The organism is Collimonas sp. (genome assembly GCF_039923675.1).
Taxonomy (GTDB): domain Bacteria; phylum Pseudomonadota; class Gammaproteobacteria; order Burkholderiales; family Burkholderiaceae_D; genus Collimonas.
In genome coordinates this window covers 1-46,390 of the sequence record NZ_JBDTCG010000081.1, presented here as the reverse complement: position 1 = coordinate 46,390, position 46,390 = coordinate 1, and the positions used below count along the sequence as shown (strand labels likewise).

General features: G+C 58.3%; 35 protein-coding genes. 16 read left to right on the top strand and 19 right to left on the bottom strand.

All coding sequences use genetic code 11. The features are described from left to right. Window positions 1-444: 444 nt before the first annotated feature. Both ABI171_RS17770 and ABI171_RS17765 read right to left on the bottom strand, forming a co-directional pair. Window positions 445-2,880, bottom strand: coding sequence for a penicillin acylase family protein (locus ABI171_RS17770; protein WP_348093866.1), 2,436 nt, complete (start codon window positions 2,878-2,880; stop codon window positions 445-447). Window positions 2,881-2,953: 73 nt separating this feature from the next. Then, the gene (locus ABI171_RS17765) at window positions 2,954-3,187 is read right to left on the bottom strand and encodes a hypothetical protein (RefSeq protein ID WP_348093865.1); all 234 of its coding nucleotides are present in this window, start codon (window positions 3,185-3,187) and stop codon (window positions 2,954-2,956) included. Window positions 3,188-3,329: 142 nt separating this feature from the next. On the opposite strand from ABI171_RS17765, the gene ABI171_RS17760 reads away from it, so the two are divergent. Beyond that, window positions 3,330-4,166: a ferritin-like domain-containing protein gene (locus tag ABI171_RS17760; RefSeq protein WP_348093864.1), complete on the top strand. Its 837-nt coding sequence runs from the start codon at window positions 3,330-3,332 to the stop codon at window positions 4,164-4,166. A gap of 27 nt (window positions 4,167-4,193) precedes the next feature. Here the strand turns inward: ABI171_RS17760 and ABI171_RS17755 are convergent, their stop codons facing one another. After that, window positions 4,194-5,045, bottom strand: coding sequence for an amidohydrolase family protein (locus ABI171_RS17755; protein WP_348093863.1), 852 nt, complete (start codon window positions 5,043-5,045; stop codon window positions 4,194-4,196). Window positions 5,046-5,365: 320 nt separating this feature from the next. Between ABI171_RS17755 and ABI171_RS17750 the strand changes: the two genes are divergently transcribed. From ABI171_RS17750 to ABI171_RS17735, 4 genes are all read left to right on the top strand, one after another. Then, the gene (locus tag ABI171_RS17750) at window positions 5,366-6,040 is read left to right on the top strand and encodes a response regulator (RefSeq protein WP_348093862.1); all 675 of its coding nucleotides are present in this window, start codon (window positions 5,366-5,368) and stop codon (window positions 6,038-6,040) included. Continuing rightward, a complete protein-coding gene (locus ABI171_RS17745) occupies window positions 6,030-7,451 on the top strand; it encodes a sensor histidine kinase (RefSeq protein ID WP_348093861.1) in 1,422 nt (473 codons plus the stop codon). Before ABI171_RS17750 ends, ABI171_RS17745 begins: the two co-directional genes overlap by 11 nt. Window positions 7,452-7,668: 217 nt before the next feature. After that, window positions 7,669-8,802, top strand: coding sequence for a porin (locus ABI171_RS17740; protein ID WP_348093860.1), 1,134 nt, complete (start codon window positions 7,669-7,671; stop codon window positions 8,800-8,802). Between the two features lie 233 nt (window positions 8,803-9,035). Next, window positions 9,036-9,632 (top strand): undecaprenyl-diphosphatase, encoded by a 597-nt coding sequence (locus tag ABI171_RS17735; protein WP_348093859.1) that lies wholly within the window; start codon window positions 9,036-9,038, stop codon window positions 9,630-9,632. A 6-nt stretch (window positions 9,633-9,638) separates the two neighbouring features. Here the strand turns inward: ABI171_RS17735 and ABI171_RS17730 are convergent, their stop codons facing one another. After that, entirely contained in the window at window positions 9,639-10,862 is a 1,224-nt protein-coding gene (locus ABI171_RS17730) for a CoA transferase (RefSeq protein WP_348093858.1), read from the bottom strand. A gap of 291 nt (window positions 10,863-11,153) precedes the next feature. Between ABI171_RS17730 and ABI171_RS17725 the strand changes: the two genes are divergently transcribed. Next, window positions 11,154-11,498 (top strand): hypothetical protein, encoded by a 345-nt coding sequence (locus ABI171_RS17725; RefSeq protein WP_348093857.1) that lies wholly within the window; start codon window positions 11,154-11,156, stop codon window positions 11,496-11,498. A gap of 12 nt (window positions 11,499-11,510) precedes the next feature. Continuing rightward, the gene (locus ABI171_RS17720; RefSeq protein WP_348093856.1) at window positions 11,511-12,083 is read left to right on the top strand and encodes a glycine zipper family protein; all 573 of its coding nucleotides are present in this window, start codon (window positions 11,511-11,513) and stop codon (window positions 12,081-12,083) included. Here the strand turns inward: ABI171_RS17720 and ABI171_RS17715 are convergent. The 3 genes from ABI171_RS17715 to ABI171_RS17705 all read right to left on the bottom strand — a co-directional run bounded on the left by ABI171_RS17715 (window position 12,068) and on the right by ABI171_RS17705 (window position 14,804). Further along, window positions 12,068-12,268 (bottom strand): hypothetical protein, encoded by a 201-nt coding sequence (locus ABI171_RS17715; protein WP_348093855.1) that lies wholly within the window; start codon window positions 12,266-12,268, stop codon window positions 12,068-12,070. The two genes, ABI171_RS17720 and ABI171_RS17715, sit on opposite strands and share 16 nt — an antisense overlap. A gap of 400 nt (window positions 12,269-12,668) precedes the next feature. After that, window positions 12,669-14,036, bottom strand: coding sequence for an ATP-binding protein (locus tag ABI171_RS17710; RefSeq protein WP_348093854.1), 1,368 nt, complete (start codon window positions 14,034-14,036; stop codon window positions 12,669-12,671). A 45-nt stretch (window positions 14,037-14,081) separates the two neighbouring features. Next, window positions 14,082-14,804, bottom strand: a complete 723-nt coding sequence (locus ABI171_RS17705) for a response regulator (protein WP_348093853.1) — start codon at window positions 14,802-14,804, stop codon at window positions 14,082-14,084. A 363-nt stretch (window positions 14,805-15,167) separates the two neighbouring features. On the opposite strand from ABI171_RS17705, the gene ABI171_RS17700 reads away from it, so the two are divergent. The 7 genes from ABI171_RS17700 to ABI171_RS17670 all read left to right on the top strand — a co-directional run bounded on the left by ABI171_RS17700 (window position 15,168) and on the right by ABI171_RS17670 (window position 26,532). After that, window positions 15,168-15,662 carry a Spy/CpxP family protein refolding chaperone gene (locus ABI171_RS17700; protein WP_348093852.1) on the top strand — a complete coding sequence of 165 codons (495 nt, stop codon included), beginning with the start codon at window positions 15,168-15,170 and terminating at the stop codon, window positions 15,660-15,662. Window positions 15,663-15,994: 332 nt separating this feature from the next. After that, a complete protein-coding gene (locus ABI171_RS17695) occupies window positions 15,995-17,431 on the top strand; it encodes an MdtA/MuxA family multidrug efflux RND transporter periplasmic adaptor subunit (protein ID WP_348093851.1) in 1,437 nt (478 codons plus the stop codon). 17 nt (window positions 17,432-17,448) lie between these two features. Further along, complete coding sequence (locus ABI171_RS17690) at window positions 17,449-20,601, top strand: MdtB/MuxB family multidrug efflux RND transporter permease subunit (RefSeq protein WP_348093850.1); 3,153 nt, start codon at window positions 17,449-17,451, stop codon at window positions 20,599-20,601. Between the two features lie 7 nt (window positions 20,602-20,608). Further along, complete coding sequence (locus ABI171_RS17685) at window positions 20,609-23,830, top strand: efflux RND transporter permease subunit (protein ID WP_348093849.1); 3,222 nt, start codon at window positions 20,609-20,611, stop codon at window positions 23,828-23,830. A 35-nt stretch (window positions 23,831-23,865) separates the two neighbouring features. Continuing rightward, window positions 23,866-25,395: an efflux transporter outer membrane subunit gene (locus tag ABI171_RS17680; protein ID WP_348093848.1), complete on the top strand. Its 1,530-nt coding sequence runs from the start codon at window positions 23,866-23,868 to the stop codon at window positions 25,393-25,395. Window positions 25,396-25,451: 56 nt separating this feature from the next. Then, window positions 25,452-25,883 (top strand): EamA family transporter, encoded by a 432-nt coding sequence (locus ABI171_RS17675; protein ID WP_348093847.1) that lies wholly within the window; start codon window positions 25,452-25,454, stop codon window positions 25,881-25,883. A gap of 16 nt (window positions 25,884-25,899) precedes the next feature. Next, window positions 25,900-26,532 (top strand): dual specificity protein phosphatase family protein, encoded by a 633-nt coding sequence (locus ABI171_RS17670; protein ID WP_348093846.1) that lies wholly within the window; start codon window positions 25,900-25,902, stop codon window positions 26,530-26,532. On the opposite strand, the gene pabB is transcribed toward ABI171_RS17670, so the two are convergent. Next, window positions 26,527-28,416 (bottom strand): aminodeoxychorismate synthase component I, encoded by a 1,890-nt coding sequence (pabB, locus tag ABI171_RS17665; protein ID WP_348093845.1) that lies wholly within the window; start codon window positions 28,414-28,416, stop codon window positions 26,527-26,529. The genes ABI171_RS17670 and pabB overlap by 6 nt on opposite strands. A gap of 167 nt (window positions 28,417-28,583) precedes the next feature. Between pabB and ABI171_RS17660 the strand changes: the two genes are divergently transcribed. Continuing rightward, window positions 28,584-29,978, top strand: coding sequence for an MFS transporter (locus ABI171_RS17660; RefSeq protein ID WP_348093844.1), 1,395 nt, complete (start codon window positions 28,584-28,586; stop codon window positions 29,976-29,978). A gap of 16 nt (window positions 29,979-29,994) precedes the next feature. On the opposite strand, the gene ABI171_RS17655 is transcribed toward ABI171_RS17660, so the two are convergent. From ABI171_RS17655 to rpsP, 11 genes are all read right to left on the bottom strand, one after another. Then, window positions 29,995-34,023 carry a translocation/assembly module TamB domain-containing protein gene (locus ABI171_RS17655; protein ID WP_348093843.1) on the bottom strand — a complete coding sequence of 1,343 codons (4,029 nt, stop codon included), beginning with the start codon at window positions 34,021-34,023 and terminating at the stop codon, window positions 29,995-29,997. Window positions 34,024-34,050: 27 nt separating this feature from the next. Continuing rightward, the gene (locus tag ABI171_RS17650) at window positions 34,051-35,889 is read right to left on the bottom strand and encodes an autotransporter assembly complex family protein (RefSeq protein ID WP_348093842.1); all 1,839 of its coding nucleotides are present in this window, start codon (window positions 35,887-35,889) and stop codon (window positions 34,051-34,053) included. Window positions 35,890-36,143: 254 nt separating this feature from the next. Beyond that, window positions 36,144-37,535 carry a class II fumarate hydratase gene (fumC, locus tag ABI171_RS17645; RefSeq protein ID WP_348093841.1) on the bottom strand — a complete coding sequence of 464 codons (1,392 nt, stop codon included), beginning with the start codon at window positions 37,533-37,535 and terminating at the stop codon, window positions 36,144-36,146. 69 nt (window positions 37,536-37,604) lie between these two features. Further along, window positions 37,605-40,445 (bottom strand): EAL domain-containing protein, encoded by a 2,841-nt coding sequence (locus ABI171_RS17640; protein WP_348093840.1) that lies wholly within the window; start codon window positions 40,443-40,445, stop codon window positions 37,605-37,607. Window positions 40,446-40,580: 135 nt separating this feature from the next. After that, window positions 40,581-40,931, bottom strand: coding sequence for a DUF3579 domain-containing protein (locus tag ABI171_RS17635; RefSeq protein WP_348093839.1), 351 nt, complete (start codon window positions 40,929-40,931; stop codon window positions 40,581-40,583). Between the two features lie 216 nt (window positions 40,932-41,147). Continuing rightward, complete coding sequence (locus ABI171_RS17630; RefSeq protein WP_348093838.1) at window positions 41,148-42,104, bottom strand: CobD/CbiB family protein; 957 nt, start codon at window positions 42,102-42,104, stop codon at window positions 41,148-41,150. 208 nt (window positions 42,105-42,312) lie between these two features. Then, window positions 42,313-42,987, bottom strand: a complete 675-nt coding sequence (locus ABI171_RS17625) for a CoA pyrophosphatase (protein ID WP_348093837.1) — start codon at window positions 42,985-42,987, stop codon at window positions 42,313-42,315. 207 nt (window positions 42,988-43,194) lie between these two features. Next, window positions 43,195-43,587 carry a 50S ribosomal protein L19 gene (gene rplS / locus ABI171_RS17620; RefSeq protein ID WP_348093836.1) on the bottom strand — a complete coding sequence of 131 codons (393 nt, stop codon included), beginning with the start codon at window positions 43,585-43,587 and terminating at the stop codon, window positions 43,195-43,197. Between the two features lie 164 nt (window positions 43,588-43,751). Then, the gene (gene trmD / locus ABI171_RS17615; RefSeq protein ID WP_348093835.1) at window positions 43,752-44,501 is read right to left on the bottom strand and encodes a tRNA (guanosine(37)-N1)-methyltransferase TrmD; all 750 of its coding nucleotides are present in this window, start codon (window positions 44,499-44,501) and stop codon (window positions 43,752-43,754) included. A gap of 89 nt (window positions 44,502-44,590) precedes the next feature. Then, on the bottom strand, window positions 44,591-45,184 hold the full coding sequence (gene rimM / locus ABI171_RS17610; protein WP_348093834.1) for a ribosome maturation factor RimM: 594 nt from the start codon (window positions 45,182-45,184) through the stop codon (window positions 44,591-44,593). Between the two features lie 17 nt (window positions 45,185-45,201). Next, window positions 45,202-45,456, bottom strand: a complete 255-nt coding sequence (rpsP, locus tag ABI171_RS17605; RefSeq protein WP_038491540.1) for a 30S ribosomal protein S16 — start codon at window positions 45,454-45,456, stop codon at window positions 45,202-45,204. 386 nt (window positions 45,457-45,842) lie between these two features. Here rpsP and ABI171_RS17600 point away from each other — a divergent pair, with 386 nt between their 5' ends. Continuing rightward, a complete protein-coding gene (locus tag ABI171_RS17600) occupies window positions 45,843-46,262 on the top strand; it encodes an NINE protein (RefSeq protein ID WP_348093833.1) in 420 nt (139 codons plus the stop codon). Window positions 46,263-46,390 lie beyond the last annotated feature (128 nt).

Below are 46,390 nucleotides of genomic sequence, written 5' to 3'. Positions count from 1 at the left end.
CCAGAGCTCATCATTGAGCAGCAATCGGGGCATGGCAAACTCGTCTTGGATCGGTGTGAGAACCTTAACAATGCGAGTTTGCCTTCCTTTTTCAAGGGCTTAGCGCCAAACGTCAACAGACCCTAGGGACATAGCATGCGCGGCTCATCCTGAACTTGCCAATGCGATAAAAGAATTTCAATTCCGTGATCTGCGCGCTAAGGCGGGTACAGATCAAGAGGAAATTGACGGGCTTTGGGCGGCACAGATCAGCTAGGACATGCAAGCGCGACGATGACAGCTCACTATGTTCGACACCGCCGAGGCAAGCTAGTCAAACCAACAAAATGACTTTTTGCGGAACAAGTACCCTTTTGCGGAACAAAAGAAAAAGGCCCACATCTCTGCGGGCCTTTTAGATATTGTTGCTAGCTGCAGGACTTGAACCCGCCCCCTGATTACAAGTCAGTTGAACGGCTGCAAGCGTATCCGCTCCACCGTCGCCTTTTCTACCGCGGCGCGCGAATACAGCAACGGGAAATATTCCCCCTTCAGCCACTTGTCGGCCAGATCGCGATAATGCGGACTGTCCGGATCGCCCGATTGCCCTGGTGAATTGACGGCCCGCGAATTGTCCCAATTGCCGACGTCGACCACTACCCGGAACGAAGGGCCGTTGGTTTGCTGGAAATCGCTGCTGCGGTACGTTGATTGGTTGGGTGAATAGGCGCCGCCGTGGGTGGACATCGGTCCGACATTCAGCTTTGCCCGCGTAGTCCCATCCACCGCGGCTGCCAGCGGATGCTCCATCAGGTTGTGATGCAGCTTGCCCCACTGCCACTGGACTGTATCGCTGCCCTGCAGTTTTTCCATTTCAGCATAGGCTGCCGCCAGGCTGGCCAGTAAAACCTGATTACGTTTTTGTACTGCATCCTGGCCGAAGCGCGCTTGCGGCTGTTCCAGGGTATCCAGTAGCACCGCGGTATCCGGCGCGCCCATGGCATCCGCGGCCGCGGGACTTAGCACGGCCGCCTTGAAGTCCTTACCCAGATGCCGCGACAGCCAGACCTCGAACAAGGCGGCCTGGGCCGAATCGGCGCGTTCTATGGCGTCCCAGCCGGCCAACAGATTCAAGGCTGCCTGCGTCTGCGCATCGCCGGACGATAACGGCTTCAGCAACGCCATCAGACGCCGCGCCGGAATCGACAAATCGTCGTTTTGCAAACGCATGGAATCTTCCAGCGAGACTTTTTCCAGCGCCGACAGCACTTCGTTGATGCGGGTGAAACGTGAATTGTTGGTCCACTCGAAGCCCAGCTTGCGCTCACGATACGGATAATCGGACGGCAGGTTCATCTGGTTGGCCGAGGTGAACCAACCCTGCTTTGGATTGTAGCTGGAGGGCAGCTGGTCACCGGACCAGAAGCCGGCCCATTCATAGCGGCCGTCTCCCGGCACCGGCAGCAAGCCGTCCCAGTTGGGCCGGATCGGCGCCAGCCCGCCCGGTACCCAGCCGATATTGCCCTTGGTGTCGGCATATACCTGGTTTTCAGTCGGCGCGCCCCAATGCAGCAAGGAATGCTTGAACTGGGCGAAGGTCTTGGCGCGCATGTAATCGATGCTGCCGAAATAAGGCGACATGCCGGGTTCCAGCCAGCCGGAGCGCACCGCGAAAGCGCGATTTTTCCCCGGCTCGACAAAGATGACCGGACCATGCCGGCTGAAAGTCAGGTCGACGCTGACAGCCTCACCGCCTTTGACCTGGATCTGCTCCTTGATGATCTTGAACGGCTCCCACCTGCCCTGGTATTTGTACTGGTCCTCATGCTCGGGATTAAGCTGATAGACGTATAAATCTTCCTGATCGATATTGAAAATCGTCAGGCCGAAAGCAACGCTGCCGTTATGGCCGATCGAAATCCCCGGCAGCGCCGGCTCGCCGGCACCGATCACATCCAGTCCCGGCGCATTGATATGGGCGATGTAACGCAAGGATGGCGTCGAATAGGCGCGATGCGGATCGTTGGCCATGATGGCGCGGCCGGTGGCGGATTTTGAAGGCGCAATCACCCAGTTATTGCTACCCTCGGCGACGTCTTCCGGATTCTCCGCCGCAGCGATCACCATGGCGTCTGTATTACCTTGCGCCGCTTGCAGGCTGTCTTTGGTGATCCTCACACCTTGCGTCGCCAGCTGGAAAATTTTCAGCAGGTCTTTCGGCAAACAGGGGTCAAGCCCCTCCGGCAGCGTGGTTTGCCACTGCGGCGTCAGGCCGACGCGGATTTCATCGGACTTGAGATCGGCTTTGCAGGCGACATTGGCACGCGCCACTTCGCTGTCCAGGTTGCGCGTCAGGCCATGGCTGCGGATGCGCACCACATCTTCCGCCAGCCATTTGGCCGGGGCATAACCGAGCCGCTTGAATTCGAACGGCAGTTTATCCGGATGGGCGTTGACATAGGCGACATAGGCATTGATGCCCGCCACAAAAGCGCTCGCCACCTGCTCTGCATGCGGACCGTAGGACTGCCATTCGCGCTGCATGTCGCCGCGATACAGGAACAGCCGGGTGGCGCGGTCTTGCTGCACATAGGCTGGACCAAACACCTGCGCCAGCTGGCCGAGGCCGCGGCGACGCCACAAATCGATCTGGAACAGGCGGTCGCGGGCAGCGTTGAAGCCTTGCACAAAAAAAACGTCGTCCTGATTCGCAGCGTATATATGTGGTACGCCCCATTGGTCGATTAAAATTTCTGCGGGCTGCTTCAGGCCCGCAATCTGATATGTCTGCGTGACCGCAGGCGTATTGGCAGGCTCTTTGGCGTGGCCGGTAGCGGCAGTCAACAACGTCAGCGATGCCAGCAATCCGGCGGCATAGGGATAAAATAGTGATCGTTGCATAAGCGGCCGTCTCTTTTTATAATTATTTATAAAATAACCACTGACACGGCAGCGCACCCTTGCCGCCGCTGGCTTATCCTGTCAGCGCAACCAGGTTATCGACTTCGATCTTGGCAAATTCGACGCTGCTGTCGTAGGCGGTATCCTGGGTGCTATGCGCGCTTTCGGTATTGGTGCGGCTGGAAACGCTGGCGCCGGCTTTCAATATCTGGTAGCCGTCATGCCACAGATCATCGTGGCCCTGCACCGGTTTCGGCACAATAACATAGCCACGGTATTCGACGTTTTGGCTGCTTTGCTCGCTCATCTAATCACCTCGCTGCTAGTAAGGCTTAATCCTAGCATGAGTGCGAAATGCGCACATTGCTGAAAAATCGTGTACCTTGAACCTATTGCTGAGGTACGCGTCATACCTGATTATCAGTCAAAACCAAATGGAGAGATTGATCATGCACTTAGGTCGCGAAGAAAACACAAAATCTGCGCATTGGAAAATCGCCGATCTGGATTTTTCAAAAATCAATATCGCGCAAGTCCGGTCCGATGAAAACCTTTTCTACCTGGTCACTTGTGCTTCGTTTGTCGAGAGCGGTTCCGATCTTTATACGCAGAATCTGGTGGATTATTACGGCGATGAGCCGGAAATTTCCAACTGGCTGCGTGAGCAATGGGAAGTCGAGGAATTGCAGCACGGCCAGGCGCTACGCGCCTATGTCGAACACATCTGGCCTGAATTCGACTGGTCTGCCGCCTACGCCAACTTCCTGGAAGAGTATTCGGGTTACTGCAAAGTAGAATTGCTGGAGCCCAGCAAAGGCCTGGAAATGGTGGCCCGCTGCGTGGTGGAAGCCGGTACGGCAACCTTCTATAGCGCGCTGTCGCGCAGCACCGACGAACCGGTGCTAAAGGACCTGGCCTCGCGCATCTCCAAGGATGAAGTAAATCACTACAAGCATTTTTTCCGCTATTTCCGCCGTTTCCGGAAAAACGAAGGCTTGCGCCGTCACCGCATCTTCGGCGCCTTGCGCCGGCGCACGATGGAAATGAAAAACGAAGATGCCGCTTGCGCCTTGCGCCACGTACTCAGCACCAGGGCGCCGTCGCACGCCAATGACCAGGCCATGCTGCAGCGGATCCACAGCCAGATGAACATCACCATCCGCAGCCATCTGTCGCCAGACATGACCATCAAGATGATCATGCGGCCGCTTGATTTGCCGCCTGCGATACAGACCATGGTGGCGTATCCCGTGACGCAGATCATGAACAAGTTGTTCCTGCGTTAGCGCCGGCTATCGCCTCTCGGCGCGCCACTATAATCGATAAAACCGCTGTGCATTCCCACCCATGATCTGTTGTTGCTGAGCGGCGCCAAGGTGCGCCAGCAACGCCTTGGTAGTGTCCAGCCAGCGGCCATAATCGGCAGCCAGATTAACTACCGGCCAGTCACTGCCCCAGATCACGCGCTCTGCCCCGAAGACATCCAGCACGTGTGCAGCATAAGGCTGCAACTGGGCGATTTTCCACTCCGAAGCAGCCTCCGTCACCAGCCCGGATAGCTTGCAATACACCTGCGGCAGGTCTGCCAGCTGGCTGATATGCGTGCGCCAAGGTTCCAATTGGGCGCTGGCGATCTGCGGCTTGGCGGCGTGATCGATAACGATCGGCAGATCCGGATAGCGCCTGGCAAACTCCAGCAGAGCCGGCAAATGACGCGGCAAGATCAGCGCATCCAGGCTTAGCCGATGCCGCTGCATGGCGCCGATTGCCGGCGCCAGCAGCGGATCGGCGATCCAGTCGTCAGCCAGATCCTGCAGCATCGGCCGCAGGCCGCGCATTTTCGGATGGCTCGCCAGCAGCCCGATCTGCTGCTCGGCATGCGCCGCTTTCAAGTCGCACCAGCCGACTACCGCATGGATAAATGCGTTCTTCTCCGCCAAGCTAAGCATGAACAGGGTATCGCTCATGCTCGGCAAGGACTGCACCAGCACGCTGCCGGTTATGCCGTGCTGTTGCAGCAACGGCGCCAGTTCAGCCGGCAGGAAATCGCGATGGATCTGTGCCAGTTCCGCCGGCGGCCATTGCCCTGCCCGGTTGGCCAGCAACCAGAAATGCTGATGCGCGTCGATGCGCATGGCAGCGCCGACGCTGGAATCAATAGCCATCGATAACCTTCATGAAATCTTTCACAAGCCGGATATTCCGACCAGATTCGACTGAACTGACATGACCAATAGAATTGGCAAGCCGGCCAGCAAACTTCACTGCCGGATAAAAATTTACTGGAATTAATACGAACACAGCAATAGGTCCATTGGCTGGACCAATATTAACATGCGAGATTTTGACGAGGCAAATGAAAAATACCGGGAATCCCGACGTATCGCCAGCCTATCGAGACACTTGCCCTGCCGCGGGATTTACGGACTTATAATTCGCCTCATCGCGCAGCAAGATCAATGCGGCATCCCCGACGGAAATGAATATGCGAATTTTGCTGGTAGAAGACAACAGGCCACTGTCCGAATGGCTGGCGCTTATCCTGCACCGTAACAAATACACCGTCGATTGCGTCTACAACGGCGCTGACGCCGACCATCTGCTGCTGACTCAGCAATATGAGCTGGTGATACTCGACCTGTCCCTGCCCAAGCTGCAAGGCGGCGATGTGCTTAAGCGGCTACGCGCACGCCACAACAATGTCCCGGTGCTGATCCTGACCGCCAACAACTCGGTCGAAGGCCGCATCGGCAGTCTCGACAGCGGCGCCGACGACTATATGGCCAAGCCGTTCGACGTGCACGAACTGGAAGCCCGTATCCGGGCGCTGCTGCGGCGCGCCAACCAGCAAAAGAACCCGATCCTGCAATGCGGCTCGCTCAGCTATGACAGCAACAGCCTGATCTTTTCGATCGACGGCACCGCGCTCACCCTGACCCGGCGCGAGCATGCGGTGCTGGAAACGCTCATCATGAAAATGGGCAAGACCGTCAGCAAGCAGGCGCTGGCGGACAGTTTGTACGCCATGGACGAAGAGGTGTCGCAAGACGCCATCGAAGTCTACATTCATCGTATCCGCAAGAAACTCGAGCACGGCGACGCCGCCATCATCACCTTGCGCGGACTGGGCTATCTGCTGCAGCACCAGCATGTGGTTTAACAGCCTGCGCACCCAGCTGCTGCTGTGGCTGCTGGTGCCACTGATGCTGTTCGTCGGCTTCAACACCTGGGTTACCTACAACAATGCGACCGACATGGCGACCGTGGTGCACGACCGCATGCTGCTTGGCTCGGCGCGCATCATCGCTGAGCAGATACGCTATGAAGACGAGATCTTGCAGGTGACGATTCCGCCGGCGGCATTGGAGCTGTTCCAGTCCGATTCGCATGATCTGATCTATTACCGCGTGGTGACGGCGCATGGCGTACTGCTGGCAGGGCAGCCCGATTTGCCGGCTCCCCCGAAATTCAGCCACAACGAGGAAGCCATCTATTTCAACGCGACGTTTCGCGATGAGCCGGTGCGTATCGTCGCTTTTTTTCAACAAGTGGTAGGCAATCCGGAGCGCGTTCCGGTCATGATCGAAGTCGCGCAAACCCAGCACTCCTACAAGACGCTGTCAGACCGCATGTGGGAACACACCGTGCAGCAGCAACTGGCGATATTGCTGCTGGTGGGGTTGCTGCTGTTGCTAGGCTTGCGGCATGGACTGGCGCCGATGATGCGTCTGCGCGACCGCGTCCAGCGTCGCAAGCCGGGTGTGCTGGAAGAGCTTGACGCCGCACCGGTGCCTTCTGAACTGGTGCCGCTGGTGCACGCCATCAACGACTACGTACAGCGCCTGGACGACCACATGTCGGCCCAGGGCCGTTTCATCGCCAATGCCTCGCACCAGCTGCGCACGCCGCTGACGATACTCAACACCCAGGTTCACTACGGCCTGCGCAGCACCGACAGCGAAGGCAAGGATGCGGCGCTGCGCGCGATCAACAAAGGCATACAGCATGGCATCCGGCTGGTGAACCAGCTGCTGACCTTGTCCAACGCCGAAACCGGCATCGGCCGCCCCTTGCGCCAAAGCGATGTCAATCTGATTGAGGTGGTGCAAAGAGTGATCGAAGAACTGGCGACAATAGCGCAGAGCAAGGACATCGACCTCGGCTTCGAATTCCGCGACAACCCGATCATGATCCGTGCGACCCCGTCCATGCTGGAGGAACTGGTAGCCAACCTGCTCGACAACGCACTGCGCTATACGCCGGCCGGTGGCATAGTGACCGTCTCCGTCAGCCATGATGAAACCGGCGCGCTGCTGCTAGTGGAAGACAACGGCCCCGGCATTCCCGAGAACGAACGCGAACATGTTTTCGAACGTTTCTTTCGCCTGCAGGAGGACCGTTCCGACGGCAGCGGCCTGGGCCTGGCCATCGTGCGCGAAATCGCCACCGCCAGCAACGCCGGCGTCGTTTTGTCGACCGCGCCTGGCGGCAGCGGACTGCTGGTCAGCGTCAGCTTTCCGCCTCCGGCAAGGCAGCCCGCCAGCGATATCGACGGCGGCCCGGCAAGCTAGCCGGTAGTCGGCTCGCAGAAAAATGCTGCTTTCCTGACGAAAACTTACTGCCGGCTTTCAATTCCAGGATTTATTTCACGCCTGCTGTGGCGCAAATTCCACACGCCTAGCACCGTCATTTCGCCTCCTGAAAGCAGTTAGTAAGCTTGCGAATTTTATAGTCTGCGAACCGATCCCCGAGATCGGGAAATTCAACTATAAATATCTGGAGACAACAATGAAAAAATCGCTGCTAGCGCTGGCCGCTCTTGCGACCCTGGGATCCGTAAACGCCGCATACGCACAATCCAATGTCACCATCTACGGCTTGATCGACGCCACCATCAGCACAGTCAACCATGCGGACAGCAACGGCGATCGCCTGACCGGCATTCCGGTCGCCTGGTTCAGTGGCAATCGCATCGGCTTCCGCGGTGCGGAAGACCTCGGCGGCGGACTCAAGGCCATTTTCAAACTGGAAGCAGAGTTCGTAGTGGGCACCGGCGAAATGGATACGCCTGGCGTGCTGTTTAACCGCGACGCCTGGGTCGGCTTGCAAGACGCAACATTCGGCCAGGTCACACTGGGCCGTCAGAACACTCTGGCGCGCGATTTCTCCCAGATCTACGGCGACGCCTACGGTTCCAAGCTAGGCCTGGAAGAAGGCGGCTACACCAACAACAACAATTTCAAGCAATTGATTTTCTACTCCGGCAGTGCCACCGGCACCCGCTACGACAACGGTCTGGTGTGGAAGAAAGTGTTCAGCAACGGCGTGGTGGCCGGCCTCGGCTACCAGTTCGGCGAAACCGCTGGCGCCTTCAAGCGCAACACCACCAAATCCGCCGCCATCGGCTATAACGGCTCCACCTTTCTCGTCTCCGGTTTCATCAATGAAGCGGACGTCGGCAATGGCATCTCCACTAGCACGGAGAAGCATAAATCCTATTCCGTCGGTGGCAGCTATCTGTTCGATCTGGTGCGCCTGAATGCCGGCTATTTCCACTACACGGCAGAGCAAGGCGCGCTCGGCCAGCGTAAAGACGACGCTTACACGGTATCGGCCAAGTTCACGCCACAGGGTTCCTTCGACTACGAAGTCGGCTATCAGGTCATGAAGGCCCAGAACGCTGCCTACAATGCGGCGGGCACCAGCACCCTGAACGCCTACTCCGACGCCAGCGCATCAACCGCAACCGGCAACGGCAAGAAAAAGACCCTGTATGCGTCGAGCTTCTACCATCTGTCGAAACGGACTGAATTGTATGTCGCTGCCGACTATATGAAACTTGATGACGGCTATCGCGTCGGATCGGCCAACGGCTTCAAGAACCAGACTGAATTTGCGGTGGGCATGCGCACACGCTTCTGATCCTGCTTTTTCGTTAGACCGCGGTAAAGCTTAAAGCTGGCAGCGACTTCGGTCCTGCCGGCTTTCTTATTTGTGCGACGCCGTAACAGTGTCAATTCCAATTTTCCATACGGAACTATCCACTCAGCCAGCGCTAAGTCTTTGCAACTATCCTGTCATCAGCGGGTCTAAAACGACCAATTTGACGGCTGTACGCAACCGTATATCGATAGTGACTCAAGCTTAAAGGCCCCATGGAAGAATTCAATCAATCGCTGTTTCTGTTGATCAACGCAAGCACACATCCCGATCCCATCGTACTCAACGCGGCCATGGTCGCCGCCGAATGGCTGATTTACCTGATACCGGTTACATTGCTGGCCGGCTGGCTGCGTGGTTCGGAAGCCACCCGCAAGCTGATGCTGGAAGCGGTCGTCGCAGGGGTCCTCGGTTTGTCGATCAGCATGCTGTGCGGCATGCTGTGGCAACATCCGCGGCCTTTCACCATCGGTCTCGGCACCAACTTTCTGGCGCACAGCCCGGACTCCTCGTTTCCCAGCGATCACCTGACTTTGCAATGGAGCATCGCCTTCAGTTTTCTCATGCAGAAACGCTTGCGGACCCTCGGCCTGGTGTATGGCCTGCTCGGCTTGCCGATGGCGTGGGCGCGGATGTATCTGGGCGTCCACTATCCGTTCGACATGGCGGGCGCCGCCGTGGTCGCCGCAGTTAGCGCAGGCATCTGCCATCGCTACGCCGCGTGCTACGTCAGCCATTTGTTCCGATATGCATCGACCATCTACACCTATTTGTTTGCGCCGCTGATCCGGCGCGGCTGGATGATCAAGTAAGCCGGTTCAGACAACGCCCTGTTCTCGCAGCAAGGCGATCTGCTCCGGAGTCTTGCCGATGGTTGCCAGTATTTCCGCCGTATGCTGGCCCAGTTCCGGGCCGACCCAGTTAGTCTGTCCCGGTGTCGCCGAAAGCTTGGGGACGATGCCCGGCAAGTCGATCGGCTGGCCGTCCGGCAACACATGCTGCTGGATCATGCCGCGTGCGCGGAAATGCGGATCCTGATGGATATCCGCAGCGGTATACACTTTGCTGCCGGGCACCTCAGCCTGTTCCAGCACTTCCAGCACATGCTCCAGCGCATGCTGCGAGGTCCACTCGCTGATTGCGGCGTCGAGCATGTCGTTGTTCTGCGCGCGGCCGTCATTGCGCGCCAGGCGCGGATCTTGCGCCAGGTCGCTGCGGCCGATGGCATGCATCAGGCGCTTGAAGATGCTGTCGCCGTTGCCGGCGATAATCACATAATGTTCGCCTCGTTCATCACTCAGGCACGGATAGGTACTGGACGGTGAAATGCCGGGAAAGCTGGCGCCTGTGCGTTCGCGCACGAAGCCGAACTCGGCGTATTCCGGGATCAGGCTTTCCATCACGCCGAACACAGCTTCATACAAGGCGATGTCGATAAACTGGCCTTTGCCGCCGTTGGACTTGAGATGATGCATGGCCAGCAGAGCACCGATCACGCCATACAATGACGCCAGCGTGTCGCCGATGCTGACACCAACCCGCACCGGCGGCCGGTCCGGGTAACCAGCCAGATTGCGCAAACCGCCCATCGATTCGGCAATCGCCGCAAAACCTGGGCGCGCGTGATACGGCCCGTCCTGGCCATAGCCGGAAACCCGCACCATGATCAGGTTCGGATTGATCTTCGATAAATCTTCCCACCCGAGACCCCAGCCTTCCAGAGTGCCGGGACGAAAATTCTCGATCACGATATCGGCGTCTCTGACCAGGTCGCGCACAATCTGCTGGCCTTGCTCCGACTTCAGGTTCAGGGTCACCGATTTCTTGTTGCGGCTCTGCGAATACCACCACAGCGACGTGCCGTTATGCAACTTGCGCCATTTACGCAAAGGATCACCATCGCCCGGCGACTCGATCTTGATCACCTCGGCGCCGAACTGCCCCAGCAGGCTGGCAGCATAGGGGCCTGCAATCAAGGTGCCGAGCTCGATCACCTTGACGCCCTGGAGGGAGGATTCCTGTTCTGTGGTTGGCTGATTCATTTTTGTGGCCTGCTTGCTGTGGATCTGCAGATTATAGAATACCGATCAGCCGACAAACGGCTGCTTGCCCACTCGGCATCGCAAGCCGGAATTTTCGCCGGATCGTTTTCTTGAAAAAACATACTGTTTAGCAACAATTCATTCCCTTCCCGAGCCAACACCGCCGGGCCTTGCCGACAGGTTAGAATGATGTAGCGCCACGCAACATTTGCAACCAGAAGTAACTCTTTTTCGCTCTTGCGGTGGCCCAGACTACTATTAAATCACTGAGAAATGCGTGGGATATCTATCATGAAGAAAATTGCTTTATTGGTACTTGCAGCAGCGACCCTGATGGCCGCCAGCACATCCAGCTTTGCTTATGGCTATTACGGACATGGCGGCTTTTACGGCCCGCGCATCGGTGTAACCATCGGCGGACCGCTGTATTGGGGCCCATCGCCGTACTACTACGCGCCACCGCCTGTGTATTACGCACCGCCGCCAGTCTACGTGCAGCCGGAACCGCAAACCTATATAGAAAAAGCGCCAAACTACGCCTATTACTGCCCTAGCCCGGCCGGCTATTATCCGCAGATTCCGCGCTGCCCTAAAGGCTGGATGAAAGTATTGCCGGATCAGGCTCAACCTCAATAAGGCGGTGCAACGATGAACACAACAACTAAAGTATTCGCGGTGTCGATGGCGGTCCTGCTGTCGGGCTGCGTCACCGCCCCGACCGGACCCAATGTAATGGCGTTGCCGGGCTCCGGTAAAAGCTATGACCAGTTCCGCAACGATGAAAACGTTTGCCGCAGCGAAGCACAGAACCGGATAGGACCATATGCGCCACAAGCAGCCGCAAATAATGCGGCCGGGACGGCGGTAGCCGGCACCCTGATCGGCGCGGCAGCCGGCGCCTTGATCGGTGCGGCAACCGGGCGCGCCGGCGCCGGCGCTGCAATTGGCGGCGGCGTAGGCTTGCTGGCAGGTGGCTCGGTTGCAGGCGACTCGGCTAATCGCAGCAGCTACGGCATGCAACGCGAGTACAACAATGTGTACACCCAATGCATGTACGCCAAGGGCAACCAGGTGCCGGTCTCCGGCGGCTATGCCAACAGCCGTCGCCAGTACGCACCGCCGCAATATGCGCCGGCACCTCAGTATTCGACGCCGCCGGATTACTATCCGCCACAACGTGGTGGTAATTATGGTCCGCCGCCAGACTACACGCCGTATTGATCGAAGCTGATCAAGGCCGCCAAAAAGACATGCCCAGGCATGTCTTTTTTTATTTGGGGCTTGATACCGGCTGCCCGCCTGAAAATAAAATCCTTGAATCTCCTTGAAACAAGACGCTTTTTGCAGCCGCTTCCAGCGGCTCGCCACGTTACAATATTGTTAATATTGCGCTGCCATTTTTTCATGGCACTATTTGGGCCTGTTGATCTAGTCCGGTAGAGCGAACCCGTTTCAATCCGAAGGAGATGAAGTATCTCGCATTGAGAACTTGCCAAAAAAGGTGTGTGGCGGCCGGGAATTGTGAGGCACATGTCTGAGCACAGCGAGTTTGTGCCCCACCCGACTGCCACGCACCCCTTTTGGGGACCTGACCGAAGGGACGACAACGGCTTTGCGGTCGCCTTCTTTTTGGTTACTTTTCTTGCGCCCGACCAGGGGCGAAGCAAGAAAAAGTGACTAGCTGCCGGGCTACCCCCGGCAAGCATCCACGGAGTAGCAAATGTCTTAGATAACGACGAACGCATAGCCGAATGCGCTAGCACGTACTCCGTAGTCCATTAAATGAGCGACGCTAACCGGCCCAAATCAATTCAGCGCCGGCAAGCGCAAAGTCACTTCCAGCCCACCCGCAGGGTGATTCCTCAATTGCAAACTGGCCCGATGATTTTCAGCGATATTGCGCGCAATTGTCAGCCCGAGTCCGGTCCCGCCGGTATCCCGCGAACGCGAAGTCTCCAGCCGGAAAAAAGGATCGAACACCGTCTCCAGCAGCTCCGCAGGAATCCCCACGCCGCCATCGCGAATCCGGATCACGATATCGCTGCCTTCGCGCCCGGATTGCAAGCGCGCATAGCGTCCATACTTAGTCGCGTTATCCACCAGGTTGGTCAGGCAACGCCGCAAGGCATTAGGCTGCGCCATGATCGAAGCACGGGTGCGTCCTTCCAGCGTCACATCCTGTCGCGCGTCGGCCGCATCGGCACAAACGCTATCCAGCAAGGAATCGATATCCAGCTTCTGCATCGCTTCCGCCGAATCCATGCTGCGTGCCAGGTCGAGTCCTTCGCGCACCATGCTCTGCATCACCGCCAGATCTTCCAACAGCTTATGGCGCAACTCGCCGTCGCCGACTTTTTCCAGGCGCAGGCGCAATCGGGTCAACGGCGTTTGCAAATCATGCGTGATCGCCGCCAGCATATGGGTCCGGTGCTGGATCTGCCGTTTGATGCGCGCCTGCATGGCATTGAAAGCAGTGGCGGCCTGCCGTACTTCGGTAGGACCGGTTTCGTCCAGCGGCGGCCGGTCGATGTCGCTACCGAGCTCGCCTGCGGCATCCGCCAGCAGCTGGATCGGCCGCGCCGTCATTTTCGCGACGACAAATGCAAGCACCGCGATCAGCAGCATGAACATGGCAAAATACAGCGAAGGAAAGGGCATGCCGGGAGGCCTGCCGCCGGGTGCGCCTGGCGCGCCGGGCTCGCGCATCACGCGCAATTTGACTTGCAGGAGAGTGCCGTCTTTCAGGCCCACATAGACTGCCTGGCATTCATCGAAATGGCGGGGATCAGGACCTCTGCGCTCACGCAGTTTGCAATCCTTCTGCTTGGTGACGGTCACCTTGCGGTCATTCCCCAATTTGGATTTTATGGCTGCCGTCAACGACGGGTTGTCGTCGGCTGCCGGTACGGCTTCCTTGATCAGGGTCGATTCGAGACCGAATTTTTCACTGGTCTGCAGTACGATCGTGCGCGTCTCAGGGCCTACATTGTCGATCGAAATGACAATCTGCTCGATGCGGTCGGCGATCCGCGATTCGTACCATTCCTTGAAATTCTTGCGGCGCTCGCTATCTGCCAGCCAGCCAGTGCTGCCGACCGCAACCAGAATCCCGGCCAGCAGGATCAGGAATACCCGGTTCGCCACTGAACCAAAAAAATTTCTCACGGACAGCATTCCTTTTCTACTGCACAGCCGGCGCTATGGGACAACGCTGTCGCATCATGACTCTACTGTCACCGCGGTGGCCAGTACGTAACCTTCGTTACGCACGGTCTTGATAATCACCGGTGTGCGGGCATCGTCACCCAGCTTCTGGCGCAGGCGGCTGATCTGGATGTCCACCGAACGGTCGAAAGGATCGGATTCGCGGCCTTGGGTCAGTTCCAGCAGCTGGTCGCGGTTCAGCACCCGGTTCGGATGATCCAGGAACACTTTCAGAATACGGTATTCGGCGCCCGACAAGGCCACCACCAGGCCGTCGCTATTGACCAGGTGGCGTGCGATCAGGTCCAGGGTCCAGTGTCCGAACTGGATTTGCTGGGCTTCCGGCGACGCCATGTTCGGCGGCAGCGCTTGGGTGCGGCGCAACACGCTGCGGATGCGCGCAAACAGTTCTCGCGGCTCGAACGGCTTCGAGAGGTAATCGTCGGCGCCCATTTCCAGGCCCAGGATGCGGTCCAGTGGTTCGCCGCGGGCGGTCAGCATGATCACAGGGATATTCGAATCGGCGCGCAGGTTGCGGCACAGCGTCAGACCATCTTCGCCCGGCAAGGTCAGGTCCAGCACCACCAGGTCGACCCGGGTTTCCGACAGTATTTTGCGCATGTCGCTGCCGTTGGTCGCCATCAAGGTGCGGAAGCCGTTGGCGTCCAGGTATTCGGCCAGCAAAGTCCGGATTTCGTGGTCGTCGTCGACCACCAATATATGAGCAGCGGTTTCCATATGCTTGATTATCCTAGGTGCTGCAGTGAGACCGGAAGTACGGCCAATCGAAAAATAAGAAAAATAAGGCGAATTGTGCCGGTAATAACAATCGACAACGAAATAGTCAAAGCGAACTATATCTGATGTACGTCAGCACTAAGTATTTGTCGTTTTCAGGATTATGGCAAGCAAGCGCAGGAAAGACGATAGTAATTTGTATATTGGCATATCCGCCACGGCCATCGACACTTTACGATACAAAGCAAACTTGATGCCATACACATGGATACAAAGCGCTGCCCCCGTGAAAAACCGGCGATACACCAGCGCGTTCCAATGCGAACTGTGCGAATTGCACTCACATTCATTGAAGGACTCATCATGTTCAAGCTTCGCAAACAACTATTGATCGGCGTGACTGCATTGAGCATTGCCGCCGTGGGCCTGACTGCCTACGCTCAGACCGACGGCGCCAGGAAAGGCCCGCCGACACCGGAACAACAAGCCAAATTTGCCGACCGCATGGCAAAAATGCAGGCCAAATGGCATGACGACCTGAAGATCACCGCAGCGCAAGAACCTGCCTGGCAAACCTTCGTCGGCAAAATCAAACCGGTTATGCCAGCCGTGCCGCAACAACGCCCGAGCAAGGAAGACTGGGCCAAGCAGACCGCTCCGGAACGCCTGGACCATCAAATGGAATTCCTGAAACGGGCGGAAACCCGCCTGGCTGAGCATACCGCTGCGGTCAAGGAATTCTACGCCGTGCTGACGCCGGTGCAGCAAAAGGTCTTTGACGAACACTTCAAACACCTGGAACAACACCGTTTCGGCCATCGCGGCGGCCACCGCGGCGGCCCTGACGGCCGTCCATAAGAGAACTCGGGCCGGATGCCTTCCGGCCCGGTTTTTCCGGGCAAATGACGAAGCATCGGCAGTATGCTGGTCAAGCCAGCGTATTTTTGGGATTGCATCATTTGCCTGGCATCCCGCCAGTTCGGACCAGCCTCAATTGCGGTCCGCCATGCTAGCGGCTACACTGCCCCGCAAACACCTTTCATTAAATTGAAACAATTTCTAATAAATACACACGCCGGTAAAATTTACTCGCTAAACTCGTGTAAATAAATTTCATAATCTGCCGAGCCCTGGTTCCGGCAGACACCAGCATTGCATCTGCCCACACTCTGACTGACCTCCTGCCTGCGATGACTACTACACCGACTCCAAAAATCGACCAACCTAGCCAGCCGCAAAGCCGGCCTGCCTCACTCCCGAATCAGTTCCAAGGCGGATTTCAGCGTGGCTGGCTATGGCTGGTCGCAGTGATCGTGCTGGCGGTGGCCGCTTACCTGATCTGGGGCCGCAATCACCAGCCTGCGGATGCCGCGGCGGGATCAGCGACGGGAGCGGCAGCCGGGCAAGGATCAAAAGGCGGAAAAGGAGGCAAACGCGGCGCATTTGCCGGCGCAGGCGGACCGTTGCCGGTGGGTGTTGCAATAGCCAAAACGGGCGATATCAATATCTATATTTCCGGCCTCGGCAGCGTCACTCCGGAAGCCACAGCGACAGTCAAAAGCCGGGTCGCCGGCACGCTGGTGAAATTACACTTCAAAGAAGGCCAGATCGTCAAGGAAGGCGCTTTGCTGGCGGAACTGGATCCGCGCCCTTACCAGGTAGCCGTAACACAGGCCGAAGGCGTCTTGATCAAAGACACGGCGCTGCTGAAAGCCGCCCAAATCGATTTACAGCGTTATCGCACCCTGCTGGCGCAGGATTCCATCGCCAGCCAACAGGTCGATACCCAGGCCGCACTGGTGAAGCAATATGAAGGCACCGTCAAATCGGATCAGGGCTCGCTCGACAGCGCGCGCCTGCAACTGACCTACTCGCGGATTACCGCGCCTATCAGCGGCCGCCTCGGCTTGCGCCAGGTCGATCTCGGCAACGTGGTCCAGTCCAGCGACGCCAACGGCATCGTCATCATCACCCAGTTGCAGCCGATCACTACTGTATTCAGCATCCCGGAAGATAATATTCCCAGCGTCATGAAACAGATCCAGGCTGGAAACAAGCTGCCGACCGACGTCTGGGACCGCGACCAAAAGAACAAGCTTGACAGCGGCAGTCTGCTCACGATCGACAACCAGGTCGACCCCACCACCGGCACGGTCAAGCTGAAGGCGGAATCGCCGAATGCCAATTACACCTTGTTCCCTAGCCAGTTCGTGAACGCCCGCATGCTGCTCGATACCCGCCGCGGCGCGATCGTGATCCCCAACGCGGCAATCCAGCGCGGCGCCAAGGGTACTTTCGTCTATGTGGTCAAAGCCGACCACACCGTTACCATCCGCCAGATTACGGCCGGTCCGACCGAAGGTGAATCTACCGCCATCGAAACAGGCATCGCCGCCGGCGAAACCGTGGTGATCGATGGCATCGACAAACTCAAGGAAGGTGCAAAAGTGGAGCCCGTGGCGCGTGGCGCCGCTGCTGCAACGGCAGCAACCTCAGCGGCCGCCACCGATGCCGCCGGCGCCCATAAGGGTGGTCACCGTCATCGCCAGGATGCCACTGGCAGTGCTGCCGCCTCTAGCGATGCTTCCGCTGCCCCTGCTGCCGCCAACAAAAGCGCCGGCCAATAACCGGTTGTAAAGAACGCATGAATCCTTCACGCCAGTTTATTCTCCGGCCGGTCGCCACATCCCTGTTGATGTTGGCGATTTTCCTGGCCGGTATCGTCGCCTACAAGCAGTTACCGCTTTCGGCGCTGCCGGAAGTCGACTATCCCACCATCCAGGTAGTGACGCTCTACCCTGGCGCCAGCCCGGACGTCATGACCTCGTCGGTCACGGCGCCGCTGGAGCGGCAATTCGGCCAGATGCCGGGCCTCAACCAGATGTCATCGACCAGTTCCGGCGGCGCTTCGGTCATCACGCTGCAATTCAGCCTGGATCTTAGCCTCGACATCGCCGAGCAGGAAGTGCAAGCAGCGATCAACGCCGGCAGCAACCTGTTGCCTGCCGACCTGCCGACGCCTCCGATCTATAACAAGGTCAATCCGGCCGATACGCCGATCCTGTCGCTGTCGATTACCTCTAAGACCCTGCCGTTGCCGAAAGTGCAGGATCTGATCGATACCCGCCTGGCGCAAAAGATCTCGCAAGTGCCGGGTGTCGGCCTGGTCAGCTTGTCGGGCGGCCAGCGGCCAGCGGTACGGCTGCAACTGAATCCGCGCGCAGTCGCCGCGCTAGGGATGAATCTTGACGATATCCGCACCGCCATCGGCAACGCCAACGTCAACCAGGCCAAGGGCAGTTTCGACGGTCCCTCGCGCGCCTCGACCATCGACGCCAACGATCAGCTGCGCTCGGCCGACGAATATCGCAACCTGATCATCGCCTACAAAAACGGCGCGCCGATCCGCGTTTCCGATATTGCCGACGTCGTCGATGATGCTGAAAACGTGCGGCTGGCGGCCTGGGCCAACCAGTCGCCGGCGATCATCCTGAACATCCAGCGGCAACCGGGTGCCAACGTCATCGGCGTGGTCGACAGCATCAAGAAGATTCTGCCGGCGCTGCAAGACACTCTGCCCGGCGCCATCGATGTCCAGATCCTGACCGACCGCACCACCACCATCCGCGCCTCGGTCTCGGACGTGCAGTTTGAACTGCTGCTGTCGATTGCCCTCGTGGTGATGGTGATCTTCCTGTTCCTGCGCAGCGTACCCGCCACCATCATACCTAGCGTGGCGGTGCCGCTGTCGCTGATCGGCACTTTCGGCGTCATGTACATGACCGGATTCTCGGTCAACAACCTGACGCTGATGGCGCTCACCATCGCCACCGGCTTCGTGGTCGACGATGCGATCGTGATGATCGAGAATATTTCCCGCTATATCGAAGAAGGCATGAAACCCTTGCAGGCAGCCCTGAAAGGTGCGGAGCAGATCGGCTTCACCATCATTTCGCTGACTTTCTCGCTGATTGCAGTTCTGATTCCGCTGCTGTTCATGGGCGACGTGGTGGGTCGCCTGTTTCGCGAATTCGCCATCACGCTGGCGGTAGCGATTTTGATCTCCGCCGTGATTTCGCTGACCTTGACGCCGATGATGTGCGCCAAGCTGCTGCACCATATTCCGGAAGAAAAACAAAGCTGGTTCTACCGCAAGAGCGGCGAGTTTTTCGACCGCATCATCGCCCGCTACGGCGTCGCGCTGGAATGGGTGTTGCGGCATCAGTTCGCGACTCTGGTGGTCGCCGTCGGCACGCTGGTGCTGACCGCGGTGCTTTATATATTCATACCAAAGGGTTTTTTCCCGGTGCAGGATACCGGCGTCATCCAGGGCATCTCGGAAGCCGACCAGTCGGTGTCATTCTCTGCCATGGCGCAACGGCAGCAAGCGCTGGCGGCGGTGGTTCTGAAAGATCCGGCGGTGGAAAGCCTGTCGTCTTTCATCGGCGTCGACGGCACCAACGCCACCCTCAACAGCGGCCGCATGCTGATCAACCTTAAGCCGCGCAATGAACGCAACATGAGCGCCAGCGACATCATCCGCCGTCTGCAGCCGGAACTCGATCGCCAGGTCGGCGGCATCACGCTGTATATGCAGCCGGTGCAAGACTTGACGATTGAAGACAGCGTCAGCCGCACCCAATACCAGTTCAGCGTCGAAGATTCCAGCGCCGCCGAGCTGAGTATCTGGGTGCCCAAGCTGATCGAGCGCTTGCGCCAGATCCCCGAGCTGGCCGATATCGCCAGCAACCAGCAGGATCTCGGCCTTCAGGCCTACATCGCGATCGACCGCGATGCTGCATCGCGCCTCGGCATCACGACCGCTGCGATCGATAATGCTTTATACAATGCCTTCGGCCAGCGCCTTATCTCCACCATCTATACCCAATCGAACCAGTACCGGGTGGTGATGGAAGTCAAGCCGGAATTCCAGAAAGGCCCGCAGGCGCTGAACAGTATTTACCTGGTCGCCGGCAATGGCAACCAGGTGCCGCTCTCCAGTATCGCCACCATTGAAGAACGCACCTCGCCGCTGGTGGTGAACCACATCGGCCAGTTCCCTGCCACCACGATTTCCTTCAACCTGGCGGCTGGCGCATCGCTCGGCAACGCCGTCAAGGCGATCCATGCGGCGGAACAGGAAATCGGCATGCCGGCCAGCATCCAGACCAACTTCCAGGGTGCCGCGCTGGCGTTCCAGGCATCGCTGAGCAATACCCTGATCCTGATCCTGGCGGCGATCGTCACCATGTATATCGTGCTCGGCGTGCTGTATGAAAGCTATATCCATCCGATCACCATCCTGTCAACCTTGCCGTCGGCCGGGGTCGGCGCATTGCTGTCGCTGATGATTGCCGGCAGCGATCTCGGCATCATCGGGATTATCGGGATAATCCTGCTGATCGGTATCGTCAAGAAAAACGCCATCATGATGATCGACTTCGCGCTGGATGCCGAGCGCAACGAGGGCAAGAGCCCGCGTGACGCCATCTATCAGGCTTGCCTGCTGCGCTTCCGCCCGATCCTGATGACTACAATGGCCGCCTTGCTGGGCGCGTTGCCTTTGATGCTGGGCACAGGCGTCGGTTCGGAATTGCGGCAGCCGCTGGGGATCACCATGGTGGGCGGCTTGCTGGTGTCGCAGGTACTGACGCTGTTCACGACGCCGGTCATCTACCTGGCGTTCGACAACCTGGCGCGCCGCGCCCGGGCCCGCTTCGGCAACAAGGATGCCGACAGCGACGAAGGCGATGGCAGCCAGCATGGCGAGGCTAACGCGGAGCCGGTTAAGCCGTGACGCCAGCATGAATATATCGCGTCCCTTTATTGAACGCCCGATCGCCACCACCTTACTGACCATCGGTGTGGCGCTGGCCGGCATGGTGGCGTTCCGGCTGTTGCCTGTATCGCCCTTGCCGCAGGTAGATTTCCCGACCATCTCGATCTCGGCAGGTTTGCCGGGGGCTAGTCCCGAAACCATGGCCGCCACCGTGGCGACGCCGCTGGAGCGCGCGCTAGGATCGATTGCCGGGGTCACCGAAATGACCTCGTCGAGCTCGCTCAGTTCGACCCGCATCACCATGCAGTTCGACCTCAGCCGCGACATCGACGGCGCTGCCCGCGACGTCCAGGCTGCGCTCAACGCCGCCCGCAACCTGCTGCCAACCGGCTTGCCCAGCAATCCGAGCTATCGCAAGGTCAATCCGGCCGACGCGCCGGTCATGATCCTGTCGCTGACCTCGGACAGCATGACGCAAGGCCAGATGTATGACGCCGCCGACACCATCCTCGCGCAAAAACTGTCGCAGGTGGCCGGTATCGGCCAGGTCAGCGTCGGCGGCAGTTCGCAGCCTGCGGTGCGGGTCGAGCTGAATCCGACCGCACTCAACAAATACGGTATCGGCAGCGCTGACGTCCGTACCGCGATCGCCGCCACCAACGCCAACCGGCCCAAGGGCGTGCTGGAAGACGGCGACAAGAACTGGCAGATCTACGCCAACGACCAGGCCAAGACCGCCGCCGAATACATGCCGCTGATCGTCGCCTATCGCAACGGCGCAGCGGTAAGGGTGAGCGATGTCGCCACGGTGATCGATTCGGTCGCCAATGTGCGCAACGCCGGCTCGGCCAACGGCAAGCCGTCAGTGCTGGTGATCCTGAACCGCCAGCCGGGCGCCAACATCATCGAAACCGTCGACGCTGTGCGCGCCCTGTTGCCGCAGCTGCGGGCCTCGATCCCTGCCGCCATCAATCTCGACGTGGTGCTGGACCGAACGCCAACCATCCGCGCCTCCCTGCACGATACCGAAAAAACCCTGCTGATATCGATCGCGCTGGTGATCATGGTGGTGTTCCTGTTCCTGCGCAACGGCCGCGCCACCCTGATTCCCGCAGTAGCGGTGCCGATCTCGCTGATCGGCACTTTCGGCGTCATGTATTTGCTCGGCTACAGTCTCGACAACTTGTCCCTGATGGCGCTGACGATCGCCACCGGCTTCGTGGTGGATGATGCGATCGTGGTGCTGGAAAACGTCTCGCGCCACATTGAAGCAGGCAAGAAGCCGTTTGCCGCCGCCCTGCTGGGCGCCAAGGAAGTCGGCTTTACGGTGCTGTCGATGAGTATTTCGCTGATCGCGGTGTTTATCCCTATCCTCTTGATGGGCGGGATTGTAGGCCGCCTGTTCCGCGAATTTGCGGTTACCTTGTCGGTGGCGATCCTGGTGTCGTTGTTAGTGTCGCTGACCACCACGCCGATGATGTGTGCGCGCTTGCTGAAACATGAACCGCATCGCAAGCAAGGACGGTTTTTCAATGCCACCGAGCGCGCCTTCGACGCCATGCTGCGCGGTTACGAAAAATCGCTGGCATGGGCCTTGCGTTTTTCACCATTGATGATTCTGATCCTGGTCGGCACCATCTTTTTGAACGTGTATTTATATGTGGTCATTCCCAAGGGCTTTTTCCCGCAGCAGGATACCGGCCTGGTAATAGGCGGCATCCAGGGCGACCAGTCGATTTCGTTCCAGTCGATGAAGGTCAAGCTGAATGAATTTGTCGACATCGTCCGCAAGGATCCGGATGTGCAGAGCGTGATCGCCTTCACCGGCGGCGGCCAGAGCAACCGCGGCAACATGTACATCACGCTCAAGCCGCTGACGCAGCGCAAGCTCACTGCCGATCAGGTCATCGCCCGCTTGCGCGGCAAGCTCGGCCATGTACCCGGCGCCAATCTGTTCATGCAGTCGGTGCAAGATATCCGGGTCGGCGGCCGCTCCAGCGACGCCCAGTACCAGTACACCTTGCAAGCCGACGACCTCAATGAATTGCGGAGCTGGGAACCGAAAATTCGCGATGCCATGTCCGCCTTGCCGCAACTGGCGGACGTCAATACCGACCAGCAAGACAAGGGCTTGCAAACCACGCTCACCATCGACCGCGAAACCGCGATCCGCAGCGGCGTCACGCCGCAGCTGATCGACTCGACCCTGAACGATCTGTTCGGCCAGCGCCAGGTATCGACCATCTACAGCGGCATGAACCAGTATCACGTGGTGATGGAAGCTGCGCCGCAGTACTTGCAAAGTCCGCAAATCCTGCATGACACCTACGTCAGCATTCCTGCCAGCACAGCCAACCTGTCGCCCACCACCTCGGCGCTAGGCACGCCGCCGGCATTGACCGCAGGCGGCAAGCTGGCGTCCAATTCTTCGCTGGCGCTGACCTTATCCACCGCTGCCGAGCGGCAGATGCCGCTGGCGGCGTTTTCCAGCTTCCAGCCGACCAGTACCTCGCTTGCAGTCAATCATCAGAACCAGTTCATCGCCTCCACCATTTCCTTCAACCTGCCGCCTGGCGTGTCGCTGTCCGAAGCAACGCTGGCGATTAACGATGCCATGGCGCGGATCGGCGTGCCGACCTCGGTGCATGGCAGTTTCCAGGGTACCGCCGGCGCCTCGCAGTCATCCCAGAGCGGCCAGCCGATGCTGATCCTGACGGCGCTGCTGGCGGTCTATATCGTGCTCGGCGTCTTGTATGAAAGCTATGTGCATCCAATCACGATTCTCTCGACCCTGCCGTCGGCCGGCGTTGGCGCCCTGCTGGCATTGCTGGCGACCGGCACCGATTTCACCCTGATCGCCCTGATCGGCGTGATCCTGCTGATCGGTATCGTCAAGAAGAACGCCATCATGATGATCGACTTTGCGCTGCATCTGGAGCGCGAACAGGGACTGTCGCCGCGCGATTCGATTTTCGAAGCCTGCAAGCTGCGCTTCCGGCCGATCATGATGACCACCATGGCGGCCATGCTGGGCGCCTTGCCGCTGGCGCTGGGCGCGGGCGACGGCGCCGAACTGCGACGGCCGCTGGGTATCGCGATTGTCGGCGGCCTGATCATGAGCCAGTTGCTGACCTTGTATACGACACCGGTGGTGTACCTGTACCTGGACCGCTTCCGCCTGTGGAGCAAAGACCAATGGGAACGGCGCGGCGGCAGGCCGGCGCCGGATGTAGCTGAAGCGGTGTAAGCCAAAGACACGACAAGACTATCAACGGATCTGACATGAATCACACGCATACCCACATGCACACGCAAGCACATACGCATAAAACCCTGTTGGCGGCGGCTGTCGCAGCGCTGCTGCTGAGCGCCTGCGCCGTCGGCCCTGATTATGTGCGGCCGGCCACTGCCGAGCCGACCGCCTTCAAGGAAAACAAAGATTGGAAAACCGCGACGCCGAAAGACCAGGAATTGCGCGGAAAGTGGTGGGAAATCTATCAGGATCCGCAACTGAACAGTCTGATAGAACAGGTCAACGTCTCAAATCAAAACCTGCTGCAAGCTGAAGCCCAATTCCGCCAGGCCGCAGCGCTGGTGCAGTCTGCCAGAGCGGCTTACCTGCCGACGGTATCGGCCAGCGTGTCTGCCACCCGCTCCGGCGGCGGCCGCAATAGCAATAGCAGTAGCGTTAGCAATACGGCGAATGGCGGCGGCTCGGTATCGAACAGCTTCTCGCTCGGCCCTAGCATCAGTTGGGAGCCGGATCTGTGGGGCCGTATCAGCCGTACGGTGGAGGCGAATCAAGCCACGGCCCAGGCCAGCGCGGCGGATCTGCAGGGAATCAAGCTGAGCGCCCAGGCCACGCTGGCGCAAGATTATCTGCAGTTGCGGGTTCTCGACGCCCAGCAAAAGCTGCTCGACGATACCGTCGCCGCCTATCAGAAATCGTATCAGCTCACGCAGAACCAGTATGCGGTTGGCGTGGTCGCCAAATCCGATGTCATCCAGGCGCAAACCCAGCTCAAAGGCGCACAAGCGCAGGCGCTGGACAATGGTGTGTTGCGCGCCCAACTGGAGCACGCGATTGCCATGCTGAGCGGGCAGCCTGCATCGACTTTCTCGATTGCGCCTGCCGCCATGGTGGCAGTGCTGCCGGATATTCCGGTCGGCGTGCCATCAGCCTTGCTGGAACGTCGCCCGGATATCAGCGGCGCAGAGCGCCGCGCGGCGGCAGCCAATGCACAAATCGGCGTCGCCAAGGCGGCCTATTTCCCGAATCTGACCCTGTCGGCTTCCGGCGGCTTCCAGAGCAACAGCTTCTCCAACTGGCTGACCGTTCCGAACCGCATCTGGTCGCTCGGACCGGCGCTGGCGGCAACCTTGTTTGACGGCGGCGCACGGCGCGCCCAAAGCGACCAGGCGATTGCCGGCTTCGACGCCAGCGTGGCCGCGTACAAGCAAACTGTGTTGACCGGCTTCCAGGAGGTCGAAGATAATCTGGCGGCCTTGCGTATCCTGGAAAAAGAAGCTGCCGTACAGGATGAAACGGTGAAGTCGGCGCGTCTGGCGGTTGAGCTGATTCTCAATCAATACAAATCCGGTCTGGTCAATTACACTAGTGTGGCGACAGTGCAGGCAACCGCACTCAGCGCCGAACGTTCGGCGCTGGATATCCAGAACCGGCGCCTGTCAGCCAGCATTTTGCTGATCAAGGCACTGGGCGGTGGCTGGGACCACGCTGAGCTGCCTGCCAATGCGACACTGAATGACCGCGACGCTACCATCGCCGGCGGCAAGCCGGCGGAGAAATAAACGTATTGCCCGCCGCGGCTTGGCTGGACATGCAAACACGATTACCGGGAGAACACATGAATTTCGGCTCCAGCTGGCAATTATTTGCCCTCGGCTCTGCATTTTTTGCCGGCTTGACGGCAATCTTCGGCAAGTTCGGCGTAGTCGGCATGAACTCGAACTTCGCCACCTTCATCCGCACCGTGGTGATCCTGTTCGTGATCGCCGGCATCGTCACCTTGCGCGACGAATGGCAAAAACCAACACTGGTCGGCGCCTCCAACTGGCTGTTCCTGATTCTCTCGGCCATCGCCACCGGCCTGTCCTGGCTGTGCTATTACCACGCGCTACAGATCGGCCCGATTTCAAAGGTAGCGCCGATCGACAAACTGAGCGTCGCTTTCGCCATTGTGCTGGGCTTGTTGTTTGCCGGTGAACAGCTGACCTGGCCGATCGCCATCGGCGGCTCGCTGATCGTGGCCGGCTCGGTTGTCATCATTGCATTCTGACGCAATGATGATAATCATGTCATACCAACCTGTTCGTATGATCACGTTTCTGCTGATCTTGCTTTGCGCAGCACCTGCTGGCGCAGCGGCGACGGACGCCGTTTCAGATCCCGCCCGACCCTTGCAATGGGCGCAAACCATTGCCGATACGCCGGTTAATAATCTGCATCGCATTACTCCCTTGCTATATCGCAGCGCCCTGCTTTCAAAGACTGATGTGCCGCAACTGCAGAAACTCGGTATCAAGAAGGTCATCAACCTGCGCGCGTTTCATTCCGACAGTGAGATCCTCGCCGGCAGCGGCATCAGCATGCTACGGATTCCGATCAACACCTGGAACATCCGTGACCGGGACATGGTCGCCGCACTCAAGGCGCTGCATGATCTGGAACAGGATGGCCCCGTCCTGATTCATTGCCAGCATGGCGCCGACCGCACCGGGCTGGTGGTCGCACTGTACCGCGTGGTGTATCAGGGCTGGAGCAAGGAACAGGCGCTGGACGAGTTGCAAAACGGCGGTTACGGTTTTCACCCAGTCTGGCAAAATATCAAGCGTTATTTGGTGCAGGTGGATGTGAAAAAAATGCAGCGCGAGGTTCGCAGGCCGCCAACCGCGCCCAACGCAAGCGGAATTCGCGACGACTCATAGCGCCGCCGGCATGATTCCACGCAGCGCATTGCAGACCATGATCTGCTCGGCCGCCAGCAAATCCTCTTTAGTCAAACGCCGCTCCTGAGCATTCCACAGCGGATCATTCAATACGACGCTGCGCATCACACCGGGCAGTACGCCAGCTGTCAGCGGTGGCGTGTACCAGCGCCCTTCCAGCTTGAGAAATACATTGCTGCGCCCGCCTTCAGTCAGCTCTCCGTCCTGGTTGAAAAACAGCATGTCGAAAGCGCCCTCCCGCTGTGCGGATTGCCAGGCTTGATCGTAGCGCTGGCGCACGGTGGTTTTATGCCTCAGGAACAAGTCGTCTTTCTGCGTAGATGTATTTGCAATCAACAATTTTACCGGCGCCTGTGCCTCGAGCGCGGCCAGTACTGCGCTCTCCATGCTTGCAATGCCGCTGGCCGGCAAGCTCAGGCGTAGCCGGTGGGCGCCGGCGGCAAGACCCGCGCAATACTCCTGCAATATTTTACGCAGTCCGGACTCGTCGCAAGGAATACCAAAGTAGCTGGCGGAAGCCTGTAAGCGCCGCAGATGCAAATCCAGGTGTCGGCAACCGTCCGCGCTAGTCGCGTACATGGTTTCAAACAGGGAAAAATCTCCCGATAAACCGGTCAGGAATTTGGCTTTCAATGCGCACTCGGCATATTCTTCTGCCGCCACGCTGTCATGCACAATGCCGGCGCCAACACCCATTTCGCCGCGCCGTATGGCGGCGCCATACTGGCCTTGCGGCGCAGGCGGCGCCAGCCACAAAGTGCGGATCGGCACCGACAAGCAGAAATCGCCAAACTGCCGTCCTGCCGGTTCTGCATCGAACCAGCCGATCGCCCCGGTGTATAACCCACGCGGGTCGGGCTCCAGTTCTTGAATGATTTGCATGGTCCGATACTTGGGCGCGCCGGTAATCGAACCGCAGGGATACAGCGCCTGGATCACGGCGCTGAGACTGATGTCATCCCTTACCTGTGCCTGTACCGTGGAAGTCATTTGCAGCACGGTATTGAACTGGGTCACCTCAAACAATTTTGGCACCCGCACCGAACCGGGAACCGCGATGCGTCCCAGATCGTTGCGCAGCAAATCCACGATCATCAGGTTTTCCGCCAGATTCTTGGGATCTGCGGCGAGGGTGCGGGCGGCCTCACGATCTTGCTGAGCATCGCCACTGGCGGCGGCGGTACCCTTCATCGGGCGCGCCGTCAACAAGCCATCGGCATGCCGCACGAAGAGTTCCGGCGACAACGACAATACCGTCGCGCCATCCGCCAACCGGATCAGACCGCCATAGGGCACCGGCTGCCGGGCCCTGAGTTGCCTGAACAGCGAGATCGGGCTGCCGTAGACATCGAAACGCAAGCGATAGGTGTAATTGACCTGATAGGTATCGCCAGCCTCGATGTAGGCGTGAATCCTGGCGATGGCCTCGGTGAATTCTCGGACGCTGACATTCGGCCGCAGGTTGGCGATGCCGGCGCAGCTGCCCGCTTCAGCCTCAGCGGATTCGCGCCGGGCCAGCCAGGCATCCACCTCGGCATCGCTCAGTAAGCGGCAATCCGTGAATAATAGAATCTGCGCCAGCGGTTGTTGCAGCAGTGGTGCCAGCGTTTGCACCGGCTGTGGCACGGAAATCTGCTGCAGCCCCAGTCCCAGTTCGTAGGCAAACAGCATCACCGCATGCAAGCCATCCCGCAAAGCCTGCTGCATCTGTTCAATCAGCAGAGGCAAGCGGTCCGCCGCAACACATTGCAAACTGCGGACATGGCCGGTGTACAGGCGCGATGAGAGGGAGTCGGCCGCCACAGCGCTGCGGTCATCCAGCAATGCGAAACATTCGGTCGGTGATTGAGACGTGTTGATCATGATTTTTGCAAAAAAAGCCACAGGCAGCGATTACGACAGCCTGCATGCTACCCGATCGGAAGCTTATTGGTTAAAACGTTATAATTATGCCCTTTGTCAGCACAACCGATTTGCACCGGCGCTTGCTTGCCGTAGCGACATTGTTTGCAGCACTCATTCCCGACCCCATGGCTATATCCCGCGTCTTCCTCACCCCGCTGATTGTGGCTTGCGCCTTGTTCATGGAAAACATGGACTCCACCGTGATCGCCACCTCGTTACCGATGATGGCGCATGACATGGGAGAAAGTCCGATCGCACTCAAGTTGGCGATGACTTCCTACCTGGTGAGCCTGGCGGTGTTTATCCCGATCAGCGGCTGGATGGCCGACCGCTTCGGCGCGCGCACCGTATTCCGCAGCGCCATCGGTGTCTTCATGTTGGGATCGATCCTGTGCGGTATGTCGAATACGCTGGCCGAATTCGTCGCCGCCCGCTTCCTGCAAGGGATCGGCGGCGCCATGATGGTGCCGGTCGGCCGCCTGGTGATCTTGCGCACCACATCCAAGGCAGAGCTGGTGCGCGCCCTCAGTTACCTGACTATCCCGGCCTTGCTGGGTCCGGTCATCGGACCGCCTCTGGGCGGTTTCATCACCACCTATTTTCACTGGCGCTGGATTTTTTTCATCAACGTCCCGATCAGCATCCTCGGCATCTACCTGGCGACGCGCTATATCGAAAACCTGCGCAGCGACGACACCGTACCGCTCGACGTGCCCGGTTTCCTGCTCTCTGCGATAGGTTGCTCGGCATTGATGTTCGGCCTGGCCAGCGCCGGCCGTCATCTGGTGGCCGGCGACGTCTCGCTGATCTGCGTGATTGTCGGCAGCATCAGCTTGCTGGTGTATGTCTGGCACGCATTCCGTACCCCGCATCCGCTGATCAACCTGCGCCTGCTGAAAATCCCGACGCTGCGCATGAATGTCTACGGCGGTTCGCTGTTCCGCATCGGCGTCGGCGCTTTGCCGTTCCTGCTGCCGCTGCTGTTCCAGCTCGGCTTCGGCCTGACGCCGTTCCAGTCCGGCCTGCTGACCTGCGCTTCCGCGGCCGGCGCCATCTTCGTCAAAACCATGACCACCAAGGTGCTGAATCGGTTCGGCTTCCGCAGCGTGCTGGTCTATAACACCTTGCTCGGGGCGTTGTCGATGGCGGCTTTTGGCGTGCTGAAAGCGGACACGTCGCACATCGTCATCATCCTCATGCTGCTGCTGGGAGGCTGCGTGCGGTCGATGCAATTCACCAGTCTGAATGCAATTGCCTACGCCGAGATCGACCAGCAGCAGATGAGCCAGGCCACCAGCCTTACCAGCGTCGCCCAGCAACTGGCGATCGGCCTGGGCGTGACTATCGGCGGCTTCGCGCTGCAGATGTCGAATCAGTTGCAGGGGCATGCGACCATCGTCAGCGCCGATTTCTGGCCGGCCTTTTTGCTGATCGCGCTGATCGCCATGGCTTCGCTGCCGTTTGCCTTGAAACTGCAGCCGGATGCCGGCGCCGAAATGTCGGGCCGCCGCGCTGGATAAGCGCTACAACCTGCGCTTAATCGAAGCGCAGGTTGTACAGGACTTCAAGCCCATTGATGGTGCCGCCGCGCATGACCATCGACCAGCGCCGTGAAAATTGCCAGGTCAGCTTCAGGATGCTGGCGGCGCTGGTCAGGCTCTGTTCATAACCGAGATTGATTTTCTCGGTGATCGCCTTACCCAGGTTGACCACCTGTTCGTTTTCGATCCCGGAGTCGCTGGAGCCGATCGAGAATTCGTCGAAGCCGATGCCTTGCGCAATTTTCTTGCCGCCATAATTCCCCAGCAAAGCCAGCGCTTGCCCCGCCGCCTGGCGCTGACCCAACGCAGCGCTGTCGCTGCCATGGCCGAACATCAGCCATGAGAGTTTTTCCTCATCGGCCACATTCGGCTCGGACACCAGCTTGACGCGCAGGTTGGAAGGATTGCCGGTGATTTCCGCACCCGCCTCGACTTCCTGGTTGCGCTTCATCGCCAGGATATTGATGTTCGGGTTATCGATCGCCCCCTGGAAATTGATCAGCCCGCGTTCAATCGCCAGCTTGCGCCCGAATACCTCGTAAGTGCCGCTGGCGACGCGGATCGTACCGGTAGCGCGCAAAGCCTGGTAAGGCTCGCTGCGGACTTGCATGGCGCCGCGCAGCAGTAAATCGGCGCCGCTGCCGCGGAAGCGGAAGTCGTCGCCAAAATCGACTTCAATATTCATTACCGGCGTCGCTCCCCCGGCGGGTTTCTGCGCCGTCTTGGCGAGACGCTCCTGTTCGGTCAACGGCGTCGCCCGCGCCTTCACATCCTTGCGGACGATGACCACGTCGTCACCCAAGGTCGGCGCACTGCTCTTCGGCAGGTCAAACAAGGCCTGATCGATCTTGAACTTGCCATCGACGTGCAATTGCTCTTTCACATTCGCAATCTTGGCCTGGCCGGACAACATCAACTGCCGATCCGGGCTAGCGAACAATTGCAAGCGGTCGGCGATCACACTGGCGGTCAGGTCGGGATTATCATGTCCCAGTTGCAGCCGGCCGGTGGCGCGCACTGTGCCGTCCCCGCCATGGAATTCCAGCTGCTGCAAATCGACCACGTTATCCGCCAGCTTGAGGCGCGCGGTGCCGTCCTTCAATTGAATCCCCTGGTCAAACAGGGTGACTGCAAGCTTGTCGCCATTGACCATACCGGATAATTTCGGCTTGCCCAGCTCGCCACCCAGATTCAAATCCATGCCGATGCTGCCGTCCAGCGCTACCTGCGGCCCGATCAACGCGCCAATCGGCTTCAGTTGCGGCACCCTTAGCGTGGCCTGGCCTGAGAGCGCCGAACTGTCGCTGATGCTCCAGGCGCCATCCGTCTTCTGCAACGCCAGTTGTACCTGAGCCGCCAGCGTACCGATTCTGGAGGCCGCCAGCTGGCTGTCCAGCTTGATGTGATTAGCCTGCAAATCCGCGCGCAGTTTCAGTTCCGACAAACCCAGGCTGACATCGCCACGCCCTGGATTGACGCGCAGATCGCCGCTACGCCGAGTGATTTGCAGGAAACCGCTCATGTTGTCGGCCAGGGAAAAATACCAACTGCTGTCCAATACCAGATCCGTCTTCAACGGCAGTTCCGGGCCGCCAAATTCATGCGCCAGGCTCAGGATGGTCGCCACATTGAGCGCATTGATGGCGCCTGCCGACTGGATCTTGCCGTGATCAAAGCTGAAATTCTTCAAGTCGATCTGCGCATCCGCCACGTTCAAACGGGTAGCACCGAGCAGTACGCGGCCGGCCTCGGCGGTGATCGATAAAGGCGCGACCAGGTTGATGCGCGGAGTGCCCTGGTTTTGCAGTTCGCTGACCTGCCCTTGCCAACCGTAACCGGCTTTGCTTTCGCTGAGCTTTCCTTGCGCCGCCATGGTCACGTGCAAAGGTTTGCCACGCAACTCGCCGCTGCTTTCCAGTTTCAAGGTGTGTGCGCCGTAGCTGCCGCTCAGGTTCAGGTTGAGTTTATCCAGCGCCATGTCGGCGCTATGCAGACCGCGGCCGTCGATCGTCACCGCCAGATGATTGCTGTTCGAATCGAGCTTGGCATTCAAGTCGGCCTGCACATCGGCCTGGCCGGAAAGGCTATCTACGCGATACTCGCCGAACGCCAGCTTCTCGGCACGATAGCTAGCCTGTATGCTCGGCTTTTGCATCGTACCGCCAAGCTGTCCGTCCAGATGCAAAGCGCCAGAGATGCCGAAGCCCAGCCGCTGCAATTCCGGCGCATCGACCTTCAGATTGAGGCGGTCGCCGATGGCGCCGAAACTGCCCTTGGCTTGTACCTGGTTGCCGGCCACCGACAACGCCAGGTCGCTCGGCAGCAAGCGCGTGCCTGCCAAGCTGAGCACGCCGTTGCCGCTCATCGGCAACTGGTCATAGCTGCTGTCGAGGATGGCGAATTTGAGCTTCAGCTTGAGCTCCGGCGTCAGATTGCCGGCGGCGTCGATATCCATGTTGATATTGGCGGTGACTGCTTTTGCGGGAGACTTTGCTGTGGCCGGCTGCTTGCCGGCCCGCGCCACGGTCTTTGCCGGTGCGCTGCTGTTAATCCAGAGGAAAGGATTGAAATCGCGCAAAGTACCTTTCACCGCGTAAGCCATGCCGGCATCAAGGCCGAGGCTGCCGCTGGCGTCGATACGAGCGGTGCCGGCAGCCAGTTGCGCCGTCTTCAGGACGATCTGTTTGGCGTCGATCACCGCTTCCAGCTTTGCCTTGTATGTCGCATCTGCCAGGTTCACACTGATTTGCTGGTTGTCCGGCGTCAGCTTGGCGCTCACTGGCCCGCGCAGTTGCGTCGGTTTCAGCTTGCCATGCAGCGCTTGCAAATCAAGGCCGGCGACATTGAAAGCGAATTCACCGTTATTTTTGTTTTTGCCGTCGCTGTGGTATTCACCCTGGCCGGTAATGCTGGCGTCTTTCACCAGCTTCAATTGCAGCTGCGACAGTTGCTGGGTCCGCGTATCCAGCCGCAATTCGGCGCTGGCGCTGATCAGGGGCAGGCGGTCTTGATCCAAGGCGCCGGCCATGGTGTTGACGATGCGGATCGGGCCGCTCACCGCCAGCGCAGACAAATCGACGTTGGTGGCAGCGGTACTGCCCGGCGGCGCTACCGGCTTCAATGCTGCCTGCAAGCTCAAGTCCGCTTGCGGTGCGCCGCTGCTGAACAGTTTCGGATTGATATGCGCGATGTTCAACTCAACCTGCTGGAATGGAATCGGCGCAAAAGGCGTTGCCGCTATCTTGGCGGTGCCGCTCAATTTATCACCACGCGCATTAAGGTCGACTCCTAGCGCGGCCAGGCTGCCGGACAACACTGCATCCAGCTGGTATTTTTCCTTCTCGTCGCCGTGCTGAAACTCGCCGCCAAGTTCTGCGCCACCGGTCAGCGCGAACGGCTGCACCCCGTTCAGGCTGAGTTTGGCGCTAGCCTTGCCGTAAGGCGTATCGAGCCGCTCCAGCACCAGGTTATGCTGAACCCCATCTGATTCGCCATGCAATTGCAGATGGCTTAGTTCGGTGGTGCTCAAGCCCTGATGCAAGGAAAGCTTATTCAGGGAGATATCGTCCAGCGCCAGTTGCAACGGCAATTTCAAGCTGGCCGGCATCACCGTCGGCGTTGGCGGCGTCGGTTGCAGGCGGGCATCGACAGCGCCGACATGCAGGTAAGCGACTTGCAGCTTCAATGGCGAAAAGCTGAGTCGCCATTTGGCGTCGACACGATCGATCTTGTATTGCTGGGTGGCGTCGCGATACACCAGATTGCGCAGCTGCAGGCCGTCCGCCAGCGTGCCGCCGACAAGCTGGCCGGACAGGTTGCCGTGCAGCGCCCACGTGCTCACCTGCCACAGCGCGCGCGCGCCGGACTCGGTGCGCACGCCAAAGAACAACGCTGCGGACAACAGGATCAGCAACAGCAGCACCGCCGCCAGCGTTCGCCACAGCCAGCTCAAGCGACCGGAAGCAGCGCCCGGATTTGGAGGCGGCGCTGCTGGTTCTGCGGAATTGGCGATAGCTTCGGTCATGCGATCAATCTTGAAAAATGGAAAAAATCAGAAGGCGATGCCCAGTGAAATATGCGGCCGGAATTGCTTGGCCTGGATACCGTAGGCAAGGTCGACATTGACCGTACCGACCGGGCTGCGATAACGCACGCCGGGGCCGACCCCAACCTTGATGGTCCGGTCCGGCCAGTTATCGGTCGCGGCGCCGGCATCGTAGAACAAGGCGCCGCCCCACTGCTCGCTGATCCAGTGCTGGTATTCGGCGCTGGCGGTCACCAGGTACTTGGTCGGATAGACAGTGCCGTTTTGCGTGTTGCCGATGCTTTCATAACTGTAGCCGCGCACCGATTCATTGCCCCCGGCTCGGAACAGCAAGGAGGCCGGCACCGCAGCGCTGGAACCGGCTGTAAACACGCCGCCCAGTTCGGTACGCAAGATCACGACGTCACGTTTCCCGACAGGGAAATAGTGTTTATAGCGGCCGTCGGCCCGGAAAAAAGTCTGGTCGGTCAGCAGACCTTTTACCGCAAACCCGGTTTGCACCGAAAATATATGGCCGCTGCGCGGGAAAATCGAATTATCCACCGCGCGCCGGACCCAGGCAAAACCCGGCACCAAAGCCTGATGCTGGCCGGGTTGGATCACGGTATTCGGCGGCAGGACCGCGCCGTCGGTCTGTTGCAGACGGTCACGATAGTAATCCAGGGTTAATGCGGTATCGTAGTTTTCCAGCGAACGCGCGCGCTTCAGGCCGATCTTCATGCTGCGCAGATCGACCCCCTGCAAGGTAGTCCGATCGTAGGAACCATTGACGCCGTTGACAAAGCTGCGGCTATCCGGCGGCATCGACAGGTCCAGCGAGCCGTATTGCCGCCGCTGCTCGATCTTGGTCTGGGCGTCAAACACCCAGGCTTTGCCGAACACATTGTAGTTGGTGTAACGGCCCTGCACCTGGGCGCCGGTATCCGAGGCATAACCAAGACCGGTGCGTATGCGCTGGGTCTGGAACTCGGTGACCTGGACGTTTACCGGCGTTTCCCGGGCGTGCATGGGGTCATCGTCGATACTGACAATGACATTGCCGAAGTAAGGCGTGTTCTGGATTTGCCGTTGCAGCAGCAGCAAGCGCTCGACGCTATACTCTTCGCCGACCTGCAAGGGATTGACGTTCTCGATGATGCTCGGCGGATAGCGCTTGGTGCCGGTGATACGCAATGGCCCTAGGGTAAAGCCCGGGCCGCTATCGTATTGCACGCTCAGTTGAGCATCGCTGTCTTCCGGCGTCACTCGCGCTTCCGAGCTGGCTACCTTGGCCGCCGGATAACGCTTCTTGAGCAATACCTGCAGGCCGTCTTCCTTGGCTTTGGCCCAGTCGGCCTGACGGAACGGCTGGCCGGGCTGCAAACCCCAGTTCTGCTTGATCTGGCCGACGCGCTCAGGCACTTCGGTCGCCGCGTTGCCAGTCACATTGACGACCGCGGCGGAAACTGTGGTGCGCTGCTGAGGATCGACGTTCAAACGAATGGTTTTGATCTCACCGGGATCCACCGTCACCGTGGTTTGCGGCGAGAAATAGCCTTCAGTCGAGGTCAGTTGGGTAACTTGTTCATCCACCGTATCAATCAGGAATTTCAACTGATCCTCGCTCAAGTCGTCGCGATCTTTATAGCGCGACAAATCCAGATGCTGTTCCAGCAGCGCCTTCAAATCGCCGGGGGCATCGATCTCTACCCGATATGCGGCCAAAGCAGCGGGCGCGGCAAGACAGCCGGCCACCGAAAGCAGAGCGAAAACAGTGCGAAAGGCTGTGCGAATGAGTGTGCGATTGATTGTGCAATAGGCAGCAGGCATCAAACGCGCAGCGGAGCGGCCAACACGATGCATCATGCGCGACAGCCTGCATTTGGCAGCGGCATGTTTTTGGTCTTCGATAGAAACAATAGGAACATAGGCAAGAGCAAGGAAATACGAAGAGTCATTCTAACAAATATTATTTTTATATTGCGAAAACGACATTAGCCCTTAACCCTTATTGTAGGGGAAACGCCCAGCATATGGACAGAAATAACATGATTTAACCTCAGCCAATACCTCAGCCAAGAGCGGACGGCAACCGTAATCGGTTGCCGCCAGAAAACAACTTACCCGGGGCAGGTCATTTTTTGCGGCTGCACCCACTCCGCGAATTCCTGTTCGGTCACATAACCGAGCGCCAGCGCCGCCTGTTTCAAGGTGCTGCCGTCATGGTGCGCATGCTTGGCGATTTGCGCCGCACGGTCGTAACCGATATGCGGCGCCAGCGCGGTCACCAGCATCAGCGAACGCTCCATCAGCTCGGCGATGCGGTCGCGGTTGGCAGCGATGCCGTCGGCGCAATGCTCATCGAAGCTGGCCATGCCGTCAGCCAGCAAACGCACGCTTTGCAGGAAATTATGAACAATCAGGGGCTTGAACACGTTGAGTTCAAAATTGCCGGAAGCGCCGCCGAAATTGATCGCCACATCGTTGCCGAACACCTGGCAACACAACATGGTCAGCGCCTCACACTGGGTTGGATTGACCTTGCCTGGCATGATGGAGCTGCCTGGTTCGTTCTCGGGGATGCTGATCTCACCCAGGCCGGAGCGTGGACCGGATGCCAGCCAACGGACATCGTTGGCAATCTTCATCAGCGCTGCCGCCAGGGTTTTGAGGGTGCCGTGCGCGGCGACCAAGGCATCGTGCGCGGCCAGTGCTGCGAATTTATTCTCCGCGCTGCGGAATGGCAGGTTTTCAGTCTTGGCCAGTTGCGCGGCCACGCGGCTGCCAAAATCCTTAGGTGCATTCAAGCCGGTGCCGACAGCGGTGCCGCCAGCCGCCAGGTCGCACAGCGGTTCCAATGCGGACGTAATGATTTTTTCGGCAAAATCCAGTTGCGCGACATAGCCGGAAAATTCCTGGCCTAAAGTCAGCGGTGTAGCGTCTTGCAGATGGGTGCGGCCGATCTTGACGATATCGTCAAATTCGACCGATTTCCTGTGCAGCGTCGCCCGCAGTTTTTGCAATGCCGGCAACAGCGCATTGGTGACGGCCAGCGCGGCGGCGACATGCATCGCCGTCGGGAAAATATCGTTGGACGATTGGCTCATGTTGACCGCATCGTTGGGATGCACCAGCCGCTGTTCGCCGCGCACGCCGCCGAGGATTTCCGAGGCGCGGTTGGCCAGCACTTCGTTCATGTTCATATTGCTCTGGGTGCCGGAGCCGGTCTGCCAGATCGAGAGGGGAAATTCATCCGGATGCTTGCCGGCGATCACCTCTTGCGCCGCCTCGATGATGGCGGCGGCCTGGGTTTTCTGCAGCTTGCCGAGATCCAGGTTGACTTGCGCGCACGCTTGCTTGACGGCTGCCAGCGCGACGATCAGCTCGCTCGGCATGCGCTCGGTGGAAATATGGAAATGATGCAAGCTGCGCTGGGTCTGCGCGCCCCAGAGCTTGTCATCCGGGACTTCGATCTTGCCAAAGGTATCGCGTTCGGTTCTGGTGGTGGTCATTTAAGCTCCATGGAGTAACGACGTTCTGCGCAGTCAAGTCAAGCATGGTCAGGCCAGAGCGTCAAACCTCTATGGTAATACTTTTCCCTCGCGCAGGAGAATTTCGATATCTGCCGCGGATACCGGTTCGCTGAAATAGAAACCTTGCATTTCATCGCAACGATGACGTTGCAGATATGACAGTTGCTCTTGCGTTTCCACGCCCTCTGCGATCACCTGCAGACGCAAATTGTGGGCCAGCGAAATGATCGATGCGACGATCGCCGCATCGTCCTGGTCGACGGTGATATCACGCACGAATGATTGATCAATCTTTAACGCATCGATCGGAAAACTTTTCAGATAGGCCAGGCTCGAATAGCCGGTGCCGAAATCGTCGATCGACAATTGCACGCCGATCGATTTCAAGTCGTTCAAGATACCGACCGCCAGCTCGACATCGGTCATCACCAGGCTTTCCGTCAATTCGATTTCCAGGTAATGCGGCGCCAGCCCGGTGTCTTCCAATACCTTGGCCACCTGCTGCACCAGGTTTTGCTGGAAGAACTGGCGCGTCGACAGGTTCACCGACATGCGCAGGTAGCCCAGGCCCATCCGTTGCCATGCCTTGTTTTGCTCACAGGCGGTGTGCATCACCCAGGCCCCCATCTGCACGATGAGGCCGGTTTCTTCCGCCAGGTTGATGAAGCGGGTCGGTGAAATCATGCCGAGTTGCGGATGCTTCCAGCGGATCAGGGCTTCCATGCCGACCATGCGGCCGGTGCGCAAATCGACTTGCGGTTGATAGTAGAGCAGCAGTTCCCTGCGCTCCAGCGCGTTGCGCAGATCACCCTCGATGCGCAAGCGCTCGAGCGCCCGCTCGTTCATCGCCGCCGTATAGAACTGGTAATTGTTGTTGCCCATTTCCTTGGCGCGGTACATGGCGATATCGGCATGCTTGAGCAGGCTCTCCGGATCGGCGCCATCGTTCGGGTAGATCGCAACGCCGATGCTGCAGCTCAGGAAAAAATCGTAGCCCTCGATTTGCAACGGCCGTGCGATGGCGTCCATCATGCCCTGGATCAGACCGACGCTGAGTTCCTCGTCAAGACGTTCCGGCAGGATCAGGACAAATTCGTCGCTGCCCAGACGAGCGATGGTATCGGCCTCGCGGGTGAAGGCTTTGAGACGGCTGGCGACCTCCTTCAACAACAGGTCGCCGGCGTTGTGGCCCAAGGTATCGTTGACGAATTTAAAGCGATCCAGATCGACGAACAGCACCCACACCCGGTGACCGTAGAGCTCGCCGTAGACAATCGCCTGGCTCAGGCGGTCGCTTAGCACGTTACGGTTCGCTAGGCCGGTCAGGGTGTCGTGCCGCGCCTGATGCTCAAGCTCCGCCTCGTAACTCTTCATCTCGGTGATGTCGTACAAGGAAGTGACGAAGTGGCTGACGCGGCCGGAGCTGTCCTTCACCGGCGCCACATACAACTCGTTCCAGAACAAGGTGCCATCCTTGCGATAACTTCGGAACACCGCGTTGGCGCTGCGCTTTTCCCGTAAAGCGGAGCGGATTTCTTCGAGGCCGATCTGGTCGTGGTCGACGCCTTGCAACACTTCCAGGTTACGGCCGATCATGTCGCTGGCGCTGTAGCCGGTAATCAGTTCAAAGGCCGGATTGACGTACTCCACCAGATAGTCCGGCAGTTTGGCGCTGGAGATGATGATCGCGTTGGCGCTCGATTCAATGGCGCGCTCGCGTAGTTGCAATGCATCCTCGGCGCGCTTGCGGGCGACGATATCCTCTTTCATCATCTGCGTCGCCAGCCGCACTTGCTGGGTACGGGCATCGACCAGCTGTTCGATGCGCTTGGAGCGTGTCGACAGGAAATACAGATAGGTGGCGCCCATCCAGCTCAGCAAGCTGCCCAGAATTAGCACCAGGATCGATCCGGCATTTTTCTTGGTGAATACGCGTGGCGGCGACGACGCTTCGATATACCAGGACTTGCCGGCCAGCTCGAAAGTCTGCGACATGTCTTGCGGCGCATCGTAGAGCAGCCAGGCCGGCAGCCAATGACTGGCGACAGAGGGCGTTAGCTGGTCGCCCTGGCGATAAACCAGTGTTGCTGCGTCCGGCTTGGCGCTGGCATACACCCGTAGATAAAAATCATCGCGCGCCTGCACGCCATCGCGGGCAAGGACGTTGTTGACAAATGCATCGGCGCGTAGCGCCGCACTGGTAAAACCGACCAAGGCGCGACGCCGGTCATCGACGTTGTCCAATGCGGCGCCATGCTGGTATACCGGCATCAGCACGATCATGGCCAGCTTGCTGCCGTCCTTGCTGGCCTTTAAGGCAAACAGATCGGTGGAAGACGCCAGGCCTGTGTCGCGTGCGCGCTGCATCGCTTCTTCCTGGATCACGCTTGGCGTTACGTCAAGGGCAAACGCCGCCTCGTTGCCCGCCATCGGTTCAATATATTCAACCACCCGGTATTGCTCATGGCCGACGGCCGGCTCAGGCTTGCCATCGCTTAACTGGAGAATTGTGAAATTGGGATAGTGCTTGCGCATTTCCGCTTCATAGGCCGGCCGCTGGGCTGCCGACACCAGGCGCTGGAAACCGAGTGATTTGATATAAGGAGCACGACGCAACATCGGCGTCGTAAAGGTGTGAAATTGTTCGCGGCTGACGCTATCCATCGTCGCAAACAGGCGATTCACAGTTTCCAGTTCATGTACCAGGCTATCGAGACCGTCGACCACGGCTTTCAAATGGCCGCTGCCAAGACGCCGGAATTCCGCGTCCATTTTCTCGTATTCGAGGTGACGTACCGAGACAAACAAGCCAAGCGTAATCGCCAGGCCCAATATCAAACTGGATAAAGAAGCAATGGGTATGAAAATTGACGAGCCACGACGAAACATTTCTACTCCATTGCGAACAATAGGCGAAATATTACACGGACTTGTTACCTGATAACGCCGCGTGTTGATTTCTTTTTAGTTCAAAAAATCAACTAAAAGCTGCATGGCAACAATTGCTGATATTACAGACAAAAATCAGGTGGATTTCGGCGCTTCGGCGTCGGGCAGCAAGCAGCCCTGCAAGATTTGCAGATCGTTGTCCTTGGCGAAATCGACCACAAAATGGTAAGCCAGAGGCTCGATCTGACGCAGCTCTTCGTTGACGACAACTGAGCGTACACCATTCAGCAGCACCGGGCGGACATAAGGAGAATATTGCAAATGCGCATTGCGTCCGCCCGACCCTTCAGGACGAAAGCAGGCCATGACGCCGCACAGGCGCTCCGCCCAGTCACTGGGGCGAAACTGCCGGCCATCGCTGGTAATACCTTGGATGAAAAATTCTTTGGCGGGCGGTGCGTCAGGAGATGGAATGGTATCAGCCATGCATACAGCTCGTTTCTTCTATAACGCTTGCTACAGAGGTTTGCCTACCCTGTGGTGCGATAGGCTACAGTTTTTTTCAAGCAACTTATGTTGCTTATTCAGAATACTTGGTTACATTCACCAGGATTATTCTTACGTATTATATCTTATAGAAGACTTGGACGCCATCCCGCATGCCCCGTCTCCGCATCGCCCTCCACTACCATTTAGGCGTACTTATCCGAGCCAGACCGCAGCCGACAATAGCAGCAGCAAAAACATCCATAGTAACAAAGCGCGCCAGACCAGGCCGACCGTGCTTTGCAGCGCCCGTGGCGTAGGGACGTCGCCCGGCGGGCTATCGCCATCCATGGCAGTCGAATCAACCGTTGACGCATCTGCCGGCAGGATGACCGCAGCGGTTTCCAACGGCGTGCCGAGCAACACGCCCATGGCGCCACCGCCGGTCGAGAGAATGATGCCGTCAGTCTCGTTTTTCCAGCGGCCTGCAAAATTGCGCCAAGCGTAAATCGCATCTTCGAAATTGCCGACCACGGCAAAGGCCGCCGCCGTCATACGCGCAGGAATCCAGTCTATCCAATAAAATGCCTGGGTCGCAAAACGGCCGAATGCTTCATTGCGCATGTGGTCGGGCTCGTTCCAGCCGCGCGCCAGATATTCTGCAATGCGATACATGACCGCCAAGGCCGGACCGACCGGCATCAGGAACCAGAAAAATACGCCAAACACATGGCGATGGGTGGTGATCAGCGCTTTCTCAACCGCGATGCGGGAGATTTCGCTCACATCCATATCGGTGGTGTCAATCTTGGCCCACTCTGCCAGCAAGGTCCGCGCAGTCGCTTCGTCGCCGCTGTTTAGTGCCAGTTGAATTGAACTGAAGTAGTGGCTGTAGTGGCGGAAGCCGAGCGTTAGATAGACGATCAGGATATTCCACAGCAACGCGGCCCAGGCGCCGATATGCACGCATAGCCAATAGATCAGCGCAGTCGGCACGGTCAGCGCCAGTATCACGCAAAACCAGCCTAGCCGGCCCTGGCGCGCCTGGCCGGCATTGAACGAAGCTTCTATCTTGCTTGCGAAAGACTTCACCCAGGCGTACACGGGATTGTCCGCACGGAGCGGCTTCAGTTGTTCGATCAGCAATGCAAACAGAATAGAGAGAAATGTCATTAACCAGCCTTATAAGTCAACCCACAGCCCAGCAAGATGCTGCCACAGCCAGCCCTTCATCGCCGCTCGGAACGCGGCGCGCCAGCTTTGCCATCACATCTACAATTGCAATATCCCATACGATAACGCAGCACAGGCGCAGAATCAAACTTGTATCGAAATTGCGGCCGGCTATTTTGCAGCCATTCATCTTAAGTCGGACAGCCTGCTAGGCACGCAGAAAGTGAAACAGGTTTCTCAACATCGCGGCGGTAGCGCCCCAAATGAAAAAACGCTCGTACGGCATCGCATAAAAAGTGCGGCGATAACCGTCGGGCAGATCGATGCTGCGCAACTGATGATTCAGGCCATCCATGAGGAAAGCCAGAGGCACTTCAAATATTTCCGCCACCTCGTCCGGATCGGCGCGCAGGTTCACGGGCGGATTGACCAGGCACACCACGGGCGTGACGCGATATCCGGTGCCGGTAAAGTATTCCGGCATGGTGCCGATCACCTCAACCTGGCTGCGCGCCAGGCCGATCTCTTCTTCCGCTTCGCGCAAGGCGGTTTCTATCGGCGAGGCATCGCTCTCTTCCATCCGCCCGCCCGGAAAACTCACTTGCCCGGCGTGATCGGTCAGATGCGCGGCGCGCTGGGTAAACAGCAAGGTTGGCTGCTCTTCATGCATGACGATAGGAATCAGCACCGACGCCGGCGTCACCGGCTTGCCTGGCGACATGCGCAGGATGGCTTGACTATCCATGTTTTCGGGATGCCATTCGGGCTGATGGGCAAAGCGCTTGCGCAGCCACGCCGCGCTCATCCTTTCCGGCGCCAGCGCAGACTCGCCAGCCACCGCGTCGACGGGCAACATCAAAGGATCGAAAGTCAATTTAACCAAGAAAATTCCTCTAGCAGCTTTCCAACACTTTACCGCGATGACAATCAAAGGCCTATCGTAGTCACAGATAATAACAATTTACGACATTTTACTTTACAGCAATTACACCTAGGGCATTGATCGGCTACGGGAGACAGCGAAATGCAAAAAAGGGGCACCTGACGGCGCCCCTTTTTCATGTAATACCTGTACCTGCTACGGCACAACTTACACAGCTGCTGGCGCAGCCTTTGCAGTGTTGCGACGCTGTGGCAGTTTTTCCTTGATACGTGCCGATTTACCGGAACGCTCACGCAGGTAGTACAGCTTGGCGCGACGGACATCGCCGCGACGCTTGACTTCGATCGAAGCAATCAGTGGCGAGTACAGTTGGAATGTACGCTCAACGCCTTCACCCGAAGAAATCTTACGGACGATGAAGTTGGAGTTCAAACCACGGTTACGACGCGAAATCACGACGCCTTCGTAAGCCTGGGCGCGCTTGCGCGTACCTTCGACTACGTTAACGCTGACGACGACTGTATCGCCAGGTGCGAAATCAGGGATGCTCTTGCCGAGGCGGGCAATTTCTTCTTGCTCAAGTTGTTGGATCAAGTCCATTTTTAGCTCCATATACCATCTTGCTGACGCCGTTTTGTGCTTTAACTTTTCGTTAAGGCGCTGCTCAGTAGAGGATGGGGTTAAACACAGGTGGCCGGCTGGCCTCCCCTTGGTACTGCTTACTGCACTTGCTACCAGCTACAACGGATCGGGCGCTTGCGCACTCAACCCATATTCCGTAAAAATTTTTCGTCGGCAGCGCTCAGCAAACCGGCGGCGCGTATCTTTTGAATCAGATCCGGGCGCTTCTTCGCCGTCGCCGACAACATCTGCTGACGCCGCCATTTTTCGATTTCAGCGTGATGGCCGCCCATCAGGACCGGCGGCACCGCCACGCCTTCGTACTGTTCCGGCCGGGTGTAATGCGGGCAATCCAGCAAGCCGTTGACAAAACTGTCCTCGACCGCCGACGCACCGTCATTCAACACGCCCGGCAACTGCCGGATTACCGCATCCATCAAGGCCATCGCCGGCAATTCGCCACCGGACAAAACGAAATCGCCAAGGCTGATTTCTTCATCCACGCAACGATCCAGCAAACGCTGGTCTACCGCTTCATAACGGCCGCACAGCAATACCAGGCCGGGTTCGCTACGCAATTCCATGACGCGCTGATGGGTCAGCGGCCGGCCTTGCGGCGACAGATAGATTACTCTCGGTGCAGGAAGGCTTTGCTGCAGCTGACGCGCCTTGGCTGCGTCAAGCGCGGCTTCCAGCGGCTTCGCCATCATCACCATGCCGGGTCCACCGCCATAAGGCCGGTCATCCACGGTACGATGATTGTCGGTCGTGAAATCACGCGGATTCCACAAGGCCAGCTCACATCTTTTCTGTTCAAACGCACGCCGGGTAATACCCGACTGCGTCAATGCAGCAAACATTTCGGGAAACAGAGTGACGACATCAAATTGCATACCGCTCACCTTCTTGTTTCGCTTGCGATGTTGTTTGCCGCTTTGGTTGCCTGGCCTGGTTCAAATCTGAACCGGATTCAAGACAGGATTTAATAATCCAGTCCCCAGTCAACCGTAATTTTCTTTGCTGCCTGATCCACCGTCTTGACGAACTGCTCAACGAACGGGATCAATAATTCCGGCGCGGTCTTGTTCTGGTCCTTGCCTTGATCGGCGACTGCCGGCACGGTAATCCGAAGAATCGGATGTGCGCCGTTGTCCATCAGATCAGCGACCACTCCCATATGCTCGCCCTGCAGATTTTCAACCACAAGGCCGATCAGATCGACCCAATAGAATTCATCATCCGAGAGCGCCGGGAAATGGCTGCGTGGAATGTGTACCACAGTGCCCTTCATGGCTTCGGCTGCATCGCGCCCTGCCACGCCCATCAGGCGCGCCACAATGTCGCCACTGTGATTTTTGGCCTGCATCATTTCGACATCGCGCAATTCCGGCGAATTCTGCCGGCCTAGCCACCATGTCTTGGCGTTTAACAACGCATCTGCATCCGCTGAATACGATTTGATACGCACCCAGCCATTGATACCGTAAGCGCCGGTGATATACCCGACCACGACCAAATCCGAAGGTATTGCTGCCACGGTTTGTGCGGTGGTCGACAAATCTGCTAACGCGCTCAACGGTTCAAGTCACAGACTTAAGCTGCAGTTTTCTTGGCAGCGTCAGCAACCAGACGTGCAACTGTCGGCGACATTTGCGCGCCAACACCTTGCCAATGCGTCAGACGGTCCTGAGCAATACGGAAAGTCTCTTCAGCACCAGACGCTACCGGATTGTAAAAACCGATGCGCTCGATGAAGCGACCGTCACGGCGATTGCGCGAATCAGTAGCTACGATGTTGTAAAAAGGACGCTTCTTTGCGCCACCACGGGATAAACGAATAACGACCATAATGTTTCCAAAAAGTGTTCGAACACGGAAAAAGCCGCAAATTATAACGCAAACTATGCCCACCCCGCAACCTAAGCAGGTCATCGGTGTGGCGTCACTACGTCAAAAAGGTATTTGCAAGGCTGTAAAAATCGCTTTGCTGCTCTGCGAGCAAGTAACAAGCGCACTGGGTGGGTGCTATCAGTGACAGTCGATTGATTGAGGAGCCTGTACACTACACCCTCAGTTCGCTGTCCGATGCTTACGATGCGTACTAGCAACATCAGTAGCGATAACGGCGCTAGTATATTAGCAATTCCCTCTTTTGAGGCAAAGTAGTGCATTTTGCAGTGGTTTTTTGCAGCATACGTTAGACAAATCAGACAATTCACTCACCTTCCCAGCCAATGACTCCAAGCCACAAGAACAAGACACTTGCCACTTTCACAGCTACCGTATTCGGCAGCATTGGTTTACACCGTTTTTATCTGAAGGGACCCGGCGATATCTGGGGCTGGCTGCATTTTGCAACTTTGCCAATATCCTTGCTGGCTTACTCGCTATTGGGCAAGAATCAGCAGGTAGCTTTCCTGTTCGGACCATTGATTATTTCGGGATTGATTGCCTGCCTGGAATCCCTGATCATCGGCCTGACCCCGGATGAGAAATGGGATGCAAAATATAATGCCGATTCCGGCCGCCAATCGGACTCAAGCTGGTTTGTGATCTTGCTGGTGGTCTTGACCCTGGGTGTCGGCGCAATTGCCCTGATAGGCGCGATTGCACGCACTTTCGACCTGTTGTTTACTGGCGGCGCCTACGGTTGAGCGGTAAGCATCCAACCGCCCCACCTATCCAGCGTGTTTAGTGTTGGATAAAGTCCGGCAATGGCAACAGCGAATCGATCTGGCTGTTGGGGCACGTCGGGAGACGTTCCAAGACGGTGGCCAGCCAA

What these genes read in the sequence shown, in the direction of transcription:
- ABI171_RS17710 (WP_348093854.1), bottom strand. Translation starts at nt 14,036, where the DNA reads ATGCTGTCCGTGAGAAATTTTTTTGGTTCAGTGGCGAACCGGGTATTC.
- rplS (WP_348093836.1), bottom strand. Translation starts at nt 43,587, where the DNA reads ATGGACTTGATCCAACAACTTGAGCAAGAAGAAATTGCCCGCCTCGGC.
- ABI171_RS17725 (WP_348093857.1), top strand. Translation starts at nt 11,154, where the DNA reads ATGAAGAAAATTGCTTTATTGGTACTTGCAGCAGCGACCCTGATGGCC.
- ABI171_RS17650 (WP_348093842.1), bottom strand. Translation starts at nt 35,889, where the DNA reads ATGATGCATCGTGTTGGCCGCTCCGCTGCGCGTTTGATGCCTGCTGCC.
- ABI171_RS17680 (WP_348093848.1), top strand. Translation starts at nt 23,866, where the DNA reads ATGAATCACACGCATACCCACATGCACACGCAAGCACATACGCATAAA.
- ABI171_RS17670 (WP_348093846.1), top strand. Translation starts at nt 25,900, where the DNA reads ATGTCATACCAACCTGTTCGTATGATCACGTTTCTGCTGATCTTGCTT.
- ABI171_RS17770 (WP_348093866.1), bottom strand. Translation starts at nt 2,880, where the DNA reads ATGCAACGATCACTATTTTATCCCTATGCCGCCGGATTGCTGGCATCG.
- ABI171_RS17675 (WP_348093847.1), top strand. Translation starts at nt 25,452, where the DNA reads ATGAATTTCGGCTCCAGCTGGCAATTATTTGCCCTCGGCTCTGCATTT.
- fumC (WP_348093841.1), bottom strand. Translation starts at nt 37,535, where the DNA reads ATGACCACCACCAGAACCGAACGCGATACCTTTGGCAAGATCGAAGTC.
- ABI171_RS17705 (WP_348093853.1), bottom strand. Translation starts at nt 14,804, where the DNA reads ATGGAAACCGCTGCTCATATATTGGTGGTCGACGACGACCACGAAATC.
- ABI171_RS17730 (WP_348093858.1), bottom strand. Translation starts at nt 10,862, where the DNA reads ATGAATCAGCCAACCACAGAACAGGAATCCTCCCTCCAGGGCGTCAAG.
- ABI171_RS17720 (WP_348093856.1), top strand. Translation starts at nt 11,511, where the DNA reads ATGAACACAACAACTAAAGTATTCGCGGTGTCGATGGCGGTCCTGCTG.
- ABI171_RS17735 (WP_348093859.1), top strand. Translation starts at nt 9,036, where the DNA reads ATGGAAGAATTCAATCAATCGCTGTTTCTGTTGATCAACGCAAGCACA.
- rpsP (WP_038491540.1), bottom strand. Translation starts at nt 45,456, where the DNA reads ATGGTCGTTATTCGTTTATCCCGTGGTGGCGCAAAGAAGCGTCCTTTT.
- pabB (WP_348093845.1), bottom strand. Translation starts at nt 28,416, where the DNA reads ATGATCAACACGTCTCAATCACCGACCGAATGTTTCGCATTGCTGGAT.
- ABI171_RS17765 (WP_348093865.1), bottom strand. Translation starts at nt 3,187, where the DNA reads ATGAGCGAGCAAAGCAGCCAAAACGTCGAATACCGTGGCTATGTTATT.
- ABI171_RS17630 (WP_348093838.1), bottom strand. Translation starts at nt 42,104, where the DNA reads ATGACATTTCTCTCTATTCTGTTTGCATTGCTGATCGAACAACTGAAG.
- ABI171_RS17660 (WP_348093844.1), top strand. Translation starts at nt 28,584, where the DNA reads ATGGCTATATCCCGCGTCTTCCTCACCCCGCTGATTGTGGCTTGCGCC.
- ABI171_RS17690 (WP_348093850.1), top strand. Translation starts at nt 17,449, where the DNA reads ATGAATCCTTCACGCCAGTTTATTCTCCGGCCGGTCGCCACATCCCTG.
- ABI171_RS17635 (WP_348093839.1), bottom strand. Translation starts at nt 40,931, where the DNA reads ATGGCTGATACCATTCCATCTCCTGACGCACCGCCCGCCAAAGAATTT.
- ABI171_RS17655 (WP_348093843.1), bottom strand. Translation starts at nt 34,023, where the DNA reads ATGACCGAAGCTATCGCCAATTCCGCAGAACCAGCAGCGCCGCCTCCA.
- ABI171_RS17740 (WP_348093860.1), top strand. Translation starts at nt 7,669, where the DNA reads ATGAAAAAATCGCTGCTAGCGCTGGCCGCTCTTGCGACCCTGGGATCC.
- ABI171_RS17700 (WP_348093852.1), top strand. Translation starts at nt 15,168, where the DNA reads ATGTTCAAGCTTCGCAAACAACTATTGATCGGCGTGACTGCATTGAGC.
- ABI171_RS17745 (WP_348093861.1), top strand. Translation starts at nt 6,030, where the DNA reads ATGTGGTTTAACAGCCTGCGCACCCAGCTGCTGCTGTGGCTGCTGGTG.
- ABI171_RS17600 (WP_348093833.1), top strand. Translation starts at nt 45,843, where the DNA reads ATGACTCCAAGCCACAAGAACAAGACACTTGCCACTTTCACAGCTACC.
- trmD (WP_348093835.1), bottom strand. Translation starts at nt 44,501, where the DNA reads ATGCAATTTGATGTCGTCACTCTGTTTCCCGAAATGTTTGCTGCATTG.
- ABI171_RS17755 (WP_348093863.1), bottom strand. Translation starts at nt 5,045, where the DNA reads ATGGCTATTGATTCCAGCGTCGGCGCTGCCATGCGCATCGACGCGCAT.
- ABI171_RS17750 (WP_348093862.1), top strand. Translation starts at nt 5,366, where the DNA reads ATGCGAATTTTGCTGGTAGAAGACAACAGGCCACTGTCCGAATGGCTG.
- ABI171_RS17715 (WP_348093855.1), bottom strand. Translation starts at nt 12,268, where the DNA reads ATGAAAAAATGGCAGCGCAATATTAACAATATTGTAACGTGGCGAGCC.
- ABI171_RS17640 (WP_348093840.1), bottom strand. Translation starts at nt 40,445, where the DNA reads ATGTTTCGTCGTGGCTCGTCAATTTTCATACCCATTGCTTCTTTATCC.
- ABI171_RS17685 (WP_348093849.1), top strand. Translation starts at nt 20,609, where the DNA reads ATGAATATATCGCGTCCCTTTATTGAACGCCCGATCGCCACCACCTTA.
- ABI171_RS17695 (WP_348093851.1), top strand. Translation starts at nt 15,995, where the DNA reads ATGACTACTACACCGACTCCAAAAATCGACCAACCTAGCCAGCCGCAA.
- ABI171_RS17760 (WP_348093864.1), top strand. Translation starts at nt 3,330, where the DNA reads ATGCACTTAGGTCGCGAAGAAAACACAAAATCTGCGCATTGGAAAATC.